The organism is Brachybacterium sp. AOP25-B2-12, from assembly GCF_052378625.1.
Classification (GTDB): Bacteria; Actinomycetota; Actinomycetes; order Actinomycetales; family Dermabacteraceae; genus Brachybacterium.
Genome location: NZ_JBQSXW010000012.1, coordinates 1 through 56,526 on the forward strand (window position 1 = coordinate 1; position 56,526 = coordinate 56,526).

Here is a 56,526-nt window from a genome sequence, read left to right on the forward strand (position 1 = left end):
GACCCGTGTGGGCCCGTCCTTCCGCTTTCTCGAACCCCGGTCCGGTCCGTTCCGCTCTCGCGTCCTGGGCCCTTCCGTTGTCCGCCTCACCGGCTGACAAGAGAAGACATTACGAGGCCGCGGGGTGAGCGTCAAACCGTCGCAACCCGGCCCTGATGGCGTCTTTTCGCAGAATCGACGCAGGTCAGAGGTCTTCGTCCGTCGCGCTTCACCTTGTGTTCACCAGCGTGTGACCTGCATCTGAGGCCCGCTTCACAGAGCCTCCCTGCGCTCCTGCAGCCGGCCTCCGGGCGCTGGAGCACGCCCGGTTCGAGGCACGGGCTGAGGCGTCACGAGGTGTGTCCACGACCCCGGCCGCCAGCTCGATTCCGGCTGTGCGCCGCGCGCGACGGGCGCGAAGCTCGGATCGGCATGCGCCACGAGCGTGGGTTCCCCCGAGGCACGTCCGGAGGACGTGCCCTGCCCGCATCGCGGACCGGGACGGCCGATGGGGCCGCCGTCCGGAGCGGACGACGGCCCCATCGGGGTCGGAAGGTGCAGGTGCGGAGCACGGATGTGCCCCGACCCGTGCGCGGTCAGGATCCTGACCGCGCGCGGTCGAGGGATCAGCCGCGCACCGTCACCATGGCGGCGGTCTTGCGCCCGCGGCGCAGCAGGAGGAACCCACCGGGCAGGGCCGCATGCGCCGAGAGCTCGGATTCGAGGGCCTCGGGATCGACCTTGTCGCCGTTGACGCTGAGCCCGCCCTCGGTCGCGGCCCGGCGGGCCGCCCCCTTGGAGGTGACGATCCCGCTCGCGACGAAGGCGTCCACGAGGCTCGCCGTGCCGGCCTGCTCCGACCCGGGCAGCTCGCGGGCGATCGCCCGGACGGTCTGCTCGTCGAGGCTCCGCACGTCCCCGCGTCCGAACAGCACCGCCGCGGCGGCGGTGGCCTGCTCCGTCGCCTGCGCCCCGTGGACCAGCGTGGTGAGGTCATCGGCCAGTGCCCTCTGGGCCGCACGCCGCCCCGGCTCCTCCTCGGTCAGGCGATCGAGCTCGGCGATGTCCTCGGCGTCCCGGAACGTGAAGAACCGCAGGTACTTGACCACGTCCGCATCGCTCGCGTTCAGCCAGAACTGGTGGAAGGCGTACGGGGAGGTCTGCTCCGGGTCGAGCCAGACCGCACCGCCCTCGCTCTTGCCGAACTTCTGGCCGTCGGCCTTGGTCACGAGCGGCGTCGTCAGGGCGTGGACGTCCACGCCGTCGACCTTGCGCACGAGGTCCACCCCGGAGATGAGGTTGCCCCACTGGTCGTTGCCCCCGTACTGCAGGGTCACGCCGTGGCGGCGTCGCAGCTCGAGGTAGTCGATGCCCTGGAGGATCTGGTAGCTGAACTCGGTGTAGCTGATCCCCTCGTCGCTCGCCAGACGGCGCGCGACGGTCTCCTTGGCGAGCATCGTGCCCATCCGGTAGCTCTTGCCGATGTCCCGGAGCAGCTCGAGAGCGCTGAGCCTGCCGATCCAGTCGAGGTTGTTGACCATGCGGACGCCGAACTCGCCGTCGAGGTCCACGAGCCGGGAGATCTGGTCGCGGAGGTTGCCGACCCACTGCTCGACGACGTTCTCGTCGTGCAGCACCCGCTCCCCCGTCATCCGGGGATCACCGATCAGGCCCGTGGCGCCGCCGACGAGCGCGACGGGTCGGTGCCCGGCGAGCTGGAAGCGCCGCATCGTCAGCACCTGCGTCAGATGGCCGACGTGCAGGGACGAGGCGGTCGGATCGAAGCCGCAATACAGGCTCACAGGTCCATCCGCGAGAGCCGTTCCGAGCGCGTCGCGCCCGGTGGTCTGCACGACGAGGCCTCGGGATTCGAGGTCGTCCAGGATGGTCTGCATGCCGTCTGGTCCTCTCGGTGGTGCTGCGGTGTGGACGTCCATCGGGGACGTCGGGGGCGAGCGGAGGGCCCGGCCCCGTCACAGTGTGACAGGACCGGGCCCGTCGTTCCTCAGAGTTTCAGGGCAGGAGCCCCGGACGACGGTCTCAGGAGGCCGGGCCGCCGCCCGTGGCCTCGGCGGTGAAGGCGCGCAGCTCGGCGCTGCGGCGCGCGACCTCCTGCTCCTGCTCGGCGACCCGCACCCCGGCGGTACCGCCCTTCCCGTCGCGCGAGGCGATCGAGCCCTCGACGGTCAGGACCTCCCGCACCGAGGGATCCAGGTGCTCGGAGATCTCGGCGAGCTCGGCATCCGTGAGGTCCCAGAGCTCCTTGTCCTGGGACTCGGCCACGCGCACGCAGGCCCCGGAGATCTCGTGGGCGTCCCGGAACGGGACCCCCTCGCGCACCAGGTGGTCGGCGATGTCGGTGGCCAGCGAGTACCCCTGGGGGGCGAGCTCGGCCATCCGGTCCGTGTGGAAGGTCAGGGTCGCGACCATGCCTGTGAACGCCGGCAGCACCAGCATGAGCTGGTCGACCTGGTCGAAGACGGGCTCCTTGTCCTCCTGCAGGTCGCGGTTGTACGCGAGCGGCAGCGCCTTCAGGGTGCTCAGCAGACCCACCAGGTCACCGATCACGCGACCGGCCTTGCCGCGCGCGAGCTCGGCGATGTCGGGGTTCTTCTTCTGCGGCATGATCGAGGAGCCGGTGGAGTACGCATCGTCCAAGGTGATGAACGAGAACTCCTTGGTGTTCCAGGTGATGATCTCCTCCGCGAAGCGCGAGAGGTCGATCGCCGTCATGGCCAGCACGAAGGCGAACTCCGCGGCGACGTCCCGCGAGGCGGTGCCGTCGATCGAGTTCCAGACGCTGCCGGAGAAGCCGAGCTCGGCGGCGACGGCCTCCGGGTCCAGCCCGAGAGAGGACCCGGCCAGCGCCCCCGAGCCGTACGGGCTCACCGCGGCACGACGGTCGAGGTCCCGCAGGCGCTCGACGTCCCGCAGCAGCGGCCATGCGTGCGCCAGCAGATGGTGGGACAGCAGCACCGGCTGGGCGTGCTGGAGGTGGGTGCGCCCCGGCATCGGCGCGCCGTGGACCTCGACGGCCCGGGCCTGCAGCACGTCGACGAGGTCGAGCACCGCCGACCCGACCCGGCGCGCCTGGTCGCGCACGAACAGTCGGATCAGCGTCGCGATCTGGTCGTTGCGAGACCTCCCGGCGCGCAGCTTCCCGCCGACGGCGGTGCCCGCCCGGTCGATGAGACCGCGCTCGAGCGCCGTGTGCACGTCCTCGTCGTCCGGCGCCGGCACGAAGACGCCCGAGGCGACGTCGGCGGCGAGCCGGTCCAGCGCCTCCTGCATCGCCGCGAGCTCCGCGTCGTCCAGGAGACCCGCCGCGTGCAGCACGTTCGCGTGGGCGTGGGAGCCGCGCACGTCGTACGGCGCCAGGCGCCAGTCGAAGTGCGTGGAGACCGAGAGGTCCGCGAGGGCGGCGGCGGGCCCGGACCCGAAGCGCCCGCCCCACAGGGCCAGGTGCTCGGGTGCAGGGGTGCCGCCGTCTGCTGCGGTCACGCCTGCTCGTCCGGGACGGTGAGGTCCGCGCCGTTGCCGAAGGCCACGTCGCGGGCCGCGGCCTGCTTGGCGGCCAGGCCGTAGATCTCGATGAAGCCGCGGGCCTGCGACTGGTCGAAGGCATCGCCCTCGTCGTAGGTCGCCAGCGAGAAGTCGTACAGGCTCGTGTCGCTGCGCCGACCCGTGACGGTCGCGCGGCCGCCGTGCAGCGTCATCCGGATGTCGCCGGAGACGTAGCGCTGGGTCTCGTCGATGAAGGCGTCGAGGGAGCGCTTGAGGGGGCTGAACCACTGGCCGTCGTAGACCAGCTCGGTCCAGCGGTCGGAGACCTGGCGCTTGAAGCGGCCCTGCTCGCGCTCGAGGGTGACCCGCTCGAGCTCCTGGTGGGCGGCGATGAGCGCCATCGCGCCCGGTGCCTCGTAGACCTCGCGGGACTTGATGCCCACGAGGCGGTCCTCGACGATGTCGATGCGGCCGATGCCCTGGGCGCCGGCGCGGCGGTTCAGCTCCTGGATGGCCTGCAGCGGGGTCACGGGGCGCCCGTCGATGCGGACCGGCACGCCCTGCTCGAAGGAGATGACGACCTCGTCGGCGACCGGCGGGAAGGCCGGGTCGTCGGTGTAGTTGTAGACGTCCTTGGTCGGCTCGTTCCAGATGTCCTCGAGGAAGCCGGTCTCGATGGCGCGGCCCCACACGTTCTGGTCGATCGAGAACGGGTTGTGCTTGGTGGTGACGATGGGGAGATTCTTGCGCTCGGCGTACTCGATGGCACGATCGCGGGTCAGCGCGAGGTCGCGCACGGGGGCGATGCACTTGAGCTCGGGGGCGAGCGAGGTGATCGAGACCTCGAAGCGCACCTGGTCGTTGCCCTTGCCGGTGCAGCCGTGGGCCACCGTCGTGGCGCCGTGCTTCTTGGCGGCGCGCACGAGGTGCTTGGTGATCACGGGGCGCGAGATCGCCGAGACGACGGGGTAGGCGTCCATGTACAGGGCGTTGGCCTTGAGCGCCGGCATGCAGTACTCCTCGGCGAACTCGTCGCGGGCGTCGGCGACGTAGGCCTCGACGGCGCCGCAGTCCAGCGCGCGCTGGCGGACCACCTCGAGGTCCTCCCCGCCCTGGCCCACGTCCACCGCGCAGGCGATGACGTCGGCGCCGGTGGCGTCGTGGATCCAGCCGATGGCCACGGAGGTGTCGAGGCCGCCGGAGTAGGCGAGGACGATGCGTTCGGTCACGAGGTGGTGCTCCTTGGATGCGTGCGGACGGCGGGGGTGCAGCGAGCGCTGCGGTGGTGCTGCGGGACGGCGGGGGTCAGGGCGGGGTCGCGAGGTCGAGCAGGCGGGCGGCCAGCTCCTCGCCCCCGTCGACGTCCCGGGTGATGAGCATGATGGTGTCGTCGCCGGCGATGGTGCCGAGCACTCCGGGGAGGATCGAGCGGTCCACCGCCGAGGCGAGGAACTGCGCGGCCCCGGGAGGGGTGCGCACCACCACGAGGTTACCGCTCGGCTCGGCGGAGACGAGGAGCTCCTCGCACAGCCGCCGCAGCTGCGAGGACAGCTGCTCGGTGACGGGGATCCCGCGGGGGGTGCGGGTGTCGGGACCCTCGGGCGGCACCTGGTAGACGAGCGCCCCGGAGGAACCGCGGACCTTTTCGGCGCGCAGCTCGACGAGGTCCCGGGACAGGGTGCCCTGGGTGGTCGCGATGCCCTCGTCGGCGAGGACCTCGGCGAGCTGGCCCTGGGAGCCGATCTCGCGGTGCGTGAGCACCTCGACGATCCGTCGCTGGCGGGAGGTCTTGGTGGGCGGCAGACGCAGCGGCGAGGTGCTCATCGGCCCGCGCCGATCGGCAGCGCGTGCGCCGCTGTCTGGTCGTCGGGGTGCTCGAGCAGCCAGGTGAGCAGGGCCTTCTGGGCGTGGAGGCGGTTCTCCGCCTCGTCCCACACCACCGAACGGGGGCCGTCGATGACCGAGGCCTCGACCTCCTTGCCGCGGTAGGCGGGCAGGCAGTGCAGGAAGATCCCGCCGGAGTGGGCCATGAGCTCCTCGGTGACGCCGTACGTGGCGAAGGTGCTCTCGTCGCGGCCGGACTCGCCCTCCTGTCCCATCGAGACCCAGGTGTCGGTGATGACGGCCGAGGCGTCCAGGACCGCGGCGACGGGGTCGTCGGTGATCGTCACGGCGCCGCCGGTGACGGCGGCGATCTCCTCGGCGCGCCGCACGACGGCGGGATCCGGGGCGTGGTCGCCCGGGCTCGCGATGCGCACGTCCATGCCGGCGGTGACGCCGCCCAGCAGATAGGAGTGGGCCATGTTGTTGGCGCCGTCGCCGAGGTAGGCGAGGGAGCGCCCGCCCAGCGCCGCATCGCTGTCGGCCAGACCGCCGGTGTGCTGGGCGATGGTCACGAGGTCCGCGAGGATCTGGCACGGGTGGTACTCGTCGGTCAGCGCGTTGACGACGGGGACGGACGCGTACCGTGCCATCTCCTCGATGCGCTCCTGGCCGAAGGTGCGCCACACGATCGCGGAGACCTGGCGGGTGAGCACCCGGGCGGTGTCGGCCACGGACTCCCCGCGGCCCAGCTGGCTGCCGGCCGCGTCGATGACCAGCGGGTTCCCGCCGAGCTCCGCGACGCCGGTGGCGAAGGAGACCCGGGTGCGGGTCGAGGCCTTGTCGAAGAGGATCGCGACGGTCCGGGGTCCGGCCAGGGGCCGCTTGGCGAAGCGCTCCGCGGCGAGCGCCAGCGCGAGCTCGAGGACCTCCTTCTGCTCGGCGGGTGCGAGGTCGTCGTCCTTGAGGAAGTGGCGGGGCATGTCAGGAGCCTTCCGGGATCTGGTCGAGCAGGCCGGGCAGGGCGGCGACGAAGGTCGACAGCTGCTCGGCGGTGACGATGAGCGGGGGTGCCAGGCGGATCGTCGTGGGGTTCGGGGCGTTGACGATGAACCCGGCGTCCAGCGCCGCCGCGGCGACCTGGGCGGCGATCGGTGCTGTGAGGATGATGCCCCGCAGGAGCCCGGCGCCGCGGACGCCCGCGATGCGCGGGTCGTGCAGCGCCGCGACCTCTCGCACGAGGTGCTCCCCCATCTCCAGGGCGTGGCGGTCGAGGCCCTCCTCGCGGATGGTGCCGAGCACGGCGAGGGAGACGGCCGCCCCCAGCGGGTTGCCGCCGAAGGTGGTGCCGTGCTGCCCGGCGGTCAGCAGCGCCCGCACCTCGGGGCCGAAGACGACGAGGGCTCCGATCGGGAAGCCGCCGCCGAGGCCCTTGGCGAGGGTCATCGCATCGGGCACGACGCCCGGGACCGCCTGGTGGGCGAACCACTGGCCCGCACGGGCGATCCCGGACTGCACCTCGTCGAGGATCAGCAGGGTGCCGGTCTCCCGGGTGAGGTGGCGCAGCGCCTGCAGGTACTTCGGGGACAGCGGGAGGACCCCCGCCTCGCCCTGGATGGGCTCGGCGAACACGGCGGCGACGTCCCCGGGCGCGAGCGCCGCGGCGAGCGCCTCCTCGTCACCGGCGGGCAGGAACTCCACCCCGCCGGGCAGCGGCGCGAAGGGAGCCCGGTAGGCCTCCTTCGAGGTCAGCGCGAGCGCGCCCATGGTGCGGCCGTGGAAGGAGTTCTCCAGCGCGATGATGCGCGGGCGCCCGGTGCGGCGGGCCAGCTTGAAGGCCGCCTCGTTGGCCTCGGTGCCGGAGTTGGCGAAGAACACCCCGGAGCCCGCCGGGGCGAGCGCGAGGTCCAGGAGGGTCTCGGCGAGCTCGACCTGGGGGGCGGAGGCGAAGAAGTTGGAGACGTGGCCGAGGGTCTCGGCCTGCTTGCCCAGCGCCGCGACGAAGGCGGGGTGGGCATGACCGAGCGCGTTGACGGCGATCCCGCCCAGGAGGTCGAGGTAGCGGCGGCCCTGGTCGTCCCAGACGTAGGCGCCCTCGCCGCGCACCAGCACCCGCTGCGGGGTGCCGAAGACGGGGATCATCACCTCGGCATAGCGGGCGGCGAGGTCGCCGCCGTCATGCCCGCGGTGCTGCTCCGTGTGCTGATCCGAGGCCGGATCGGTGTGCGTGCTCTGCTCAGACATAGTCGTCCCTCGACACCATCGTGCCCACGCCCTGGGTGGTGAAGACCTCGAGCAGGGCGGCGTGCTCGATCCTTCCGTCGGTCATGGCGGCCGTGCGCACCCCGGAGTCGACCGCCTCCAGCAGCGCCTCGGCCTTGGGGATCATCCCGGCGCTGAGACCCGGCAGCATGGCGCGCAGCTCGCTGGCGCGGATCTCGGGGATCAGCGAGGAGCGGTCCGGCCAGTCGCGGTACAGGCCCTCGACGTCGGTGAGGACGACGAGCTTCTCGGCGTCCAGGCCCACGGCGAGGGCGCCGGCGGCGGTGTCGGCGTTGATGTTCAGGACCTGTCCGGTGGGCACGCCCTCGGCGTCCACCTCCGGCGCGATCGAGGAGACGACGGGGATGCGGCCGGCGGCCAGGACGTCCTGGATCGCGCCGGTGTCCACGTCGACGATCTCGCCGACGTTGCCGAGGTCCACGACCTCGCCGTCGATCTCCACCCTGCGCCGCCGCCCGGTGAACAGGCGGGCGTCCTCGCCGGACATGCCCACCGCGTAGGGGCCGTGCTGGTTGATCAGGCCCACCAGCTCGCGGCCGACCTGACCCACGAGCACCATGCGGACCACGTCCATCGTCTCCTCGGTGGTGACGCGCAGGCCGCCGCGGAACTCGGACTCGACGCCCAGGCGCGAGAGCATCGAAGAGATCTGCGGACCGCCCCCGTGGACCACGACGGGGTGCAGCCCGGCATGGCGCATGAACACCATGTCGGCGGCGAAGGCGCGCTTGAGATCGTCGTCGACCATGGCGTTGCCGCCGTATTTGACGACGACGATGGCGCCGCGGAAGCGCTGCATCCAGGGGAGGGCCTCGATGAGCACCTCGGACTTCCGCCGCGCGGACTCGCGGGCTTCGTCGAGCTGGTCGAGGGGGTTCTTCGACGGTGCGGTGCCTGCAGGGGTCATGAGCTGTACGCGCTGTTCTCTTCGACGTAGGCGTGCGTGAGGTCGTTGGTCCAGATGTCGCCGGTGGCCGTGCCCGCGGCGAGGTCCACCTCGACGAGGGTCTCGCGGGGGGTCATGTCCACGAGTTCGCGCGGCTCTCCCACCTCTCCGGCGCGGCACACCTGGACGCCGTTGACCCGCACGGACAGCTGCGCGGGATCGTAGGGGGCGACGCTCTCGGGCACGCAGCCGGCGGCGGCGACGATCCGACCCCAGTTCGGGTCGTTGCCGGCGATCGCGGTCTTGACGAGGTTCGAGCGGGAGATCTCCCGGGCCACGGCGAGCGCGGCGACCTCGGTGGTGGCGGACGTGACGACGACGTGGACGTCGTGGCTCGCGCCCTCGGCATCGGCCACGAGCGCGCGGGCCAGCACGCCGGAGACCTCGCGGACCCCGTCGGCCAGCTCCTCGAGGGAGACCTCGATGCCGCTGGCGCCGGAGGCCAGCAGGATCACCGTGTCGTTGGTGGACATGCAGGCATCGGAGTCGACGCGGTCGAAGGTGACGGCGGTCGCGGCGCGCAGGGCGGCATCGGCCGTGGTGGCGTCGACCACGGCGTCGGTGGTCAGCACCACGAGCATCGTCGCGAGCTGGGGGGCGAGCATGCCGGCGCCCTTGGCGATCCCGCCGACCACGGCGCCCGAGGCCGTGGTGGTGCTCGCGGTCTTGGCGACGGTGTCGGTGGTCATGATCGCGTGCGCGGCCGCCTCGCCGGAGGCGGCATCGGCGCCGAGGACCGCGGCGGCGGCATCGGTGCCGGCGAGCAGGGTGTCCATCGGCAGGCGCACGCCGATCAGCCCGGTCGAGCACACGAGGACGTCCTGGGCGGAGGCCTCGAGCAGCGCGGCGACGTGCTCGGCGGTGCGGTGGCTGTCGGCGAAGCCCTCGGGACCGGTGCAGGCGTTGGCGCCGCCGGAGTTCAGGACGACGGCGGTGGCGCGGCCGTCGGCGACGGCCTGGCGGCTCCACTGCACGGGGGCCGCCTGGACGCGGTTGCCGGTGAAGACGGCGGCGGCCACGTCGAGGGGTCCGTCGTTGACGACGAGGGCGACATCGGGGGCACCGGTGGACTTCAGGCCGGCGGGGACGCCGGCGGCCCGGAAGCCCTGCGGGGTGGTGACGGACATGGGACCTGCTCTCGGACGGTGGGACGGCGACGGGGTGGGATCTGACGAGAGGTCAGGGGGCCAGCGCGGTGCGCGTGAGCCCCGTGGCCTCCGGGAGGCCCAGCGCGAGGTTCAGCGACTGGACGGCGGCGCCCGCCGTGCCCTTGACCAGGTTGTCGAGGGCGGCGATGACGGTGGCCTGGCCGCTGCGTCGGTCCACGGTCGCGCCGATGCGGACCGTGTTCGCCCCGACGACCTCGCGCGTGTCGGGGAAGACCCCGGGCGGCAGGACCCGCACGAAGTGCTCGGCGCCCCAGTCCCCCTCGAGCGCTCCGAGGAGGTCCTCGGTGCGCACGCCGTCGCCGACGGGCGCGGTGAGGACGGCGAGGATGCCGCGGCTCATCGGCACCAGCACCGGCGTGAAGGTGAGGCGGGTGCCCTCGGGGCCGCCCGCGCGGCGCAGGTTCTGGAGGATCTCGGGGATGTGCCGGTGGGTGCCGCCGACGCCGTAGGGCGTCGCGCCGCCCGCGGCCTCGGTGTACAGCAGGTTCTGCTTGGGCGCGCGACCGGCCCCGGAGTAGCCGACGGGCAGCACCGCGGACAGGGCCGTGTGGTCCAGGAGCCCGGCGCGGACCAGCGGTGCCGCGGCGAAGGTCACCGCGGTCGCGTTGCAGCCGGGCACCGCGATGCGACGGGTCCGGCGCAGGAGGTCCCGCTGGTGGGAGCCGTCGGCCAGCGGGAGCTCGGGCAGGCCGTAGGTCCAGGTCCCGGAGTGCTCGCCCGCGTAGTAGTCGTGCCAGTCCTGGGTGCTCTCGAGCCGGTGGTCGGCCCCCAGGTCCAGGACCAGGGTCGAGGGATCGGCGGCGTGCAGGGCCGCGGCGATCTCACCGGAGGTGCCGTGCGGCAGGGCGAGGACCACGATGTCGTGGCCCGTGAGCACGTCGACGGTGGTCTCCTGCAGCACGAGGTCGTGGCCCAGGTCGAGGTGGCGCGCGACCTCCGAGAGACGCTTGCCGGCGCTCGTGTTCGCGGTGACGGTCACGACCTCGACGCCGGGGTGCTCGGCCAGGAGGCGGAGGGTCTCGCCCCCGGCGTAGCCGGAGGCGCCGACGACGGCGGCGCGGAGGCGCGGGGTCTGGGAGGTGGTCACGGGATGATCGTACATGGATATGCACGAGTGCGCATATCGAAGGATCTGTGGCGACTATACACTTGGCGTATACCTCGTGTGCATAGTCGCGCCATGACCACCTCACAGGCCCTCCTGGGACTCCTCGGACGCGCTCCGGCCTACGGCTACACGCTCAAGCGCGACTACGACCAGGCGCTCTCCCCCGACCGACCGCTCGCCTACGGCCAGGTGTACTCGGCGCTGTCCCGCTTCGAGCGCCGCGGCTGGGCCGAGCTCCTCACGGTCGAGAGCGGCGAGGGCCCCGAGCGCAAGCTCTACCGGATCACCCCCGAGGGCGTCCAGGAGGTGGAGGACTGGATCGCGACGCCGCAGGAGGCCGGGGGGATGACCACCTCGACCCTCTTCGCGCGCATCTCGATCGCGCTGCTGACCGGGCACGATGCCGCCGCCCTGCGGGACGGGCAGCGCCACAGCCACCTGCGGCGGATGCGCGAGCTCACCGCCCGGCGCCGCGAGGCCGATGCGCGGGAGCTGCTCGCCCTGGACTTCGAGCTGGCCCACATGGACGCGGACCTGCGGTGGATCGAGGACGCCGGCCCCCGGCTCGGAGCGCTCCGGGAGCGCCTGGCTGCCGCCCTGTCCGCCGCTGGGGAGGGACGATGACGACCCCGGCGAGCTCGGCGACCGTCGCCGAGGACCGCGCGACGGGCCAGGCTCCTGTGATCGCGCTCGATCGGGTGCGCGTGTCCTTCGGTGCCACGCGCGCGCTCGACGACGTGTCGCTGCGCGTCGAGCCCGGGGAGCGGGTGGCGGTGATGGGCCCCTCCGGGTGCGGGAAGTCCACGCTCCTGCACACGATGGCCGGGGTGCTGACCCCGGAGTCGGGCACCGTGCGCTTCGGAGGCCAGGACCTCGCGGGTCTCAGCGGGCGCGCGCGGTCGCGTCTGCGGCTCGGGGAGATCGGGATGGTCTTCCAGTTCGGGGATCTCATCGGGGAGCTGACCCTGCGGGAGAACGTGGAGCTGCCCCTGCGTCTCCTGCGGTGCCCCCGGGACGAGCGGGAGACTCGCGTCGATGCGCTCCTGGAGCGCCTCGGGATCCGGGAGGTCGCGGGGCGGCGGGCCGCCGAGGTGTCCGGCGGGCAGGCGCAGCGTGCGGCGGTCGCCCGAGCCCTGGTCACGGAGCCGGCGCTGCTGCTGGCCGATGAACCTACGGGCGCCCTGGACTCCGTCTCCTCGGACCTGGTGATGGAGCTGCTCACGGAGGCCGCCGGCGATCTCGGGGCCACGCTCGTCGTCGTCACCCACGAGAACGGCGTGGCCGCCTACCTCGACCGCCTGGTGACGCTGCGCGACGGCACGGTGGTGACCTCCGATGCGTGAGGCGGTGGCGCTGGGGTGGCGGCTGTGCACACGGGCGAGCGGGCACGGACGGATCCGCTCGGCGATCATGCTGCTGGTGGCATCGACGGGGACGCTCGCCGTGCTCGCGATCGCCGCCGCGGTGCGGCGGATGGACGCCGCCTTCGATCCCGTGACGGGACCGGAGCGGCCCGTCACTGCCATCCTGCTCAGCGGATTCCTCGTGCTCGCCGTCGTCCTGCCGGTCGTGGCGATCGCGCTGTCGAGCGGTCGGATGTCGGCCGCGACCCGGCGCGAGCGGGCCGCGCGACTGCGGCTGCTGGGCGTGTCGGGTCGGGACGTCGCCGCGGCCTCCGCGGCGGAGTCGGCGCCCTGGGCTCTGGGAGGCTGGGGGATCGGGCTGGCCCTCGCGGCCGTCGTGTCATCTGTGGTCCCCGTCGCCCTGCTGACCGGATCCGCGCTTCTCATCAGCGCCGCGGTGCCGGCGTCGATCATCGCGGGCGCGTGCACGGTGAGGTCGGCTCGCCGGTCCTCGCCGACCGCGACGGCCCGGGGTCCCGTCGACGCGCCAGTCCGGCTGCTCTGGGTGGCCCCGCTGGTCATGGGGCTGCTCGCCCTGGGGGGCTCGATGCTCGCCGCACATGACGGCGCGTCGATCCGGACGGTGCTCGTGCTGTTCCTGGGAGGCATCGTGCTGGCCGCCGTGGGCACCGTCGTGCTGCCGGCCGTGACCGTCCGCGTCATCGCGCGGACCCTCCTGCGGGGTGGGCCCGCGAGCGCGCTCATCGCCGCACGCCGTCTGCAGAGCCGCCCTGCCGCGATGGCCCGCGTGTTCGCCGCGCTGCTCATCGGCCTCATGGTCACGGCATCGGCGCAGGGACTCGTCGTCGCGTTCGCGAACGTGCCGCAGCACCGGGCGGTCGAGCATCAGCGCACCGTCCAGGCGCGTTCGGACGTGTACGTGCCCGAGGGGTGGGACGATGCCCGGTTCCGGGACCGGGTCGGTGAGATCGAGGGCGTGAAAGTCATCGCCATGTGGCAGAGCGCCACGGTCGACGTCGGCTCCCTCCCCACGCTCCGTGACACCTATGGCGAGGGACTCCCCGTGGTGGTCGCCGAGTGCGCGGACCTGGCCATCCTCCAGCCGGGGGTCCAGGGGTGCAGCGACGCGCACGCCGCGTGGATCGCCTCGCCGCTCGACGCCGAGGAGAAGCCTCCGATCGGCCCACTCCCGATCCGTCCGGCCGGGGAGGGGAACCCGGACACCGTCGCCACGGTCGACGTCCAGCCCGGCGCGCTGCGCATCGCGCCCTCGGACACCCCATGGGAGAACAAGGCCGAGGGCGCGCTCTTCGTGCCACGCGGGCTCCTCACGACGGAGCAGGCCGCAACGCTCGAGGGCGGCCGCGCCACGATCCTGGCCACACCCCGTCTGGGGCTGGACCAGGAGATGATCGCCCACGGGATCGCGCTGAACAGCGGCTGGGACCTCGAGGAGTATCGCCGGATCGACCAGCTGCTCGACAGCATCCGCCTGCTCAGCATCGCGGTGCTGGGGATCGGGATGGGAGGGTTCCTCCTGCTCCTGATCGACCGAGCCCTGGAGCGGCGGTCCGAGGTGGCCCGCCTGCAGCTGGCCGGGGTGCTGCACCGCACGATCCTGCTCGCGCACGTGCTAGAGGTCCTGGTGCCGCTCGCGATCGGCTGTGCGGCCGCGCTGGGGGTGGGGTTCGCGATCGCGCAGAGCTACGTGGGCATCGGGAACGCGACCGCCTCCGCCGATGACGTGGTGGGGATCCCGGTGGACGCGCTCCTCGTCCCAGGGGTCGCGTCCGTCCTCGGCGCGCTCGTGGTCACGGCGATCTCGGGCCTCGGCCTGGGCAGTCGGGTGCGGGCCCGGGATCTCCGGAGGGTGTGAGCGGAGGGGTCCTGCGCAGGGGCGGACGCCGCGCGGGACGGGAGCGGAACCGCGCGGCGTCGGCGCAGCAGTGGCGGGGGCTCGGGCGCAGGTCGGCCCCGTCCCAGGAGGAACGGGGCCGACGAGGGACCGTGCAGCGAGCGGGCTCAGGCCCGCAGGGTGCCGCCCGTCGCCGTGCCGACCGCCGCGACGGCGCGCTGCCGGGCGGCGGTGATCTGCTCGGCGGTCAGCGTGCCCTCCGCCGACCGCAGACGCACGGCGTAGGCGAGGGAGCGGTGCCCCTGGCCGACCTGCTCGCCGGTGTACACGTCGAAGAGGTGCACCGATTCGAGGTCGTCGCCGATGCCCGCGACGATCGCCGCCTCGACGGCGGCCGAGGGCACGGAGTCCTCGACCACGAACGCCAGGTCCTCCTTGGCGAGCGGGAAGGTCACGACGGGCTCGGCCGGGATCACCGGGGGTGCGGCGGCGACGAGGGCGTCGATGTCGACCTCGAGGGCGCTGGTACGCGGGGGCAGCGCGAGGTCCACGACGACACGCGGGTGCAGCTCGCCGGCATGGCCCACCAGGAGACGGTCGCCGTCGGACGTGGTCGCCCACAGCGCCGCCGCGCGTCCGGGGTGGAACGGAGCGCTCACCTCGGCGATCACCTCGATCTCGGCGCCGACGGCCGTCGCCACGCGACGGGCCAGGTCGATCGCGTCGGACCAGCCCCAGGTCTCGGCGGTGCCCCACCAGGAATCGGTGCCCTGGGCGCCGCCCACGACCGCGGCGATCCGCCGGGTCTGGACGGGCAGGGCGGCATCGATCGCGGCCAGCTGCTCGGGATCCGGCAGCGACGCGGCGGACGGGATCGGCACGGAGGGCCGTCCCGGACGGGCGAGGACGGACGTCCCGAGCTCGAAGACCGCCACCGACTCCTGACCGCGGCCGAGGTTGCGGCGCGCGACCGGCAGCAGCGACTGCAGCAGGGCCGTGCGCAGCAGCGGGGCGTCGTCGGCCAGGGGGTTGCGCAGCCGCACGGCCGCGCGGCGCGGGTCGTCCTCGGCGTAGCGGTGCTCGTCGAAGACGCCGGCGGGCACGAACGGGCTCGAGATGACCTCGACGAGGCCGGCCTCGGCGAGCGCGGTCAGCGCTGCGCGACGCCCACGCTGGGCGCGGGTCAGGCCGTGTCCTCCCGGGGCGCGGGGCACCAGGGACGGGATCTTCTCGTAGCCGACCAGACGCGCGATCTCCTCGATGAGGTCCTCGCGGGTCAGGAGATCGGGGCGCCAGCTCGGCGGCTCGACCAGGAGTGCGTCGTCGCCGTCCGTGGAGACTAAGGCACCCACCTCGGTGAGGCTGTCGATGACCTGAGCGCGCGTGTAGGGGATGCCCACGAGGAGCTCCGCGTCCCGGACACCGAGGCGGATGGCGCGAGCCGTGCCGGGGGCGTCCTCGAGGCGTGCATCCGTGGCGACCGTGTCGATCGTGCCGCCGCCGTGCTCGACGATCAGCTGGGCTGCGCGCAGCACGGCGATGCCGGGCAGGGCCGGGTCGACCCCGCGCTCGAAGCGTCGCGAGGCCTCCGAGGGCAGACGGTGTCGTCGGGCCGAGCGGGCGATGGTGACCGGGTCGAAGGTGGCGGCCTCCAGGACGATGTCGGTGGTGTTCGCCGACACCTCGGTCGAGGCGCCCCCCATGACGCCGGCGATCCCGATGGGTCGGCTCCCGGCCTGGTCGGTGATGAGCAGATCCTCGACGTCCAGCGTGCGGACGGCGTCATCGAGGGTCTCGAGCGTCTCGCCGGTGCCTGCTCGGCGCACGACGATCGGCCCGGTCAGGAGCGCGGCGTCGTAGGCGTGCAGCGGCTGGCCGAGGTCGAGCATCACGTAGTTGGTGACGTCCACGACGAGCGAGATGGGACGCATGCCGGCCAGGATCAGGCGCTGCTGCAGCCAGCGCGGCGACGGTGCCTGCGGGTCGATCCCGTGCACGCCGAGCGCCACGAAGCGCGAGCTCCCGGGCCGGCCGCGCAACGGGGCGTCGTCGGCGAGCTCGACGGCCACGGCTCCCTCCCCCGCGGTGACCTCCTCGCGGTCGGCGGGATCGGTGAAGGGCTGCCCGGTGGCGTGGGAGTACTCGCGGGCGACGCCGCGCATCGAGAAGGCGTAGCCGCGGTCCGGGGTCACGTTGATCTCGACGACCTCCTCCCCCAGGCCCAGCAGGGAGATCGCATCGTCGCCGGGTTCGGCGGTGAGGCCCTCCGCGGTGCCCTTGCCGAGCACGATGATGCCGTGCTCCTCGTCGGCGGTGCCCTCGCCGAGGCCCAGCTCGGCGGTCGAGCAGATCATGCCGTCGCTGGTGTGGCCGTAGGTCTTCCGGGCGGCGATGGGGAACGGCCCGGGCAGGACCGTTCCCGGCAGCGCCACGACCACGAGGTCCCCGGCCACGAAGTTGTGGGCCCCGCAGATGATGCCACGGCTCGGACGCTCCGGCCCGGGCTGCGGGTCCTTGGGGTCGTCCGCCTCGACGTCGTGCGCGGGGCCGACGTCGACGCGGCACCAGTTGATGGTCTTGCCGTTCTTCTGCGGCTCCTTGACGAGGTCCAGCACGCGGCCGACGACGAGGGGGCCCGTCACCTGGGCACCGAAGATCGCCTCCTCCTCGAGCCCGACGGACACGAGCGCGGCGGCGACCGCCTCGGCGTCGGCCCCGTCGGCCAGGGGGGTGTGCTCGCCGATCCAGCTCAGCGGAATGCGCGGCATCTCAGATCTCCGTCCCGTAGTGCTGGGAGAAGCGGACGTCGCCCTCCACGATGTCGTGCATGTCGGCCACGCCGTTGCGCAGCATGAGGATCCGTTCGATGCCCAGACCGAAGGCGAATCCCTGGTACTCCTCGGGGTCGACGCCGCAGGCGCGCAGCACGGCGGGGTTGACCATGCCGCAGCCGCCCATCTCGATCCAGCCGGTGCCGCCGCAGACGCGGCACGCCGGATCCGCGTCGTGGTCCAGGCCCAGGCGGGCGTCGCACGCGAAGCAGCGGAAGTCCATCTCGGCGCTGGGCTCGGTGAAGGGGAAGTAGCTGGGGCGCAGGCGCGTGATGGGGTCACCGCCGAACAGCGAGCGCGCGATCTCGTCGAGGGTCCCCACGAGGTGGGCCATGGTCAGCCCCTTGTCGATGGCGATGCCCTCGATCTGGTGGAAGACCGGGGTGTGGGTCGCGTCGAGCTCGTCGGTGCGGTAGACGGTGCCCGGGCAGGCGATGTACAGCGGCACGCCGCGCTCGATGAGGGCGCGCGCCTGCACCGGGGAGGTGTGCGTGCGCAGCACCTGGCCGCTCGCCTCGCCGCCCTCGGCATCGGCCACGTAGAACGTGTCCTGCATCTGGCGCGCGGGGTGGTCGGCGTCGAAGTTCAGGGCGTCGAAGTTGAACCACTCGGCCTCGACCTCGGGGCCCTCGGCGATCTCCCACCCCAGGCCCACGAACACGTCCGAGATGCGATCGGTGAGCGTGCTCAGCGGGTGCCGGGCACCGCGCGGGCGGCGATCGGTGGGCAGCGTGACGTCGACGGTCTCCTCGGCGAGCGCCCGCTCCTCCTCCTGGGTGGCGAGCACCTCCTGGCGGGCGGAGACGGCCTGGAAAACGCGGCCCTTGGCCTGACCGACGAGCTTGCCGACGGCGGCCCGACGGTCCTTGGGCAGCGACTTGATCGCGGCGTTCGCGCGCGAGATCACGGAGGTGTCGCCGGTGTGGGCGATCCGGACCTGCTTGAGCTCGGCGGTGGACGTCGCCTCGGCGATCGCGGCGAGGGCGACGTCGACGGCGTGCGTGACGGTCTCCTCGCTGATCTCCGGCGGTGCGGCGTTCTCGGGGGGTGTCTCGGACACGGGTATCGCTTTCGTCCCGGGGGCAGGCGTGGGGGTCCGCCGCGGTGCGGCGGACGCGGATCATTCTAGGAGGGACGTCGATGCCCGCGTGGCCCGCCCCGACGAGGGCCCCGACCACGTCGCTGATGACATGGTCCGACGCTGGCCTGGGGTCGGTACGCTCGAACCCGCCCCCGACCTCAAGGAGCCACCTCCATGCCCACGACCGTCCGCGGCGTCATCGCCCGCGCCGAGTCCCAGCCCGCCGAGCTCGTCGACATCGTCATCCCCGACCCCGGCCCCCACGACGTGATCGTCGACGTGGAGGCCTGCGGGGTCTGCCACACCGACCTCGCCTACCGCGACGGCGGGATCACCGACGACTTCCCGTTCCTGCTGGGCCATGAGGCCGCGGGCCGGGTCTCGGTCGTCGGGTACGCCGTCACGCACGTCGCCGTCGGCGACTACGTGGTGCTGAACTGGCGCGCCGTGTGCGGGGAGTGCCGCGCCTGCCGCAAGGGCGTCCCGCAGTACTGCTTCGATACCCACAACGCCTCGCAGAAGATGACGCTCACCGATGGCACCGAGCTGACCCCCGCGCTCGGGATCGGCGCGTTCGCCGACAAGACCCTGGTCCACGAGAAGCAGTGCACGCGGGTCTCCGAGGAGGCGCCTCCCGAGGTCGCGGGCCTGCTGGGCTGCGGTGTGATGGCCGGCCTCGGCGCGGCCATCAACACCGGTCTGGTCCAGCGTGGCGAGTCGGTCGCGGTGCTCGGCCTGGGCGGCGTGGGCTGCGCCGCGGTCGCCGGTGCCCGCCTCGCCGGCGCCACGAGGATCATCGCCTGCGACATCGACGCCAAGAAGCTGCCCGCCGCGACGGACCTCGGGGCGACCGACGTCCTGGACACGAAGGGCCTGGAGCCCGAGCAGGTGGCCGAGAAGGTCCGCGAGCTCACCGGCGGCTTCGGCGCGGACGTCGTGATCGACGCCGTCGGGATCCCCCAGACGTACCGGGCGGCCTTCGAGGCCCGGGATCTCGCCGGGCGGGTGGTCCTCGTGGGCGTGCCGCGTCCCGGCGTGGACATCACCCTCCCGCTGCTCGACGTGTTCGGCCGCGGCGGAGCGCTGAAGTCCTCCTGGTACGGCGACTGCCTGCCCGAGCGCGACTTCCCCTACCTCGTGGACCTCTACCTCCAGGGCCGCCTGCCGCTGCAGCGGTTCGTGACCGGGACCGTGGGGCTCGACGGTGTCGAGGACGCCCTGTCGAGCCTCCACGAGGGCGAGACGCTGCGCACCGTGGCGGTGACCCGATGAGCGCGGGATACGACCGCACACCGGATCCCGAGGACACCGGGCTGCCGGAGCTCCCCGCACCGCGCGGGACGGTGCGGGTGGACCACGCGACCACGACCGGCACGTTCTCCCTCGACGGGGAGACCCACGAGGTGGAGAACAACGTGTGGGTGCTCGGGGACGACGCGACCTGCGTCGTGTTCGACGCGCCGCACGACGTCGCCACGGTGGAGCGGCTGGTCGCAGGCCGCGAGTGCCTCGCGATCCTGCTGACCCACGCCCACGACGACCACGTGCGCTTCGCCCCGGAGCTGTCGGCCGCGCTCGAGGCACCGATCCTGCTGAGCCCGGAGGACCGTGAGGTCTGGTCGCTGACGCACGGGGACCTGGAGTGGGACGGCGACGTCGCCGACGGCGACGAGTTCGTCGTCGCGGGGACCGAGATCCTCGCGATCGCCACGCCCGGGCACTCCCCCGGTTCGACCTGCTATCTCGTGCCGGACCTCGGCGTCCTCTTCAGCGGCGACACCCTGTTCGAGGGCGGGCCCGGCGCGACGGGCCGGTCGTTCAGCTCGCGGGAGACCATCGAGGACTCGATCCGCGAGCGGCTGTTCACCCTGGCGCCCGAGACCGTGGTCCACACGGGCCACGGCCCGGACACGACGATCGGCGCGGAGCGGGAGCGCGCTCGGGGCGACTGGCTCTGAGATCCCGGACCTCCGGGCCTCGCGAGAGCGGGGTCCGGAGGCCTCGCGGTCAGTCGGTCCGGGGCCGATCCCCGTCGTCCTTCGTCGGTCCCTGGTCCCCGCGCAGCGAGCGCAGGTACGCGTTGTACGCGGTGAGGTCCGCGTCCCCGTCGCGGGCCGCCTTGCGGTCGTACTGCCGCGCGAGGCGGTCGTCGCTGCGGGTCCACATCACCGCCAGGATGATCGCGTAGAAGAGCGTGGGGATCTCCGAGACGCCCCACATGATCGAGCCGCCACGGCGCTGGATCAGCTCGAGCTGCTCGGGTCCGTACATGCCCAGCTGCTCGAACCATCCGGCTCCGAGGATCCAGGTCGCGCTGACCACTGCCACGCCGAAGAAGGCGTGGAAGGACAGGGTGATGAGCAGCATGACGAGCTTGAGCGCGGGGTTCAGAGGCTTCGGTGCGGGATCCACACCGATCAGCACCCACGCGAACAGATAGCCCGCGAGCAGGAAGTGGACGGTCATCAGGACGTGCCCGGCATGCTCGCGCATCGCGAGCTCGAACAGCGGCGTGAAGTAGAAGACCACGAGGGAGCCCGCGAAGATCGCGCCGGCGACCGGTGGGAAGGACACGATCCGGCTGTACCGCGAATGCAGGGCCGCGAGCACCCATTCGCGGATGCCCCGGGAGCCGTCGGTGCGGGGCGCGAGCGCCCGGGACATCAGCGTCACCGGGGCGCCGAGCACCCACAGCGGCGGCACGATCATCATGAGCGCCATGTGCTGGACCATGTGGGCGTCGAAGCGGAACCGGCCCCAGGCGGCGGCGCCGCCGCTGGTGACCCACCACAGGGCCACGCAGCCCAGCACGAAGGGGATCGTCCGGGCGAGCGACCAGCGGTCCCCGCGTCGGGTCAGCCGCACGACGCCGGCGAGGTAGAGACCCGCGAAGGCGGCAGCGATCGCCGTCGCGATCCAGTCGGGCTCGAACTGGGTGAACAGCGTCGCGAGGCCGAAGGGACGCGCCGGGGGCAGGTGCCCCACGAGCGCGAGGATCCGCAGCTCCCCCACGGCGGGCACGGTCTGCGGCACGGGTGGGGCGCTGCGGGACAGGCCGATCGACAGGCCCACGACCGCGGCCAGCAGCACCGCCTCCGTCAGCGCGAGGTGCCGGAACCGCAGCCGGTCGCCCAGGCGACGACGCTGCACGGCACCGAGCACGGCGATCGCGGTCAGCCCCACGGCCTTGAGCGCCACGAGGCGGCCGTAGGGCGTGGTGACGAGCTCGCCGATCCCGTCGAGCCGGATCGAGGCGTTGACCAGGCCGGAGATGGCGAGCGCCACGATGCCCGCGAGCGCCCACGGTGAGAACCGGCGGACGACGACGGGCATCGAGTCCCCGATCACCCGCGGGCAGCACAGCATGACCAGCAGGGGTCCGCCCCAGATCGCCATGCCGGCCAGGTGCAGGGCCATGGCGTTGACGGCGTTGGTGTGGTCGATGCTGGCGCCGGCATGGCCCGCGAAGCCCAGCAGGAGCACGCCGAACATGGCGGTGGCGAGTCCCCACGCCGCGAAAGTCGTCGAGCGCGCGACAAGGAGCAGGAGGGCGGCCAGGCCCGCGGCGATCGCGACGCCGAGCTGGATCCGCCCGAGCTCGGTCGACAGGGCGATCGCCAGCAGATCGGCGCCGGAGCCGGCACCTGCGGCCTCGTCGGCTCCGAGCAGCATGAGGGTCAGGCTCGCGCCCGCCCAGACCGCCGCGCAGACTCCCGCGAGGCGCGCGAGGCGGGCTCGGGGGCCGCGCAGCCGCGTGCCGTCCTCGCGCCGCGCGGGCGGCAGGAGGAGGACGACGATCCAGGCGGCGCCGATGGTCCCCAGCAGCGCTCCGTGGTGCAGGGCGCGCGCGATCGGGGTGCCCCAGGTGACCAGTGCGGAGGTCGGCACGAGGGTGTCGGGCGCGAGGGCGCCGGTGCTCAGCGTCGCGAGCAGCGCGACGACGGCGGCGAGCACGACGGCGGCGGCCACCAGGAGCGGACCGCGACGGCGCGGGGGCAGGCCCGGATCGGGCACGGGGGTCGACGCCTCCTCGGCGGTGCGGGAGCGGTCCAGCGTCACGGTGCGAGGTTCGCCGCGCGGCGGCGCATCGTCTCGAAGAGGCACACCGTCGCGGCGATCGCGACGTTGAGGGACTCGGCGCGTCCCGCGAGCGGGATCCGCAGCGTGAGGTCGGCGGCGCCGAGGGTCTCCGCGGAGACGCCGTGCGCCTCGTTGCCCAGGATCCAGGCCAGGCGTCCGGGAAGCTCGGCCGTATAGACGTCGGCGTCGGCGCGGCCGCTCGTGGCGGCCGTGCGGATCCCCGCGGCGGCCAGGGCGGTCAGCAGCTCCGGCAGGGGGGCGCCGGTGACGACGGGCAGGTGGAACAGGCTCCCGGCGCTGGAGCGCACGACCTTGGGGGCATACGGGTCCGCGCAGCCGGTCGACAGGATCACGAGGTCGGCGCCGGAGGCGTCCGCGGTGCGGATGACCGTGCCCACGTTCCCGGGGTCGCGGAGCTCGTCGAGCACGACCACCGTGACGGGAGCGTCCCGGGGCAGCTCCGCAAGGGCTGACTCCCAGGTCCGGGCATCCGGGACGGCGACTGCGAGGACGCCCTGGGGTGCGGGGAGCTCACCGGTCTCCTCGCCGCCGCGGACCATCGCCCGCAGGACGTCGTCCTGCACCACACGCGGGGCGATGCCTGCCGCGCGGGCGCGCTCGCCGAGCTCGGGGTGGGCGGCCACGGCACCCTCGGTCCAGAACAGCTCCCGCAGCTGGGCGGGGCGCTCGGAGAGCAGGGAGCGGACGGCCTGGGGCCCCTCCACCCGGAACGCTCCGGTGCGCCGACGTGCGGAACGCCCGGAGAGGGAGGCGATCCTCCGCACCCGGTCGGAACGGGGTGAGGTGATCGGCTCGGTCTCCGGGCGTTCTCCGCGCGTCATCGGCGAGGTGATGCGCAGGTCAGGCTGCGGGGGCGTTGACGTCCGCGGGGAGGGCGCCCTTGGCGACCTCGACGATCGCGGCGAAGGCCGGGGCGTCGTTCACGGCGAGCTCGGCCAGCATGCGACGGTCGACCCCGACGCCTGCCAGGGCCAGGCCCTGGATGAGGCGGTTGTAGGTGAGGCCGTTGGCGCGGGACGCGGCGTTGATCCGCTGGATCCAGAGACGACGGAAGTCGCCCTTGCGCGCCTTGCGGTCGCGGTAGTTGTACGTCGCGGAATGGAGCGTCTGCTCCTTGGCCTTGCGGTACAGACGCGAGCGCTGTCCCCGGTAGCCGCTGGCCTGCTCGAGGATCTCTCGACGCTTCTTATGGGCGTTGACCGCCCGCTTCACGCGTGCCACGTGATTCTCCTTCGATGGGTGATGTCGGGCGCAGGAGCACGGCTCCCGCAGGGCGGATCAGCGGCCGAGAAGGCGCTTGATCTTCTTGCTGTCGGCCTTGGACACCGTCGTGTCCGAGCCCAGGCGGCGCTTGCGCTTCGAGGACTTGTGCTCGAGCAGGTGGCGGGCGTTCACCTTCTCGCGCATGAGCTTGCCCGATCCGGTCACCCGGACGCGCTTCTTGGTGCCCGAGTGGGTCTTGTTCTTCGGCATCTGCCTTCTCCTTCGTGGATGTCCCGGTCCGACCGTCGGGTCAGGCCGGGGTGCTCTCGCCCGTGGGCTCGGCCGCGGGGGCGGTGGTGTCCGTGGGTGCGGTGGTGTCATCGGCCCGCTGCTCGGCCTTCTCGGCGTCGCTCTTGCGCTTGCGGGCCTCGGCACGCGCCTGGGCCTTCTTCTTGGTCGGCCCGAAGACCATGACCATGTTGCGGCCGTCCTGGCGCGGGTGGGACTCGACGAAGCCGTACTCGGCGACGTCCTCGGCCATGCGGCCCAGCAGCTTGATCCCCATCTCCGGACGCGACTGCTCGCGACCGCGGAAACGGATGATGACCTTCACCTTGTCGCCGCCCTGCAGGAACTTCTCGACGTTGCGACGCTTGGTCTCGTAGTCGTGGGTGTCGATCTTCAGGCCCATCCGGATCTCCTTCTGGACCGTGTTGATCTGGTTCTTCCGCGACTCGCGCGCCTTCATGTTGGCTTCGTACTTGTACTTGCCGTAATCCATGAGACGGCACACGGGCGGGTTGGCGCCCGGTGCGACCTCGACCAGATCGAGATCCGCCTCGGCGGCCAGCCGCAGGGCGTCCTCGACTCTCACGATGCCGACCTGCTCGCCGGCGGGGCCGACCAGAAGGACCTTGGGCACCCTGATCTGGCCGTTGATTCGCTGTTCGCTGATGGTGGCTCCTCACCTCTGTTGATACGACGCACACGCTGTCCCGCATCCGGACCGCACACGAAGAAGGCCCCCGCCGACGGCGGAGGCCCGGTGACGCAAGGCGTCGCACGGCGACGCGCGGTGCGCGTCGACCATACTGACCCGGTGACTCCGATCGCTCCGCCAAGGCGGGTGATCCGTCACGAGGTGGGAGAGGGCCTCCACTTGGACGAGATGATGCTTCGTGTCCATCGGCTCGGACAGGGACCGGGGTGCCCGGACTGCTCCGGGATCTCCTGGACCTCTGGCGAGGACCGCGGACGCGGCGGGAACGGCGTGAGACGTCGTGCTCCGGTCGTCTATCCTACCAGGCGGGAGCCGCTCGACAAGGTGCGGCCGCGTGACCTGCATCGCGAGCTGTCACGGGGTCGGGCCAACGGCGACGGGCGCTGCGCGTCCCCCCGCACGACAGGCACGACCGACCGGTCCGAGACACCCCACAGCCGTCCCGAGGAGTTGCCATGCGACCGAGCGACAGCCCTGACGCGCCCGACGGAGCCGGCGACCACGGCGGCGGCGGGCACCGGGAGGCCCCGAGGCCAGATCCCCGCGAGGCCGTTCGGCACGCGTCCGATCGACGGGAGACCGACGAGCTCGGGACCGACCCGTCGGGATCCGAGCATCCCGCGCAGGGTCACGACTACGGCTACGACTACGGGGCCGATCCGGATCCTCGCGCGACCGGAGACGGCGAGGGTCTCGGGAACGACGGACCCACCGGCGCGACGCCGACGTCGCCCCGCACGACCACGTCCCGGGACGCCCTCACCGCCTCCGCCGCGATCCGGCCGCTGCCCGCGGGGTTCGAGAGACCGGACGGCGAGGCCGATCCCCGCCGTCGGCGCGCCGATCGCCTCGCCGTGCCCGATCAGGGGCGGCGTCCGCGCGGGCTTCTCCTGGGTCTCGGCATCGGCGCCCTCGTGGTGGTCCTCGCCCTCGCCGGGGCCGGGATCTTCCTGGTGGCCCGGGTGCTGTCCCCGGGCGACGAGGCACCTGCGGCGTCCGGGACCGCAGCTCCCTCGGCGAGCGTCCCGTCGAGCTCCGTCGAGATCGCCGGCATCCGTGTCGGCGTCACGTCGATGGAGACGGCTCTGCCCGCCGTCGGGGACACCCGCACGCGCGTCACGCCCGAGTCCGGGGAGTTCATCGCGATCGTCCTGACCGTGGAGAACAGCTCGGACCGCGCGATCGCCTGGAATCGCTCGATGGATCTCGTGACGACCGATGGCGTCGCCCATCCTGCCGACGCCAAGGCCTCCGATGCCTACCTCAGCAGCAGCGAGAGCACCATGATCATCTCCCCCGGGAAGTCCGCGCAGGCGGTCCTCGTCTACGACGTGCCCATCGGATCGGTGCCCCAGGAGGGGCGGATCACCCTGCCCGTCTCCCACGGCGGCACCACCGGTACCCTGCCGCTCGGGTGATCCCACCCCGGCGCCCCGCACCGACCTCGACCGCACGGCCCCGATCCCCGTCACCGAACTCGAAGGACACGATGAGCACGCACGAGCACCTCGCACCCCACGCCGCCGACGAGGACGGCCCGGTCCCCACCGGCGCGCCGGACGACCATGTCCACGGGTCCGTGGACCCCGAGGCGGCCGCGGCATCCCGCGACATCTCCGAGGTCTCCGCCGTCGAGATCATCACGACCGCCACCGTGCACCTCATGAGCGCCGCCGCCGTCAAGATCGGTCTCGGCGAGGATGAGGAGGCCGAGCACCACCAGGATCTCGCCGAGGCGCGCAAGCTCATCACGGCCCTGGCGGGGCTCGTCACCGCGGCCTCCCCCGAGGTGGGAGGCGACCACGCCCGCTCGCTGCGCGACGGGCTGCGCACCCTGCAGCTGGCCTTCGCCGAGGCCCTCCCGTTCCCGGACGCCCCGGGCGAGGGGCCCGGCGAGAAGTGGACCGGCCGCGTCACGGGCTGACGGATCCCACGTCCTGCCAGCGCCGACGCACACGCCTGCGCCGCACGGACCGCATGCCCAGTCCCAGTGCTGCGACGAGCAGTCCCAGCCCGCCTGCGACCGCGATCCCCCAGGCGGGGCCGGCGCCGTCGATGACCGCCCCGATCGTCGGCGCGCCGACCGCTCCGCCGACGGTCAGGGCGCTGCCGTGCCAGCCCATCGCCTCTCCGCGTGCCGACTCGGGCACGCGGTGGGACAGCTCCTCCCCCGTCGCCGTGATCGAGGGCGCGCACGCGAGACCTGCCAGGAGCACGGCGGCCATGATCATGGGCACCGAGTCCGCGAGCGCGATCGGGATGGTCACGAGCCCCAGCGCCCCGACCACCCACAGCGAGGGGAACTGCCGCCGGATCGTGCCGTAGACAAGGCCCCCCACCGCGGAGCCGAGGCACCAGATCGCGACGACCGGCCCGATCATCGACGCGGCGTCCCGGGCGTTCAGCATCGCCACGAGGGTGACGTCGGTGGCGGTCACGATGAGGTTGGACGTCGCCGTCGCGACGAGGACCGCGATCCCGCCCAGGCTCAGGAGCGCGGCGCGCACGGCCGCGCGGTCCGAGGGCGCCACGACGGGGATCGCGCCGGTGGAGAGGTCCTCACCGCGCCGCACGTCCCCGATCTGCTCGGTCCGGACCAGGGCGCCCTCCTCCATCGCCCGCAGGGGCGCAGGCAGCCGCGCAGGCAGGACCACCTGCTCGCTGCGCGTGGGCGGGTTCGCGATCATGAGCCCGATCCCGGCCAGGGCGACGCACGCCCCGACGACGATCAGGGACTCGCGGGTGCCGATGCCGAGCGCGAGGACGCTCACCGCGGCCGGGCCGATCATGAAGACGATCTCGGTGACGACGGCGTCCAGGGCGAAGACGCTGCGACGCATCGTGGCGGGCACGAGCACCGACAGCGAGGTCCGCACCACCGAGAACACCGGCAGCGCGAAGAGCCCGCCCAGGAAGGCCAGCGCCACGAAGCCCCAGAACGGCACGAACCCGGCCGCGATGAGCGTCGCGCTCTGGACGACGACGGCGGGCAGCACCGCCCGCCGCTGCCCGCGCCGATCCACCAGGCGGCCCCGCCAGGGCGAGGAGATCGCGGTGCCCAGGGTCGAGGCGGCGACCACGAGCCCGGCGGCCAGGTACGTCTGGTGCAGCGTCAGGACGGTGTGCAGCGTCAGCAGCAGACCGAGGGTCGAGAAGGGGATGCGGGCCAGGAAGCCCAGCAGCATGACGGGGGCGACCCCCGGCGAGCTCAGCACCGCCCGATAGGTCGCGAGCACCGGACGTCAGCCCTCGAGGGAGATCTTCATCGAGCTCACCCGTTCGGCCACGAGCTGTGACCGGGACAGGGCCGCGCCGAGGACCGCGAGGATCTGCCGGACCTGCTCCGGGGTCAGGCCCGGCACCAGATGCGCCCGCAGGTCCACCTCCCGGGCGGGATCGGGGCGCGGCACGAGGGAGAGGACACCCGGCACGGACTCGGCGAGGGCGGCGAGCTCGCCGATCACCTCCGGGTCCTCGTGCGGGGGGATCCAGGCGCGCCCCTGCCCGAGCGCCCACAGGATCGAGCGCTGCAGGAGGATCGCGTCCGGCCCGGGGTCCAGCACGAGCGCCGTGCATCCCTCCTGGACGGCCGCCTGGGCCGCCTGGGCGGTGACGACGGGGACGGGGCGCGCCTGTGCCTGCCAGGACGCGAGCGCGGCGACCGAGGAGAAGACGGGGAGGGTGCGTGTCCCGTCGGGTGCGCTGATCGAGACCATGGCCATGTCGGCGCCGTTGTCGCCCTGAAGTCCGTGGGCGGTCTCGCCCCGTTCGGTCGAGGTCGCCATGATCGGGACGAGCACCCGGACGGAGGCGAGCGCCGCCACGAGGGCTCGTCGATCCGGGTCCTCGCCGGCGCGGACCGCGGCGAGCGCGGCGGCGAGAGCGGGCGGGGTCGCGCCGTCGTCCGTGGGATACGGGCTCACCGTGTAGTCCCGACCCGCCCAGGAGACCCCGGCGGTGTCTGTCAGCGGATCCTTCTCCCGGAAGTGCGCCGGCAGCGCGAGCCCCGGATCCTGCGGGCGGGGCGCCTGCGGGCGGGGGTCGTGCGCGCGAGGGGCCTCGTCGTGGTGGTCGGGCGAGGTCACGGGCGACCGGCGACGTCGAGCGCCTCGGAGAGGGTGAACGCGCCGGCGTACAGCGCCTTGCCGACGATCGCGCCCTCGACGCCCTCGGGCACCAGGGCGCGCAGCTCGGCGAGGTCCTGCAGCGTCGAGACGCCGCCGGAGGCCACGACGGCGGCGTCGGTGCGCGCGGCGACCTCGCGCAGGAGGTCGAGATTGGGTCCGCGCAGGGTGCCGTCCTTGGTGACGTCGGTGACGACGTAGCGCACGCAGCCGGCCTCGTCGAGGCGGGCGAGGGTCTCCCACAGGTCGCCGCCCTCCTGGGTCCATCCGCGTGCGGCCAAGGTGGTGCCGCGCACGTCGAGCCCCACGGCGATCCGGTCGCCGTGCTCGGCGATCACGCGCGCCGTCCATGCGGGGTCCTCGAGGGCCGCGGTGCCGAGGTTGACGCGCCGGCAGCCGGTGGCGAGCGCGGCCGCGAGCGAGGCGTCGTCGCGGATCCCGCCGGAGAGCTCGACGGCGATGTCCACGGAGGCAACGACGTCGGCGAGCAGCTCACGGTTGGAGCCGCGTCCGAAGGCGGCATCGAGGTCCACGAGGTGCAGCCATTCGGCGCCGGCCTCGGCGAAGGTGCGCGCGGCGTCCGCAGGGGCGCCGTAGTGGGTCTCGCTGCCGGCCTCGCCCTGGACCAGGCGGACGGCCTGGCCGTCGGCGACGTCGACGGCGGGGAGGAGCTGGAGGCGGGGTGCGGTCATGGTGGACTCCCGGGGATGGTGGGGCGGACGGACGGGTGGATCACGGGGCACGCCCTGCGGGGGCCTGCGCGAACGCGACGACGCAGTCTGGAGGGGGCGGTCGGGACGGAGCGGGCGGGACGACGGGGCGGACGGAACGGTGCGGACGGTCAGCCCTGGTTGATCCGCCACAGGGCCACGGCGATGCAGAGCACGGCGAGCACGGCGAGGACGATGACCGTCCAGAGAGGCTTCTTCTGGCGGAAGAACGACCAGGTGCCACCGAGCAGGATCCCGCCGGCGGCGAGCATGAGGTACGGCAGGAGGAGGCTCACGGGGTCCTCCCCGGGGCGGGACGCACGGGCAGGGTCGCCAGCCAGTTGCGCAGCAGTCGGGTGCCGGCGGCCCCGGACTTCTCCGGGTGGAACTGCGTCGCGGTCAGCGGGCCGTTCTCGACGGCCGCGATGAAGCGGTCCCCGCCGTGGACGGACCAGCTGACCTGGGGCGGCACGAGCGTCGGATGGTCCTCGAGCTCCCAGGTGCGCGCGCCGTAGGAGTGGACGAAGTAGAAGCGCTCGTCCTCGATGCCCTCGAACAGGCGCGATCCGTCCGCGGTCTGGACCGTGTTCCACCCCATGTGCGGGACCACCTCGGCCTGCAAGCGCGTGATCTCCCCCGGCCACTGCCCCAGCCCCGTGCTGGAGACCCCGTGCTCGGTGCCGCGGTCGAACATCACCTGCAGGCCGACGCAGATGCCCAGCACGGGCAGCCCGCCGGCGAGGCGGCGTTCGATGATGCGGGGGCCGTCGACGGCGCGGATCTGCTCGATGGTGGCGGCGAAGGCGCCGACGCCCGGCACCACGAGTCCGTCGGCCTCCAGCGCGGCGGTCGTCTGGACCGTGAGCTCGACGTCCGCGCCGGCGGCCTCGAGGGCGCGGACCGCGGAGCGGACGTTGCCGCTGCCGTGGTCGAGGACCACGACGCGGGGGGCGCCGGTCATCCGCGCCGCCTGCCGGTCGCGATCCAGCGCAGCGCCTGCATCCGTGAGACGGTGCTCGGGTCGATGCCCTCGCCCAGGTCCGACGCCTCGACGGCGCCGAGCAGCAGCTGCTCGATGGACTCGTCGACGCCGCCCAACACGATCGCCGGCGCCACGTCGTCGCCGCGCGCTCCCTGGCGGTAGCGGGTCGCGGTCATGCGATCGCCGCGGCGCCAGAACAGGATGATCCCGAGCTTCTGGAGGGCGGTGCTCACGGCGAGCGCGAGCGCATGGGCCTCGGCCTCGTCGAGCTCGCCGAGGGCGATCGCCCCGGTGCCGGTGGACAGGACACGGGTGCCCGCGGGCACCCCGGTCCCCTCCCCACGGGCCTCGGATCCCAGGCGGATCGCTCCGGCGAGGGCCTTCGCGGAGGCGACGGAGGTCGCGACCACGGCGACCGGCCGCGGCGCATCGTCCTGGGCGGGGGCTCCCAGGACGTCCTCGACGGTCAGCGGTGCATCGTCGGAGGTGCCCTCGGCGTCGTGCACGGAGGGATCGGGCAGCTCCGTGCTGGCCCCCGCGGCGCTCGCCGCGGCGGGGTCCGCCGTGCCGGCGTCGGGCTCGTCGAGGTCGAGGCCCTCCATCATGCGCGCGAACTCGGCGTCCACGTCGGAACGGTCCTCGGGCTCGTCACCGCGGGGCGGCTCGGGCGGGACGGTCATCACAGGGCTCCCTTGGTCGAGGGGACGTCGGTCACGCGCGGATCCCGGGCGCACGCGCCGCGCAGGGCACGGGCCAGGGCCTTGAACTGCGCCTCGACGATGTGGTGGGGGTCGCGTCCTGCGAGCACCCGCATGTGCAGGCAGATCGCCGCGTGGTGGGCGATCGACTCCAGGACGTGGCGGGTCAGGGAGCCGGTGAAGTGCCCGCCGATGAGGTGCAGCTCCTGCCCGGCGGGCTCGCCCGTCTGCACGCAGTAGGGGCGGCCGGAGACGTCCACGACGCACTGGGCCAGCGCCTCGTCGAGGGGGACCGTGGCATCGGCGAAGCGCGAGATCCCGACCTTGTCGCCGAGCGCCTCGCGCAGGCATTCGCCGAGGACGATCGCGGTGTCCTCGACGGTGTGGTGCACGTCGATCTCGATGTCGCCGGTGCCGCGCACGGTGAGGTCGAAGCGCGCGTGGGTGCCCAGCGCCGTGAGCATGTGGTCGAAGAACGGCACCGAGGTCGACACGTCGCAGCGCCCCGAGCCGTCGAGGTCCAGGGTCACCTCGACGCTCGACTCCCGGGTGGTGCGGCAGATCGTGGCGGTGCGGTGCGCCAGCGTGTCGGTGTCGGTGGGCTGGATCGTCATCGGGGGTCGGCCTCCTCGAGGGCGCGGCGGAATGCGAGGTTGTCGTCGGGGGTGCCGACGGAGACGCGCAGCCAGCCCTCGGGGCCGACGACGCGGATGAGGACGCCGCGCTCGAGCAGGCGCTCGAAGACCGCCTGGCGATCCGTGAACGTCCGGAACAGGATGAAGTTGGCGTCCGAGGGGGCCAGGTCGTGGCCGCGGGCCGCGAGGTCGGCGGCCAGGGCGTCCCGCTCGTCGCGCAGCAGCGCGACCTGGCTCAGGAGCTCGGTGCCGTGGGCCAGCGCGGTGCGCGCGACCGCCTGCGTGATGCCCGACAGGTGGTAGGGCAGGCGCACGATGCGGACGGCGTCGACGATCGCGGGATCCGCGACGAGGTAGCCGATCCGCGCGCCCGCCAGCGCGAAGGCCTTGGACATGGTGCGGGTCACGACCAGCCCGGGGTGCTCGGGCAGGAGCGTCAGGGCGCTCGGGACGCCGTCCCGACGGAACTCCCCGTACGCCTCGTCGACGATCAGCAGTCCGCCGTGGCGGGCCTGGGCGGCGGCCGCCGCCCGCACCACGTCGAGGTCCAGCGCCGTGCCGGTGGGGTTGTTGGGGCTCGTGAGCAGCACGATCGCGGGGCGGTGCGCGGCGATCGCGGCAGTGACCGTCCGGGCGTCCAAGGCGAAGTCCGGCGCGGGACCGCGAGCGGCGGTGACCCACGCGGTGAACGTGTCGCGGGCGTACTCGGGGTACATCGAGTAGTGCGGGGTGAAGGACAGGGCGCTGCGGCCCGGGCCCCCGAAGGCCTGGAACAGCTGCTGCATGATCTCGTTGGAGCCGTTGGCGACCCAGATCGAGTCCTCGGGCGGCGCGGGGATCCCGGACTCGACGACGAGGTACTTCGCGAGATCGGCCCGGAGGTCGTGGAACTCGCGATCGGGGTACCGGTTGAGGCCGCGGGCGGCGGCCTCGACGGCCCGGCCGAGGTCCGCGGCGAGCGCGTCCGAGGGCGGGAACGGGTTCTCGTTGACGTTGAGGGGATGGGGCACGTCGAGCTGCGGGGCCCCGTACGGCTCGAGGCCGACGAGGTCGTCGCGCACCGTGGGTCCGATGGTGAGCGGGGCGTCTGACGCGGCGGAGGGCATGACCCCCATGGTAGAGGGAGGGCCCCGGTCGGGGCGACGGCGTCCGGCGGGCCGTGCGACCGCTCGGCGCCGCTCCCGCGACCTCCGCGGACCGGCCTCGGCCGGGCACCGGCACGGTGGCCTACCCTGGTCCGGTGATGCGTGCGTTCGGTTCTCTGGTGGCAGATGCCCTCGCGGTGTTCCTCTTCGTGGCGATCGGCCTGCTGCAGCACGGCAGTCCGCTCACGACGGTGACGGTCACGTGGGTGGGCTGGACGTTCGCGGTGGGGATGCTCGTCGGGCACCTCGCGATCCGCTCCTGGCGCGCCCCCTTCGCGGTGTGGCCCCAGGGCGTGTTCGTCTGGGCGATCACGATCGTCGCGGCGATGGCCCTGCGCACCCTCTTCGGCCAGGGCACGGAGACCTCGTTCATCGTCGTGACCGCGATCGTGCTGGGCGTGCTCATGCTCGGCTGGCGAGCCGTGGCCTCCTTCGTCACCCGCCACGAGCGCCGGGCGGTCGTGAGCCTCGCGGACCTCGAGGGGTCCGGCGACGCGGGCGCGGTCGGCCCGGGGACCGCGGATTCCGACGACGAGGAGCTGGACGGCGCCCCGGCGTCGGGGCGCGATGGCGGGAGCCGGACGGCGGACGACGAGGGCCCGGTGCCCGCGGGCGACGATCTCGACCCCACGGGTCCCGACGGAACCGTGCCGGACGGGTCGGGCACCACCGGCCGCTGACGACGGACCGCGCGGTGCGGGACCGTCCGCGCGCTCAGCGCGGAGATGCCTCCGCGGCGGCCTCGCCGGGCCCCTCGCCCTCGAAGCGGATCGCGACGGCACGGCCGTGGGCGGGGAGGTCCTCGGCGACGGCGAGCGTCTCGGCGCTCGCGCGCGAGGCCGCGAGCGCGGGACGGTCGTACTCGACGACGTGGATGCCGCGCAGGAAGCTCTGGACCCCGAGCCCCCCGCCGAACCGCGAGCTGCCCCCGGTGGGCAGGACGTGGTTGGAGCCCGCGGCGTAGTCGCCCAGGCTCACCGGGGAGAAGGAGCCGACGAACACCGCCCCCGCGTTGGTGACGCGGGCGGCGACCTCCGCGGCGTCGGCGGTCTGGACCTCGAGGTGCTCGGCGCCGTAGGCGTCGACCACGGCCAGGCCCTGGTCGAGGTCGTCCACGAGCACGATCCCGCTCTGGCGTCCCGCGAGGGCCTCACCGATCCGCTCGGCGTGCAGGGCCTGCGGCACCTGGACCGCGAGCTCGCCCTCGACGGCCCGGGCGAGGTCGGGGCTGTCGGTGACCAGGACGGCCGCGGCCAGCGGGTCGTGCTCGGCCTGGGAGATGAGGTCGGCGGCGACGAACCGGGGCGTGGCCGTCCCGTCGGCGAGGATCGCGATCTCCGTCGGGCCGGCCTCCGCGTCGATGCCCACCGTCCCGCGCACCAGGCGCTTGGCGGCGGTCACGTAGACGTTGCCGGGACCGGTGACGAGGTCGACCGGGTCCAACCGCTGCCCGTCGCCGAGGTCGGGGGCGCCGAAGGCCAGCAGCGCGATCGCCTGGGCGCCGCCGGCGGCGAGGACAGTGTCGATGCCCAGCAGCGCGCAGGCGGCGAGGATGGTGGGGTGGGGGTAGCCGTCGTGGTCCTTCTGCGGCGGGGAGGCGAGCACGATCTGCCCGACGCCGGCGGTCAGCGCCGGCACCGCGTTCATCACGACGGAGCTGGGCAGGACCGCGCGCCCGCCGGGCACGTACAGGCCCACGCGGCGCACGGGGACCCAGCGCTGCCGCACCACGCCACCGGGGATGACCTCGACGACGTCATCCTCGCGGCGCTGGGCGGCATCGACCCTGCCGACCCGCGCGATGGCGTCCTCGAGGGCCGCGCGGATCGCGGGATCGAGGTCCCGGAGCGCCCGGTCGATGACGTCCGCGGGGACCCGCAGGTGCTCCGGACGCACCCTGTCGAACCGCTCCCCCGCGGCGAGCACGGCCTCGGCGCCCCGTTCCCGGACGTCGTCGACGACGGGGCGGACGGCCTCGACCGCACCGGCGACGTCGAGCTCGGGGCGCGGCACCGCCTCACGCAGCTGGGCAGGGCTGAGGGTACGACCACGCAGGTCGGTGACGGAGAGCAGAGCCATGCTCACGAGTCTAGGCGGCTGCGGGACTGCGGGCTCACTGCAGGCAGGAGGGCCCCAGCAGCGCCTTGAGCGAGGCGTACAGCGCCGGCGACGGCGTGACCGAGAGGCGGTTGTCCAGCCGCATGAGGGTCGCGCGCCCGGGCTCGAGGAGCTTGAGCCGCACCTCGCTCATGCCGGGGTTGTCCTCGAGGACGCCGCGCAGATCGGTGACGACGCGCTCGCTGCAGCGGACGGCCGGCAGCGAGATCACCACGGGGCCGTCGCCGCCGATGGACGAGGTGTCCGGGATGGTCATCTCCATGACGCGCATCTCGGGCATGCCCTTGGAGGTGTCGATCCGACCCTTCATCGAGACGACCAGGTCCTCGGCCAGCTCGGTGGAGACGGTCTGGTAGGTCGAGGGGAACAGCAGGCAGTCCACCGTGCCCTCGAGGTCCTCGACCGTGGCGATCGCCCACATGTCGCCCTTCTTGGTGGTCTTGCGCTGCAGCGAGGTGATGAGGCCCGCGACCTGGACCATGGCGCCGTCCTCGACGGCCCCGGGATCCGCGAGGGCGCTGATCGTCGTCGTGGAGTTCTGGGCGATGACGTGCTCGAGGCCCTGCAGGGGGTGGTCCGAGACGTACAGGCCCAGCATCGTGCGCTCGAAGGCCAGCTTCTCCTTGCGGTCCCACTCGGGGACCTCGGGGTAGGGCTGGTCGTCGGGCTCGGCGGCGCCGGCGCCCTCGTCCCCGAAGCCCATGCCGAACAGGTCGTACTGGCCCTGGCTCTCCATGCGCTTGAGGCCCACGAACTCGTCGACCGCGTCCTCGTGGTGCAGGACCAGGGTGCGGCGGTTCTCGCCCAGGGAGTCGAAGGCGCCTCCCTTGATGAGCGACTCGATCGTGCGCTTGTTGCACACCACCAGCGGGACCTTCTTGAGGAAGTCCCGGAAGGAGGTGAAGGGCCCCTCCTCCTCCCGGGCCGCGAGGATCGCCTCGACGACGTTGGTGCCCACGTTGCGGATCGCCGAGAGCCCGAAGCGGATGTCGTCGCCGACGGCCGAGAAGTACATGCCGGACTCGTTGACGTCCGGGGGCAGCACGGTGATCCCGTGGTGGCGGCAGTCCCCGAGGTAGAACCCGAGGCGGTCGCGGTTCTCCTGCGTGGAGGTCAGCAGGGCCGCCATGTACTCGGCGGGGTACTTGGCCTTGAGCAGCGCCGTCCAGTACGAGACCACGCCGTAGGCGGCGGAGTGGGACTTGTTGAAGGCGTAGTCCGCGAACGGCAGCAGCGTGTCCCAGAGCGCCTTGATCGCGGCGGCCCCGAACCCGTTGTCCTGCATGCCCTTCTGGAAGGACACGTACTGCTTGTCCAGCTCCGCCTTCTTCTTCTTGCCCATCGCGCGGCGCAGGATGTCCGCCTCGCCGAGGGAGTACCCGGCGACCTTCTGCGCGATCTGCATGACCTGCTCCTGATAGACGATCAGGCCGTAGGTCTCCGAGAGGATCTCGGCGAGCGGCTCCTCGAGCTGGGGGTGGATCGGGGTGACGTCCTGCAGGCCGTTCTTGCGCAGGGCGTAGTTCGTGTGGGAGTTCATGCCCATCGGGCCCGGGCGGTACAGGGCGCCGAGCGCGGAGATGTCCCCGAACTTGTCGGGCTTCATCTGCCGGCAGAGCTCCCGGTACCCGGCGGAGTCGAACTGGAAGACGCCCGCGGTGTCACCCCGCTGCAGCAGCGCGTAGGGCGCCGGGTCCTCGTAGCCGGCGTGCTCGAGGTCCGGGGCCTCCTTGCCGTTGGCGGTGATGTTGTCCAGGGCGTCGGAGATGACGGTGAGGTTGCGCAGCCCCAGGAAGTCCATCTTCAGCAGCCCGAGCGCCTCGCACGTGGGGTACTCGAACTGGGTGATCACCTGGCCGTCGGAGGGGCGGCGCATCATCGGGATGATGTCGGTCAGGGTGTGGCTGGACATGATGACCGCGCAGGCGTGGACGCCCCAGCCGCGGGTCAGGCCCTCGACGCCCTGGGCGATCTCGAAGACCTGGCGGACGTCCGCCTCCTGCTCGTGGATGCGGCGGAACTCGCCGGCCTCGGCGTAGCGCTTGTTCTCGGGGTCGAAGATGCCCGAGAGCGGGATGTCCTTGCCCATCACCGACGGCGGCAGCGCCTTGGAGAGGCGGTCCCCCATCGCATAGGGATAGCCGAGCACGCGCGAGGCGTCCTTCAGGGAGTTCTTCGTCTTCATGACGCCGTAGGTGACCACCTGGGCCACCCGGTCGTCGCCGTACTTGCGGGTGACGTACTCGAGCACCTCCCCGCGGCGGCGATCATCGAAGTCGATGTCGAAGTCGGGCATCGAGACGCGGTCGGGGTTCAGGAACCGCTCGAACAGCAGGCCGTGCTCGATGGGGTCGATGCCGGTGATCTGCATGGCGTAGGCGACCATCGAGCCTGCGCCCGAGCCACGGCCCAGGCCCACCCGGATCCCGTTCTCCTTGGCCCAGCGGATGAAGTCGGAGACCACCAGGAAGTACCCGGGGAACCCCATCTGGGTGATGATCGAGACCTCGTAATCGGCGCGGCTGCGCACCGCGTCGGGGATGCCCGCGGGGTAGCGGAACCGCAGCCCCTCCTCGACCTCCTTGATGAACCAGGAGTGCTCGTCCTCGCCCGGCGGGGTGGGGAAGACCGGCATGAAGTTCGCGCCGTCGTCGGTGGTGGTGAAGGAGACGTCGCACATCTCCGCGACCTTGAGGGTGTTGTCGCAGGCCTCGGGCAACTCGCGGAAGAGCTCGCGCATCTCCCGGGCGGACTTGAGGTAGTAGCCCGAGCCGTCGAACTTGAAGCGCCCCGGGGTGTCGAAGGTCGAGCCGGAGTTGATGCACAGGAGCGCGTCCTGGATCTTGGCGTCCTCCTGGGTGACGTAGTGGAGGTCGTTGGTCGCCAGCAGCGGTGCCCCGATCTCACGGGCCAGCGCGATGAGGTCCTTGGTCACCCGCTGCTCGAGCTGCAGGCCGTGGTCCATGAGCTCGACGAAGTAGTGCTCCTTGCCGAACATGTCCTGGTAGTCCGCGGCGGCCTGGACGGCCTCGTCCCACTGGCCCAGCCGGATCCTCGTCTGCACCTCGCCCGAGGGGCAGCCGGTCGAGGCGATGAGCCCCTCGGAGTAGCGCTGGAGGAGCTCGCGGTCCATGCGGGGCCACTTGCCCATCTGCCCGTCGAGCGAGGCGTACGAGCCCAGGCGGAACAGGTTGTGCATGCCCTCGGTGCTGCGGGACAGCAGGGTCATGTGGGTGTAGGCGCCACGGGCCGAGACGTCGTCGCCGGCGTCCTGCTGGGCCTTGGTGCCCCACTGGACACGCGTGCGGTCGTGGCGGCTCGTGCCCGGGGTCACGTACGCCTCGACGCCGATGATCGGCTTGATGCCCGCGGCGGTGGCCGTGCGGTAGAAGTCGTAGGCGCCGAAGAGGTAGCCGTGATCGGTGATCGCGATGGCCTTCTGACCCTGGCGCTGGGTCTCCTCGATGAGTTTGGAGATCTTCGCGGCGCCGTCCAGGAGCGAGTAGTCGGTGTGGACGTGGAGATGCACGAAGTCGTCAGCGGCCATGGATCGAGGGTAGCGAGGAGGACCGACGAACGGGGGCTCAGGCGAGCCGGGCCGGCGTCGCGCCGGTCACCGTGAGGACTCGGTCACGGCCTCGGCCCGGTCCCGGGGGCGCTCGGGCGCCCGGGGTCCCCCGGAGCACCCGGGGCGCCCGGCGCCGGGGGCCCGTCGCCGTCGTCCTCCGCCTCGGCGTCGCGGAGCATCCGGGTCATGAGCTGCTCGAGGTACTCCCCTGCGCCCTCGACGCTCAGCGAGCGTTCGTCACGGCGCGGCGGCATGCCCTCGACCAGGGCACCGCCGTGCCAGGCCAGGGAGTCGTCCGGGAGGTGCGCCGCGTCGTCCCGCCACAGGTCCAGGGGCACGGCGTGCGCGGCGAGGTCCCGGGCCAGGGCGTCCGCGGCCGCGGGGTCCCCGGATCGCTGCAGGATCGCGACGAGCAGGGACTGACCGGCCCAGGCCTCGGCGTCGTCGGCGCCGGGGCGCGCGGTCTCCTGGACGAGCGCCACGAAGCTCGCCGCGAGCTCGTCCCGCCCGTCGAGATGGTGGTCCTTGGCGGCACGCAGGGCGATCGCGGGCACGTGCTCGGTCACGCCCCACAGGACGCCCGCGCCGACGAGGGCCTCGGCCACGCCCAGCGGGAAGTCCGGATGCGCGGCGATCGCGCTGGACGGCGTGCGGCCGGCTCTGCGGTCGTCGTCGGCCCGGAGGTAGGCGCGGCTCGCCGCGAGGACGGCCTCGCGGGCGCTCCCCGGATCCGCGAGCTCGACCTCGGCGCGCTCGGGGGACAGGCCCAGGAGGGCGCCCACGCGGGCCACGGGGAACTCCGGGCGCCCCAGGGGTCCGGGTCGGGGCGTCGCGTCGTCAGGCGTGTCGTCGCTCATCCCCCGACGCTATCGCGCGCGAGGTTCACCCCGCGCGCAGCACCTCGAGGGCGTGGGAGAGGTCCTCGGGGAGCTCGGAGGTGAAGGTGACCCGCTCCCCGCTGACGGGGTGCAGGAACGACAGCTCCATCGCATGCAGCCATTGCCGCACCAGCCCGACGCGCTCGGCGAGCCGCGGGTCCGCGCCGTACAACGGGTCCCCCACGAGAGGATGGTGCAGGGCTGCGGTGTGCACGCGGATCTGGTGGGTGCGGCCTGTCTCGAGCTTGACGCGCAGGAGGTCCGCGCCGTGCAGGGGCTCGAGCACCTCGTAGTGGGTGACCGAGGGCTTGCCGGTGCTGAGCACCGCGTACTTGTAGTCGTGGTGCGGGGAGCGACCGATGGGGGCGTCGATCGTGCCGCGCGCGGGATCCAGATGCCCCTGGGAGACCGCCTGGTAGATCTTGTCGACCGTGCGGGTGCGGAAGGCGTCCTGGAGCACCGGGTAGGCGCGCTCGGACCGTGCCACGACCATGAGCCCGCTGGTCCCCACGTCCAGGCGCGAGACGATCCCGTGCCGCTCGGGCGGTCCGACGGGCGCAATGCGCACACCCGCGGCCGCGAGGTGTCCCAGCACCGTGGGCCCGTCCCATCCCTGGCTCGGGTGGGCGGCGACGCCGACGGGCTTGTCGACGACCACGATGTCGTCGTCCTCGTGCACGAGGCGCATGCCCGGAGCGATGAGGGGCTGGACGGTCACCGCGGGCCGGTCCGCGGGGATCTCGATCCGCAGCTCCATACCGGGCTCGAGGCGCGTCGAGCGGCTGCTCGGCGCCCGGCCGTCCAGCTCCACGGCACCGGCGGAGACGAGCTCCGCGGCGCGGGTGCGGGAGAGCCCGAACATCCGGGCGACGCCGACGTCGACGCGCTCCCCGGCCAGCCCTTCGGGCACGGGGACCGTGCGCACGTCCGTCACGGGGTCTCCGGGGAGACCACGTCCGGCTCGGGATCGGCCTCGGGGTCCGTGGCCCCGGGATCCGTCGCGACCCCGATCACGCCGAGCAGGACGATGAGGATCGCCCCGCCGACGACGCACATGTCGGCGATGTTGAAGATGGGCCAGTTGGGCAGCTGCAGGAAGTCCACGACCTCGCCGCGGAAGGGCCCCGGCGGACGCAGCAGGCGGTCATGGATGTTGCCGAGGGCGCCGCCGACGATGAGCCCGAGGGCGCACGCCCACCAGGCCGACCGCACGGAGCGGACGACGAAGACGAGCGCGCCGATGCAGATCGCGATCTGCAGGCACGTGACGACGGGGGTGATCCCGGCACCGAGGCCCCAGGCCGCTCCGGAGTTGTACAGGAGCTGGAACTGCAGGAGCTCACCGACCACCGGACGGGACACGTGGAGCGTCAGGGCGCCCTCGGCCCAGGCCTTGGTCACCTGATCGGCCACGAGCGCGAGCAGGGCGATGCCGGCGACGTCCGCGATCGCGGCGGGCCGGCCGATGCCCCGGCGCCGGACACGGAGAACGCCGGACGCTGAGCGTCCGGCGTTCTCCGGCGAAGGGTCCGCGGAGGTCACAGGCCGAAGTTCGCCTGCTTGTCCTGCGTGTCGCTCGTGTCGAGGTCACGCAGCTGGTTCTCGAGGTAGTTGCGCAGACGGTTGCGGTAGTCGCGCTCGAAGGTCCGCAGGCCGTCGATCGACTTCTCGAGGGCGGCCTTCTGGGTCTCGAGGGCGTCGAGGGTCGTGCGGGACTTCTCCTCGGCCTCGCCGACGATCCGACGGCTCTCGCTGTCGGCCTCGGAGATGAGGCGGTCGCGCTCGTTCTCGCCGTTGCGGACGTGCTCGTCGTGCAGGCGGTGGGCCAGCGCGATGATCCCGGCGGCCGACTGATCGGCGCCGTCGCCCGTGCTCGCGGCCGGCGCCGAGGCGGCCGGGGTGACGACCGTGTCGTCGTCCGCGGGCCGCTCGAAGGCCGGCGCGGAGGCGATCTCGGGGGTCTGCTCGGAGGCCTCGGGGGCCGCAGGGCGCGACTCGAGTGCGGCGACGCGGTTGTGCGCCTCCTCCAGCTCGCTCCTCAGTCGTGCGTTCTCGTCGATGAGCTCCTGAAGGCGGGGCATGACGTCGTTGTCGAGGTAGTTGTCGACCTCGTCCATGTCATAGCCTTCGGAGAACCGCACCGGAGTGAACCGCTTGTTCTGCAGATCCTCGGGCATGAGAGCCATGGGCCACCTTCTCGTGTAGGTCGTGGAGCCTCCGTCGACTCCTGTTTCAGCCCGTTCAGCGTAGCCGATGGGCCCGATGCGTCGCACCGCCTTGACGCACCCCGTGACACACGGCTCTCAAAGATCTGGCAATCCTACGCAAAGCGGACGACAAATCCTCCGAGAAGCCCCAGCAGGAGCCATCCGGCGAGCAGCAGGATCATCAGGCTGAGATCCAGCGAGACCGCGCCGAGCCGCAACGGGGGAATGACGCGGCGCAATGCGCGGACGGGCGGATCGGTCAGCGTGAACACGACCTCGAACACGACCGCCATGATTCCGCGCGGCCGGTATTCCCGCGCGTAGGAGCGGATCCAGTCGAGCACGAGGCGCGCCAGGAGCGCGATGACATAGAGGAGCAGCGCGAGGTACGCGATGCCCAGGACGATCTGCACGGCAGGGCGCTCAGCTCTGGTTGTAGAAGCTGCCCTCGTCGGCCGCACCGTCGCCGTCGATCTCGACGAACTCGGGGCTCAGGAGGAAGACCTTCGAGGTCACGCGCTCGATCGAGCCACGCAGGCCGAACACGAGGCCCGCGGAGAAGTCGACCATACGCTTGGCGTCGCCGTCCTGCATGTCCGAGAGGTTCACGATGACGGGGACCCCGTCGCGGAACGACTCGCCGATGGCCTTGGCGTCGTTGTAGGACCGGGGGTGGATCGTCGTGATGCGGTGCATCGACTCCTCGACGGGCCGTCCCACCGGGACCACGCTGGGTCGCTGGCGGATGGGGGTCACCTGTGCCTCCCGTTCGTTCTGCGTCTCTCCGACCTCGGAACGGCGGCCGGCGGCCGTGTTCGAGGACGTGTCACGGGACGTCTGCTCGTCCTCGTAGTAGTCCTCGTCGACCTCGTTGGCGAGGCCGAGTGCGACCATCGCGTTGTGCCATGCACTCATGGTCTGTTCTCCCTGGTTGGATTCAGCAGCGGCAGGGCCTCGGGGAAGCACGGGGAGTGCGTGGAGGCCACGTCCTGAACGTACCCGAGCGCCCTGTGCGCGGGTCGGATCGACGCGGCGTGTCGCCCGTCCGACCCGGGCGATCAGGGGTGCTGTGCCTCTCAGCGCGGATCCAGGGCGATGACCCCGGCGAAACGCCCCGTCGCACCGTCGCGGCGGTAGGAGAAGTAGTCGACGTGCTCCCGGGTGCAGGGAGCGCCCGAGACGACGGCGGCGTCGCCGAGCCCTGCCGCCGTCAGCGCGATCCGGGCACCGGCGACGAGGTCGAGCGCGGGGGTGCCCCAGCTGGTGGTCGAGGCGATGCCGGGCAGGCGCGTCCGGGCATCGGCCTGCATGTCCGCAGGCACCTCGTAGCAGCGTCCGCAGATGGCGGGGCCGATCTGCGCGCGCAGGTCGGAGGGTCGCGCGCCGAGATCCCGCATGGCCCGGACGGTGTGCTCGAGGACGCCGCCCAGGAGGCCCCGGCGGCCGGCGTGGGCCGCTCCGACGACCCCTGCGGCCTCGTCGACGAGGAGCACGGGCAGGCAGTCGGCGACCATCATCGCCAGCGCCACGTCGCGGCGCCGGGTCACGAGGCCATCGACGCGGTGCACCCGGGCAGGGTCCTCGTCCTCGTCGATCACGGCGACGTCGGCGGAGTGCACCTGGTCGGCGAAGACGACCGGGCACCCGAGCTCGCCGCGGAGCAGGGCACGGTTGCGCTCGACATCGGCCTCGTCGTCCCCGACGTGACGCGCGAGGTTCCACGCGTCGTACGGCGCGCGGGAGACGCCGCCCGCACGCCCCGTGAACAGGGCACGGGCCCCGCGCAGGTGCGGGGCCCGTGTCACCAGGGGTCCGGCGGTCACTTCAGGAACGACGGCAGGTCCAGGTCGTCGTCGTCCGAGGGTGGCTCCTCGATGCGCGGTGGGCGCACCGGCTCCTCGCGCTGGGAGGGCTGGGCGGGGGCCTCCTGCGAGTACGGCTGCTGCTCCGGGGCGGGCCGCTGCGCCACCTGCGGCTGCTGCGGATCCTGGTAGCGACGCGCGTGGGTCTCGTCGTGCCCGGGCTGTGCGGGGGCGCCCTGCCCGTCGTGGCGGGCCTCCTCCTCGACGACGGGGCGCGAGGGCGTGAAGGTCTGCTGGAGCGCTCCCCAGCCGCCCACGGTGGCGTTGCGGGAGGGATCCTGGCGCTGGGAGTGGTCGGTCGGGCGCTCGGGCACGGCCGGGCGCGCCTCGACGGTCCGCTGCGGGGCCTGCTGCTGGGGGACCTCCTTGCGGGGAGCCGGTCCCCCGGCCTCGAAGCCCGCGGCGATGACGGTCACGCGGACCTCGTCGGCCAGCGCGTCGTCGATGATGGCGCCGAAGATGAGGTTGGCGTCGGGGTGCGCGGCCTCCTGGACGAGGCGGGCGGCCTCGGAGACCTCGTACAGACCCAGGTCGCTGCCGCCCTGGATGGACAGCAGGACGCCGTACGCGCCGTCGATCGAGGCCTCGAGCAGGGGGCTCGAGACCGCGAGCTCGGCGGCCTGCAGCGCGCGGTCGTCGCCCCGCGAGGAGCCGATGCCCATCAGCGCGCTGCCGGCGCCCTGCATCACGGACTTCACGTCGGCGAAGTCGAGGTTGATGAGGCCGGGCGTGGTGATGAGGTCGGTGATCCCCTGGACGCCGGAGAGCAGGACCTGGTCGGCGCTCTTGAAGGCGTCGAGCATCGAGACCTGCTTGTCGGCGATCGAGAGCAGGCGGTCGTTGGGAATGACGATGAGGGTGTCGACCTCGGTCTGCAGCGCGGCGATGCCCGCCTCGGCCTGGGTCGAGCGGCGACGGCCCTCGAAGGTGAAGGGGCGGGTGACGACACCGATGGTGAGCGCCCCGAGGCTGCGGGCGATGTTCGCGACGACGGGCGCGCCGCCGGTGCCGGTGCCGCCGCCCTCGCCGGCGGTCACGAAGACCATGTCGGCCCCGCGCAGGACCTCCTCGATCTCCTCGGCGTGGTCCTCGGCGGCGCGACGGCCCACCTCGGGGTCCGCGCCGGCGCCGAGGCCTCGGGTGAGCTCCTTGCCGACGTCGAGCTTGACGTCCGCGTCGGACATGAGGAGCGCCTGGGCGTCGGTGTTGATCGCGATGAACTCGACGCCCTTGAGGCCCGACTCGATCATGCGGTTGACCGCGTTGACGCCGCCTCCGCCGACGCCGACGACCTTGATGACTGCGAGGTAGTTCTGGGATCCGGCCACGGGTTCGTCCTTGCTGTTGGAGGCTCTGCTGCTGATCTGGGTGCGATGGAGGCCCGGTGCGAACCCTCGACCTCGACTCGAGGTTCGGACTCCGCGGGCCTCATCTCCTGCTTCGACGCTAGGGATGGGAGATGGGCGACGCAACGACCGCGCCGCGCGTGTCGTGCACGGGTGCTCCCCGTACGGCGTGCGGAGGCGGTCGAGAGCTCCCGGCGGGGTGGGGCGCAGGCCCTCGGCACCCGCGTGCGATGTGTCAGCGCGTGACCGGCGCCACCGGCGAGGTCACGTCGATCACGGTTCCCTCGCGCGGGAGGAGGGCGGCGGTGACTCGCGCCTTCAGGTCGGCATCCTGCGCGTCGCCCCAGACCACGCTCTTGCTCGCCCCGCCGTCGAGGGCGACGGTCAGCGTGACGTCCGAGGTCGTGGTCGCCGAGATCCCGCTGACGCGACCGCGCAGGTCCTCCGGCAGGGAGTCGAGCACCGCCAGCATGGTGCGGGTCGCACCGTCTGCGTCCTGGGAGCCGGGCCCCACCGTCAGCGGCACCAGCGCGGCGCCCTGCTGGGCGGCGGCCGGGAGGCGGACCCCGTCGGCGTCGACCGGCGCCGTCGTGCCGTCGGCCTCGGTCACGAGCGCGAGCGGGACCCGCTCGGTGAGGACGACCCGCATCCCGCCGGGCCAGTCGCGATGGACCTCGGCGGTGCGCACGCCGGGCACGCGCTCGACCGCGGCGGCCAGGGACCCGGTCGGGAGCATGAGCACGCTCGTGCCGCGGGCGCCCGCGACGGCTCGGTCGACCTCCTGGGCGTCCACGTAGCCCCTGCCCTCGACCGTGATGTCCTGGACCCGGAGCGCCGGGAGGAGCCAGAGTGCCAGGAATCCCGCGACGAGCGCGAGGACCACGACCACGGCCGTGATCACCACGGAGCGACGACGCCGACGCCACGGGCGGGGGCGCACGAGGGCGCGGAAGCGGTCGGCGGCCTGGACGATCCCGGGGCCGCGTTCCCCGGGCGCCTGCGCGGTCGTCGTCTCGTCGGTCCGCTCCGCGGGCCGGGTCGCGGTGCGGCGGGCGGTCGTCGTCGTGGGTCTCGGGACCGGAGCAGCGCGCGTCGTCGTGTCCGTGGCGCCTCGGCCCGTCGGGGTCCGCGGGGAGCTCGATGGCTGCGCGGGCTCCGTCGCGCGCGGCGTGCGCGGGCGCGCGGGCGCGCGCGGGGTCGCAGGACGACGGGTGGTCACGAGGTCGCCCGTGTGAGCTGCGCGAGGATCGCGGGGGTCTCCTCGACGACATCCCCCGCACCGAGCACGAGCACGATGTCGCCGGGCCGCGCGGCACGGGCGACCGCGGGAGCCGCCTCGGCACGGTCGTCGAGGGCCCGGAGGTGCGAGCCGGCCTCGGCGTGCTCGGTGATGGTGCGGGCCGTCGTCGCGGGGTCGGGGTCCTCCCGGGCCGCGTAGACCGGCAGGACGAGGGCCAGGTCCGCGGTGCCGAGGGCCCGTGCGAAATCGGCGGCGAAGGCGCGGGTGCGCGAGAACAGGTGCGGCTGGAAGACCGCGAGGACCCTCCCGTCACCCACGATGCCGCGCGCGGCGGCGATCGTCGCGGCGACCTCACGCGGATGGTGCGCGTAGTCGTCGTACACGCGGATGCCGTCGACGGTGCCGCGCAGCTCGAACCGGCGGGAGGCACCCCGGAACCCGGCGATGCCCGCGAGGAGGTGCGTGAGGTCGGCCCGGGGTCGCAGGGCGTGGGCCCCCGCGAGCGCCCCGAGGGCGTTGAGGACGTTGTGGTGCCCCGCGACCGCCAGCACCGTCGAGACCTCCCCGGCAGGGGTCCGGAACGTGACGGCGGTGCCGGTGCCGTCGTGGGACTCCTCGGCGATCGACCAGGTTTCGCCGGCGCGCGCGCCGTAGGTCTCGACGCGGACGCCGCGCTCGGCGGCGCGCCGCCCGAGCGCGCGGGCCCCGTCGTCGTCGGCGCAGACGACCAGGGTCCCTAGGGGACGGATCCGCTCGACGAAGGCGTCGAAGACGGCGGTGACGTTCTCGGGGGTTCCGTGGAAGTCGAGGTGGTCGGGCTCCTGGTTGGTCACGACCACGACGTGCGGTGCGAAGGCCAGGAGGGAGCCGTCGGACTCGTCGGCCTCGACGACGGCGAGCTCACCGTCCGGGGCTCCCCATCCGGCGTTGTGCACGAGATCGGGGACGGCCGCGCCGAGCGCCCAGGCGGGGTCCTCCCCCGCCCCGCGCAGGGCCGAGGTCAGCATGGCCGTCGTGGTGGTCTTGCCGTGGGTCCCCGCGACGGCGGCGAGGTCCCGGTCGTGCAGGAGCCCCGCGAGGGCGGCCGCGCGGTGGACCACGGGGATCCCGCGCCCGTGGGCCGCGACCACCTCGGGGTTGTCGGCGCGCACGGCCGTCGACACGATCACCACGTCGCAGTCCGCGGCCAGCAGGCCTGCGTCGAAGCCGATGCCGATGCGTGCGCCGGCGGCGCGCAGCGGGGCGATGAACTGCCCGTCCTGGGAGTCGGAGCCGCTGACCGCGAGGCCCGCTCCGAGCGCGAGCCGCGCGACGGCAGACATCCCCGCGCCGCCGATCCGCACCACGTGCACCGAGCGGACCTGGCCCTGGGGCCACTGCGCCCGGGTGACGACGGGGCCGGGTCGAAGGATCGTGCGGACGGTGCCGGTGCTCATGGTCCCCACGCTAGCGGGGTCCGTCGCGTCGGTCCGTCAGGCGCGGCGTGCGGTGCTCGTCACGAGCGTCGCGAGCCGGTCGGCGGCGTCCGGGATGCCGAAGGCACGGGAGGCCGCCGCCATCGAGGCCAGGTGCTCGGGGTCCAGCAGCAGGGCCAGGATCCGCTCGCGCACGACCGCCGGGGTGAGGTCCGCGTCGTCGATCATGACGGCTCCGCCCGCCTCGACGACCTCGTGGCCGTTGAGCGCCTGCTCGCCGTTGCCGATCGGGAGGGGCACGAACACGGCGGGCAGGCCCACGGCCGTGACCTCGCTGACGGTGCCGGCCCCCGAGCGGGTGATCGCGAGGTCCGCGGCGGCGTAGGCGTCCTCCATCGCGGTGACGTACTCGAGCACGCGATATCCGGGGCGCTCGGCGATGGTCGCCTTTCCCCTGCCGGTGACGTGGAGGATCTGTCCGCCGGCGCCGAGGATGTCCGCGGCGGCGGCCTCGACGGACTCGTTGAGCCGTTGCGCGCCGAGGGAGCCGCCGGTCACCAGCAGGATGGGCCGCAGGGGGTCCAGGCCGAAGGAGCGGGCCGCATCGGCGTGGCGCGCCGCGCGGTCGAGCGTCGAGATCTGGGTGCGCATGGGCATCCCGAGCCGGCGGGCACCCGGCAGGGGGGTCCCGTCGAAAGCGGTGAGCACGGCGGCGGCCCCGCGGGCCCCGAGACGGTTGGCCAGTCCCGGGCGCCGGTTGGCCTCGTGCACGATCAGCGGGACGCGGGCGCGTCGTGCCGCGAGGTAGGCGGGCGGGCACACGTAGCCGCCGAAGCCGACGACGACGTCGATGCCGCGGTCCCTCAGGAGCGTGCGCACGGTGCGGACGGTCCCGGCGAAGCGTCCGGGGAACCGCAGCGCGGCGCCATCGGGTCGGCGCGGGAACGGGACCTTGGGGATGGTGACGAGCTCGAGGCCGGCGGCCGGCACGAGGTCGGCCTCGAGCCCCTCGGCGGTGCCGAGCACGACGATCCCGGTCTCGGGATCCTCGCGCCGCAGGGCCGCGGCGGTGGCCAGGAGCGGGGACACGTGCCCGGCGGTGCCGCCGCCGGCGAGCAGGACGTACGGTGCGCTCATCGGGGGGATCTCCTGGTCCGGGTGGCGCGGGACGTGAGGCCGGGGCCGCGGCCGCCGGACCGGGTTCTCGCCTTGGGACCCGCCGTCGTCGAGGGCTGGGGCCCGCCCTTCGTCGTGGGCGTGGACGCGGCCCTGGTCTTGGCCTTGGTCTTCGTCTTGGGCTCGGCACCGGCCGTGGACCGGGCAGCGGCCTTGGTCCTGGCCCTCGAGGTCCTGCCCGCGGTCGCGCCGGACGCCGGCACGATGGCGGCGCTGCCGCGCACGCGGCGGATCCGCGCGCCGATGGCCTCGCGGGCGCCTGGTTCGTGACGGGCGAACGACAGGAGCATGCCCAGGGCGAGCATCGACGTCACGAGGGCCGAGCCGCCCGCGGAGATGAACGGCAGCGGCACGCCGAGCACCGGCAGCAGGCCGGTGACGACCATCATGTTGGTGAAGGCCTGCCCGAGGATCCAGGCGCTCACTCCCGCCACCGTCACCTGGACGAAGAGGTCGTCGATCCGCGTGATCATGCGGAACATGACCAGGGCCAGGAGGCCGAACAGGACCAGCACGCTGAGGGTGCCCAGCAGTCCGAGCTCCTCGCCGATGATCGCGAAGATGTAGTCGTTGTCGGCCGCGGGCAGGAGCCCCCACTTCTGATGGGACTCCCCCAGACCCCGTCCCCACCAGCCGCCCTCGGCCAGTGCCATCAGGCCATGCGTCGATTGGTCGCTGCTGACCGCGGACTGCTCCGAGCCGCCCAGCCAGCTGCCGATCCGGGCCATCCGGTTGGGGCTCGTGATGGTCATGGCGAGCACGCCGAGGAGCCCCAGACCCGCCGCGGCGGCGAACCAGCGACGGGGCACGCCCGCCACCCACAGCGAGCCGGCCACGAGCATGCACATCACCAGCGCGGTGCCGAGGTCGTGCCCGAGGACCACCAGGCCGATGGCGAGGCCGACGACCGGACCGATCGGGACCACGAGGTGGAAGAGCCGGTCGAGCATGCGGTGCTTCATCGCCACAATCGCCCCGAGCCACACCGCCAGGGCGAGCTTGAGGAGCTCCGAGGGCTGGAGCTGCATGCTGCCGAAGCGGATCCAGTTGCGGTTGCCGTAGGCGTCCACCCCGAGGCCCGGGACGAACACCAGCAGCTGCAGCAGGAACCCCAGGATCAGCAGCCGCCAGGCCATGCGCTTGTAGAACGCCGGGGGCACGAGCGCGGCGAGGACGAGCAGCGGCAGGCCGATCAGCGCGAAGCGTCCCTGACGGAACAGCCCGGAGTACGCGGAGTCCCCCTTGGCGATCGAGATCACCGCGGAGCTCGAGAGCACCATCACCAGCCCGAGCCCCAGCAGCAGGCCGCCGATGGCCAGCAGGGCGTAGAAATCGAGCGCCGGGGAGCGCAACCAGGTGGCGATCCCGGCGCGGACGCGGCCGGGGACCTCGCCGAGGGCGCCGTCGGCCTCGTCGTCGCGCAGCACCGCGGTCGAGCGCCGACGCGCGGCGGCATCGCCGGCGGCGGGACGGCGGGAGCTGCCCGCTGTCCCCGTGCGCCGGGTCTGCTGGATCGTCACGCCCGCACTCCTGGGAGGTCTCGAGCCGCCGCGGCGAAGAGATCGCCGCGCTCGGCGTAGTCGGTGAACTGGTCGATCGAGGCCGCCGCCGGTGCCATGAGCACGACGTCCCCGCTGCGCGCCAGGGCCGCTGCCTCCGCGACCGCGCGGCGCATGAGGTCTGCGCGCCCGGCCGCCGTGCCAGTGTCGCCCGGTGCGATCGTGCGGACCGGGAGGTCGGCGGCGTGTCGGGCGAGCGCCTGCTCGAAGGGGCTCGGGTCGCTGCCGATGAGGACCGCCGCGCGCAGGCGGCGGGCGCTCGCGGCGACGAGGGCGTCGACGTCGGCACCCTTGGTCGCACCGCCGGCGATCCAGACGATGTGCTCGGAGGCACCCAGGGAGGCGGCGGCCGCGTCGGGGTTGGTGGCCTTGGAGTCGTCGACGTAGGCGACGCCGTCGACGCTCGCGACGATCTCGGCGCGATGGCGCCCCACCCGGTAGCCCCGCAGGCCCTCGCGCACCGCCTCGGGGGTCACGCCGTGGGCGCGGGTCAGGGCCGCCGCGGCGAGGGCGTCGAAGACGATGTGGGGCGGGGCGCCGTGCGGGCCCAGGTGCGCGAGGTCGGAGAGCTCGAGCAGGGCGAGGGCCGTCGAGTGGCGGTCCTGGCCGAAGGCCCGGTCCACGAGGAGGTCCTCGACGATCCCGAGCTGGGAGGGGCCGGGGGCGCCGAGGGTCAGTCCCACCGCGCGGCAGCCCTCGACGACGTCGGCGTCCTCGACGAGGTGCAGCGTGCGCTCGTCGGCCGTGTTGTAGACGCACGCGATCCGGGCGCCCGCGTAGATGCGGCCCTTGTCCGCGGCGTACGCGTCCATCGAGCCGTGCCAGTCGAGGTGGTCCTCGGTGATGTTCAGGACGACGGCGGCCTCGCAGGCGGGGTGCTCGGTGCGGTGCAGCTGGAAGCTCGAGAGCTCGACGGCCAGCACGTCGTAGCCCTCCGGGTCCAGTGCGGCCTCGATGACGGGCAGGCCGACGTTGCCGCAGGCGACGGCTCGCAGGCCTGCCGCCCGGAGGATCGCCTCGGTCATGGTGACGACGGTGGTCTTGCCGTTGGTGCCCGTGATCCCGAGCCACACGGGGCCGTCGGGCGCCTGCATGCGCCGCGCGAGCTCGACCTCGCTCCACACGGGGATCCCGACCGCGGCGGCCGCCACGAGCAGGGGCTGGTCCGGGCGCCAGCCGGGCGAGGTGACGACAAGGTCGACCGGGACGTCGGCGGGCAGGGTGCGCGTGTGCTCGGCGCCCAGTCGCACGTCGACGCCCAGCACCTCGAGGATGCGGGCGCGCTCGCGGACCGCCTCGGTGTCGGCGCCCTCGACGACCACGACGCGCGCGCCGCGCTGCATCGTCTGGTCGGCGACGGCGTAGCCCGAGACGCCGAAACCCGCCACGAGGATCGTGGAGCCCGTGACGTCGAGCCCCGGCCAGGGCCGCTCGGCGATCGGGAGCGGCGCAGGACCGGCGCCGGCGGCTGCCTCGCCCATGTCAGCTCAGCCCGGGGAGCGCGTTGAGGTAGAAGATCCCGAGACCCAGGGCGCCGAGGATCCCGGCGACGATCCAGAAGCGCACGACGATCGTGACCTCGTTCCAGCCCTTGAGCTCGAAGTGGTGCTGCAGGGGCGCCATGCGGAACACGCGCTTCCCGGTCGTCTTGAAGCTCGCGACCTGGATGATGACCGACAGCGAGATGACGACGAACAGCCCGCCGATGATCGCGCCCAGCAGCTCGGTGCGCGAGACGATGGTGATCCCGGCCAGTGCACCGCCGAGGGCGAGGGAGCCCGTGTCGCCCATGAAGATCTTGGCGGGCGACGTGTTCCACCACAGGAACCCGATGCAGGCGCCGACGATCGCCGAGGAGATCACGGCGATGTCCAGGGGCGCGGCGGCCGTGTAGCAGTTGGCGTACTGGGTGCCCTCGGGGCAGGCCTGGCGCCACTGCCAGAACGAGATGAGCACGTACACGCCGGCGAAGAGGATGGTGGCACCCGTGGCCAGGCCGTCCAGGCCGTCGGTGAGGTTCACGCCATTGGACCAGGCGGCCACGAGGAAGTTGGCCCAGATCGCGAACAGGACGATCCCCACGCCGGTGCCCGCGAAGGCGAGGTCGAGCCAGGGGATGTCCCGCACGAAGGAGATGTGGAACGAGGCCGGCGTGCTGGACTCGCCCTCGGGCAGGACGAGGGCGAGGACGGCGAACACGGAGGCCACGAGGATCTGCCCCAGCAGCTTCGAGCGGGCGCGCAGGCCCAGGCTCCGCTGCTTGGAGATCTTGAGGTAGTCGTCGAGGAAGCCGACGACGCCGAGGCCCGCCATGAGGAAGACGACGAGCAGGGCGGAGGTGCTGGGGAAGCTCCAGACCATCTCGCCCGCCCGCATCGAGCTCTGCACGGTCGTCACGACGTGGGAGATGAGCAGACCGAAGATCGTCGCCAGGATGATCGCGACGCCGCCCATGGTGGGGGTGCCGCGCTTGGTGGCGTGCGAGGTGGGGCCGTCGTCGCGCACGAACTGGCCGTAGTGCTTGCGCACGAGCAGGCGACGGTAGACGGGGGTGCCGAAGATCGAGAGCACCAGGGCGGACATGCCCGCGACGATGATCGCGATCACGAGGAGGCCTCTCCGGTCGAGCGGGCGATGATCCGGGGACCGAGAGTGCGGACACCGGCGTCCCGCGACGACTTCAGGAGCACGACGTCGCCGGGGCGCATCGTCGTTTCTAGCACAGCGAAGGCCTCGTCCACGGTCTCGGTGTAGACGGACTCACCTCCGAAGCTGCCTTCCAGGCACGCCCCGTTGTGGATCGCGCGGGCGCCGGGGCCCACGACGATCAGCTGGTCGATGTTCAGCCGCACGGCCAGGCGCCCGATCTCGTCGTGCAGGCGGATCGTGTCCGGGCCCAGCTCGCGCATCTCGCCGAGCACGGCGATGGTGCGTCGGGCGCGCCCGAGGTGGGCGAGGGTGCGCAGGGCCAGCCGCATCGAATCGGGATTGGCGTTGTAGGCGTCGTTGACCAGGGTGATCCCGCCCGGCAGCTCGACGGTCTCCATGCGCTGACCGGACAGGACGCGGGCGCCGCCGAGGGCGCGCGCGGCCTCGGGGAGCGTCGCGCCGGCCAGCAGGGCGGCGACCGTCGCGGCGGTCGCGTTCATCGCCTGGTGCTCCCCGACGAGGTCGAGGTGGACGGCGGCGGAGCCCGCGGGGATCTCGCGCCCGTCGACGGCGGTCAGCCCGGCGGGGACGGTGAGGGTGAAGCGCGGGTGGGCGGCCTCGTCCAGGGTGAGGTCCTCCAGGCGCACGTCGCCGCGCCCCGTGCCCCAGGTGACGACCGGGGCGGCGGCGCGGGGTGCCATGGCGAGCACGCGGGGGTCGTCGGCGTTCAGCACGGCGCGTCCCCCCGGGGCGAGGGCCTCGATGATCTCGCCCTTGGCCTGGGCGATCGCCTCGACGGAGCCGAACTCCCCCAGGTGGGCGGTGCCGACGTTGAGGACGAGGGAGATGTCCGGGCGCGCGATCGCGGTGAGGTGGGCGATGTGGCCGATGCCGCGTGCCCCCATCTCGAGCACGAGGAAGCGGGTCTCCTCGTCGATGTCGAGCACCGTCAGCGGCAGGCCGAGCTCGTTGTTGTGGGATCCGGCGGGAGCGACCGTGGGGCCCAGCGGCGCGAGGATCTCGCCGATCATGTCCTTGGTGCCGGTCTTGCCCGCCGATCCCGTCAGGGCGAGGACCACCAGGTCCGTGCGCGCCGCGCGGGCGCGGTCGAGCTGGCTGTGCGCGAGGGCCGACAGGGCCGCCTCGACGTCCTCGACGAGGACGGAGGGCACGCCCGTGTCCTGGGTGCCCAGGATCAGGGCGGCACCTGCGGCGTGGGCGGCGGGCGCGTAGTCCGCGCCGTCGACGTGCTCCCCCGCGAAGGCCGCGAAGAGGTCTCCGACCTCGACGAGCCGGGAGTCGATCCGGGCCCGCCCGGTGACCGTCTCGGCGCCCGTCGCGCCACCGGCGAGACGACCGCCGACGACGTCGGCGATCTCCCGTGCGGTCGTCCTCAGCATCAGCGTCCTTCCTGGGCGGCGCGGGCCAGGGCCTCGCGCAGCAGCGTGCGATCGTCGAAGGGGTGGATCACGCCTCCGATGTCCTGTCCCGTCTCGGCTCCCTTGCCCGCCACGAGGATCACGTCCCCGTCCCGGGCCAGCCGCACCGCGGTGTCGATCGCGGCGGCGCGTCCGGGGATCTCGCGGACGTCGGCGTCGGCGTCCTCGGGGACCCCGGCCAGCACGGCGGCGCGGATCGTCGCGGGATCCTCCGAACGGGGGTTGTCGTCGGTGACGAGGACGACGTCGGCACCGAGGGCGGCGGCCGCCCCCATGTGGGGACGTTTGCCGCGGTCCCGGTCGCCGCCGGCTCCCATGACGACGAGCAGGCGGCCAGCGCCCGGGAGGGCGCGCAGGGTCGCGAGCGCCTGGGCCAGCGCGGCCTCGGTGTGGGAGTAGTCCACGACGCCGCGCACGGGCGCCGCGGCGACCTGCTCCATGCGGCCCGGCACGACGGCGGAGCGGGCGATGGCGGGCGCCGTGGTGTCGATGGGCAGGCCCGTGGCCTCGAGCAGCAGCGCCACGGCGACCGTGTTGGCGACGTAGTGGCGACCCGGCAGGGGGCTCGTCAGGTCGTGGCTCTCCCCCGTGCGGGAGACGAGGCGGAAGGTCGAGCCGATCGCCCCGTCGCCGCCGGGGACGATGTCACGGGCATGCCAGTCGGCATCGACCTCGGGGTCTGTCGCGTAGGTCGTGATCTCGACGTCCGCGCCCTCGGACAGTCGACGGCCCCAGGCGTCGTCGACGCAGACGATCCCGCGGCGCGCGTGCTCCGGGGTGAACAGCGTGGCCTTGGCACGGAAGTAGTGCTCCATGTCGCCGTGGAAGTCGAGGTGGTCCTGGCTGAGATTGGTGAAGCAGGCGGCGTCGAAGACGATCGCGTCCGCGCGGTGCAGCACCAGCGCGTGGCTCGAGACCTCCATCGACACGGCGCGCACCGCGTCCTCGCGCATGCGGGCGAGGATCCCCTGGACCTCGGGGGATTCCGGGGTGGTGCGGACGGTCGCGATCCGGTGGTCTGCGCCGTGGGCGTCACGGTAGGTGGTGCCGCCGGTGCCGATCAGCCCGGAGGGCACGCCCAGGTCCTGCAGCGTCTCGTGGATCATCGTGGTCACCGACGTCTTGCCGTTGGTGCCGGTCACGCCGATGGTGGTCAGCGCCTCGGCGGGACGGTCGAGCACGATCGCGGCGGCGGTCGCGGTGTCGCGGCGAGGGTGCGCGCTGGTGAGGACGGCCAGTCCTGCCTCGAGGCAGCGCGCGGCCCCGTCGGCGTCGGTGAGCGCGGCGACCGCGCCGAGCCCTGCCGCCTGGATGGCGAACTCCGCGCCATGGGCGCGGGCGCCGGGCAGGGCGCACCAGAGATCACCGGGCAGCACCGCACGGGAGTCGAGGGTCACGCCGGTGACGGGGACATCCGCGGCCGCGGACCCCTCGGGTCCGGCCAGGTCGACCCCGAGCGCGCGGGCGATCCGGTCCACGGGCACGGGTGGGACCTGGCGGGGGCGCGGGAGCTCGGCGGGCTCCGCCGAGGGGACATCGAGGCACATGGTCGTCACCACTCGTTGGGCAGCTCCGTGCCGGCCTTGCCGGTCGGTGCGATGCCCTGCTGCTCGAGGGTGTAGTCCATGATCCGCGCCCAGGTGGGGGCGGCCGCGGTGTTGCCGGAGATGAAGGAGTTCAGGCCGTAGACGAACACACCGATGACGATATCGGGGTCGTCCGCAGGTGCGAAGCCGATGAAGGACGCGGTGTAGGTGCCGCCGGGCACCTGGGCGGTGCCCGTCTTGCCCGCGACCGCGTAGTTGGGGATGTTCGCGTTCTGCTTGCCGTCGTCGGGCACGTTGTTGTCCATGAGCTGGACCATCGTGGCGTTGGTCGCCGAGGAGATGACGCGCTTCTGGGGGCGGGGCTCGACCGGGGTGATCGTGCCGTCGCCGCCGACGGTCCCGCGGACCACGGTGGGCTGGACGTGCACGCCGTCGTTGGCGAAGGTCGAGACGGCCGAGGTCATCTGCAGGGCGGTGACGGAGTAGCCCTGCCCGAAGGTGGTCGTGTACTGGGTGCGGCCCGTCCAGTCCGCGACGGGATGCAGGATCCCCTTGGACTCCGCGGGCAGCTCGATCCCGGTCTTCTGGCCCAGGCCGAAGTCCCGGAGGTAGTCGTAGCGGACCTGGGGGGTGACGGTCTCGGAGGCCTCGACGGTCCCCACGTTCGAGCTGTTCTTGAGCACGCCCGCGAGCGTGAGGTTCTGCTGCGGGTGGTCGTGGGAGTCCTTGATGCTGTTGCCCGCGATCTCCATCCGCGAGGGCACGACGTACTGGCTGGCAGGGGTGACCGTGCCCTGGTCCAGCAGCGCGGCAAAGGTGAAGAGCTTGCCGGTCGAGCCCGGTTCGAAGACGTTGGAGATCGACTGGTTGCCGAGGTGCTGCGGGTCCGCGTCCCCGGGGCGGTTGGGGTCGTAGGTCGGGTAGTCGGCGAGCGCGAGGACCTCGCCGGTGCGCGCGTTGATCGCGACCACGCTGCCTCCGGT

General features: G+C 73.0%; 51 protein-coding genes (1 of these 51 only partly in view). 8 read left to right on the forward strand and 43 right to left on the reverse strand.

Annotated elements, in window-relative coordinates:
* Nucleotides 1–605 precede the first annotated feature (605 nt).
* The 9 genes from tyrS to argC form a co-directional block, all read right to left on the reverse strand.
* Nucleotides 606–1,874 (reverse strand): tyrosine--tRNA ligase, encoded by a 1,269-nt coding sequence (gene tyrS, locus ACT3TZ_RS09920; RefSeq protein WP_444583252.1) that lies wholly within the window; start codon nt 1,872–1,874, stop codon nt 606–608.
* Between the two features lie 145 nt (nt 1,875–2,019).
* Nucleotides 2,020–3,480: an argininosuccinate lyase gene (argH, locus tag ACT3TZ_RS09925; RefSeq protein WP_444583253.1), complete on the reverse strand. Its 1,461-nt coding sequence runs from the start codon at nt 3,478–3,480 to the stop codon at nt 2,020–2,022.
* A complete protein-coding gene (locus tag ACT3TZ_RS09930) occupies nt 3,477–4,712 on the reverse strand; it encodes an argininosuccinate synthase (RefSeq protein ID WP_444583254.1) in 1,236 nt (411 codons plus the stop codon). Before ACT3TZ_RS09930 ends, argH begins: the two co-directional genes overlap by 4 nt.
* A gap of 76 nt (nt 4,713–4,788) precedes the next feature.
* On the reverse strand, nt 4,789–5,307 hold the full coding sequence (locus ACT3TZ_RS09935; RefSeq protein ID WP_444583255.1) for an arginine repressor: 519 nt from the start codon (nt 5,305–5,307) through the stop codon (nt 4,789–4,791).
* Nucleotides 5,304–6,287, reverse strand: a complete 984-nt coding sequence (gene argF, locus ACT3TZ_RS09940) for an ornithine carbamoyltransferase (RefSeq protein ID WP_444583256.1) — start codon at nt 6,285–6,287, stop codon at nt 5,304–5,306. The genes ACT3TZ_RS09935 and argF overlap by 4 nt, the downstream gene beginning before the upstream one ends.
* A 1-nt stretch (nt 6,288) precedes the next feature.
* Entirely contained in the window at nt 6,289–7,548 is a 1,260-nt protein-coding gene (locus tag ACT3TZ_RS09945) for an acetylornithine transaminase (protein ID WP_444583257.1), read from the reverse strand.
* The gene (gene argB, locus ACT3TZ_RS09950) at nt 7,541–8,494 is read right to left on the reverse strand and encodes an acetylglutamate kinase (protein ID WP_444583258.1); all 954 of its coding nucleotides are present in this window, start codon (nt 8,492–8,494) and stop codon (nt 7,541–7,543) included. The genes ACT3TZ_RS09945 and argB overlap by 8 nt, the downstream gene beginning before the upstream one ends.
* Nucleotides 8,491–9,660 (reverse strand): bifunctional glutamate N-acetyltransferase/amino-acid acetyltransferase ArgJ, encoded by a 1,170-nt coding sequence (gene argJ, locus ACT3TZ_RS09955; RefSeq protein WP_444583259.1) that lies wholly within the window; start codon nt 9,658–9,660, stop codon nt 8,491–8,493. The genes argB and argJ overlap by 4 nt, the downstream gene beginning before the upstream one ends.
* A gap of 52 nt (nt 9,661–9,712) precedes the next feature.
* Nucleotides 9,713–10,789, reverse strand: coding sequence for an N-acetyl-gamma-glutamyl-phosphate reductase (argC, locus tag ACT3TZ_RS09960; RefSeq protein WP_444583260.1), 1,077 nt, complete (start codon nt 10,787–10,789; stop codon nt 9,713–9,715).
* 93 nt (nt 10,790–10,882) lie between these two features.
* On the opposite strand from argC, the gene ACT3TZ_RS09965 reads away from it, so the two are divergent.
* From ACT3TZ_RS09965 to ACT3TZ_RS09975, 3 genes are read left to right on the forward strand one after another with little or no spacing between them, the layout of a single operon-like run.
* The gene (locus tag ACT3TZ_RS09965; RefSeq protein WP_444583261.1) at nt 10,883–11,434 is read left to right on the forward strand and encodes a PadR family transcriptional regulator; all 552 of its coding nucleotides are present in this window, start codon (nt 10,883–10,885) and stop codon (nt 11,432–11,434) included.
* A complete protein-coding gene (locus tag ACT3TZ_RS09970) occupies nt 11,431–12,153 on the forward strand; it encodes an ABC transporter ATP-binding protein (protein ID WP_444583262.1) in 723 nt (240 codons plus the stop codon). The genes ACT3TZ_RS09965 and ACT3TZ_RS09970 overlap by 4 nt, the downstream gene beginning before the upstream one ends.
* Nucleotides 12,146–14,050, forward strand: coding sequence for an FtsX-like permease family protein (locus tag ACT3TZ_RS09975; protein WP_444583263.1), 1,905 nt, complete (start codon nt 12,146–12,148; stop codon nt 14,048–14,050). The genes ACT3TZ_RS09970 and ACT3TZ_RS09975 overlap by 8 nt, the downstream gene beginning before the upstream one ends.
* A gap of 146 nt (nt 14,051–14,196) precedes the next feature.
* Here the strand turns inward: ACT3TZ_RS09975 and pheT are convergent, their stop codons facing one another.
* Nucleotides 14,197–16,797 (reverse strand): phenylalanine--tRNA ligase subunit beta, encoded by a 2,601-nt coding sequence (pheT, locus tag ACT3TZ_RS09980; RefSeq protein WP_444583264.1) that lies wholly within the window; start codon nt 16,795–16,797, stop codon nt 14,197–14,199.
* A 1-nt stretch (nt 16,798) separates the two neighbouring features.
* On the reverse strand, nt 16,799–17,920 hold the full coding sequence (pheS, locus tag ACT3TZ_RS09985) for a phenylalanine--tRNA ligase subunit alpha (protein WP_444583265.1): 1,122 nt from the start codon (nt 17,918–17,920) through the stop codon (nt 16,799–16,801).
* A 195-nt stretch (nt 17,921–18,115) separates the two neighbouring features.
* Between pheS and ACT3TZ_RS09990 the strand changes: the two genes are divergently transcribed.
* Together ACT3TZ_RS09990 and ACT3TZ_RS09995 are read left to right on the forward strand one after the other, a co-directional pair.
* Nucleotides 18,116–19,213 carry an S-(hydroxymethyl)mycothiol dehydrogenase gene (locus tag ACT3TZ_RS09990; RefSeq protein ID WP_444583266.1) on the forward strand — a complete coding sequence of 366 codons (1,098 nt, stop codon included), beginning with the start codon at nt 18,116–18,118 and terminating at the stop codon, nt 19,211–19,213.
* Nucleotides 19,210–19,899: an MBL fold metallo-hydrolase gene (locus ACT3TZ_RS09995; RefSeq protein WP_444583267.1), complete on the forward strand. Its 690-nt coding sequence runs from the start codon at nt 19,210–19,212 to the stop codon at nt 19,897–19,899. The genes ACT3TZ_RS09990 and ACT3TZ_RS09995 overlap by 4 nt, the downstream gene beginning before the upstream one ends.
* A 49-nt stretch (nt 19,900–19,948) precedes the next feature.
* Here the strand turns inward: ACT3TZ_RS09995 and ACT3TZ_RS10000 are convergent, their stop codons facing one another.
* Genes ACT3TZ_RS10000 through infC form a run of 5 tightly spaced genes read right to left on the reverse strand, consistent with a single transcriptional unit; the run spans nt 19,949 to nt 24,167 of the window.
* The gene (locus ACT3TZ_RS10000; protein ID WP_444583268.1) at nt 19,949–22,000 is read right to left on the reverse strand and encodes a cytochrome c oxidase assembly protein; all 2,052 of its coding nucleotides are present in this window, start codon (nt 21,998–22,000) and stop codon (nt 19,949–19,951) included.
* Nucleotides 21,997–22,863 (reverse strand): TrmH family RNA methyltransferase, encoded by an 867-nt coding sequence (locus tag ACT3TZ_RS10005; protein ID WP_444583269.1) that lies wholly within the window; start codon nt 22,861–22,863, stop codon nt 21,997–21,999. Before ACT3TZ_RS10005 ends, ACT3TZ_RS10000 begins: the two co-directional genes overlap by 4 nt.
* Before the next feature lie 19 nt (nt 22,864–22,882).
* Nucleotides 22,883–23,263 (reverse strand): 50S ribosomal protein L20, encoded by a 381-nt coding sequence (gene rplT / locus ACT3TZ_RS10010; protein WP_444583270.1) that lies wholly within the window; start codon nt 23,261–23,263, stop codon nt 22,883–22,885.
* 57 nt (nt 23,264–23,320) lie between these two features.
* Entirely contained in the window at nt 23,321–23,515 is a 195-nt protein-coding gene (rpmI, locus tag ACT3TZ_RS10015; RefSeq protein WP_444583271.1) for a 50S ribosomal protein L35, read from the reverse strand.
* A 40-nt stretch (nt 23,516–23,555) separates the two neighbouring features.
* Nucleotides 23,556–24,167: a translation initiation factor IF-3 gene (gene infC, locus ACT3TZ_RS10020; RefSeq protein WP_444583272.1), complete on the reverse strand. Its 612-nt coding sequence runs from the start codon at nt 24,165–24,167 to the stop codon at nt 23,556–23,558.
* Between the two features lie 533 nt (nt 24,168–24,700).
* Here infC and ACT3TZ_RS10025 point away from each other — a divergent pair.
* Both ACT3TZ_RS10025 and ACT3TZ_RS10030 read left to right on the forward strand, forming a co-directional pair.
* On the forward strand, nt 24,701–25,663 hold the full coding sequence (locus tag ACT3TZ_RS10025; protein ID WP_444583273.1) for a DUF4352 domain-containing protein: 963 nt from the start codon (nt 24,701–24,703) through the stop codon (nt 25,661–25,663).
* 71 nt (nt 25,664–25,734) lie between these two features.
* A complete protein-coding gene (locus ACT3TZ_RS10030) occupies nt 25,735–26,169 on the forward strand; it encodes a DUF1844 domain-containing protein (RefSeq protein ID WP_444583274.1) in 435 nt (144 codons plus the stop codon).
* Here the strand turns inward: ACT3TZ_RS10030 and ACT3TZ_RS10035 are convergent.
* From ACT3TZ_RS10035 to ACT3TZ_RS10070, 8 genes are all read right to left on the reverse strand, one after another.
* The gene (locus tag ACT3TZ_RS10035; RefSeq protein WP_444583275.1) at nt 26,159–27,481 is read right to left on the reverse strand and encodes an MFS transporter; all 1,323 of its coding nucleotides are present in this window, start codon (nt 27,479–27,481) and stop codon (nt 26,159–26,161) included. The genes ACT3TZ_RS10030 and ACT3TZ_RS10035 overlap by 11 nt on opposite strands.
* A gap of 6 nt (nt 27,482–27,487) precedes the next feature.
* The gene (locus tag ACT3TZ_RS10040) at nt 27,488–28,330 is read right to left on the reverse strand and encodes an SseB family protein (RefSeq protein WP_444583276.1); all 843 of its coding nucleotides are present in this window, start codon (nt 28,328–28,330) and stop codon (nt 27,488–27,490) included.
* A complete protein-coding gene (gene priA / locus ACT3TZ_RS10045; protein WP_444583277.1) occupies nt 28,327–29,061 on the reverse strand; it encodes a bifunctional 1-(5-phosphoribosyl)-5-((5-phosphoribosylamino)methylideneamino)imidazole-4-carboxamide isomerase/phosphoribosylanthranilate isomerase PriA in 735 nt (244 codons plus the stop codon). Before priA ends, ACT3TZ_RS10040 begins: the two co-directional genes overlap by 4 nt.
* A 149-nt stretch (nt 29,062–29,210) precedes the next feature.
* Complete coding sequence (locus tag ACT3TZ_RS10050) at nt 29,211–29,375, reverse strand: hypothetical protein (RefSeq protein WP_444583278.1); 165 nt, start codon at nt 29,373–29,375, stop codon at nt 29,211–29,213.
* On the reverse strand, nt 29,372–30,040 hold the full coding sequence (hisH, locus tag ACT3TZ_RS10055) for an imidazole glycerol phosphate synthase subunit HisH (protein ID WP_444583279.1): 669 nt from the start codon (nt 30,038–30,040) through the stop codon (nt 29,372–29,374). The genes ACT3TZ_RS10050 and hisH overlap by 4 nt, the downstream gene beginning before the upstream one ends.
* Nucleotides 30,037–30,741, reverse strand: coding sequence for a hypothetical protein (locus tag ACT3TZ_RS10060; RefSeq protein ID WP_444583280.1), 705 nt, complete (start codon nt 30,739–30,741; stop codon nt 30,037–30,039). The genes hisH and ACT3TZ_RS10060 overlap by 4 nt, the downstream gene beginning before the upstream one ends.
* Entirely contained in the window at nt 30,741–31,373 is a 633-nt protein-coding gene (hisB, locus tag ACT3TZ_RS10065) for an imidazoleglycerol-phosphate dehydratase HisB (protein WP_444583281.1), read from the reverse strand. The genes ACT3TZ_RS10060 and hisB overlap by 1 nt, the downstream gene beginning before the upstream one ends.
* The gene (locus ACT3TZ_RS10070) at nt 31,370–32,509 is read right to left on the reverse strand and encodes a histidinol-phosphate transaminase (RefSeq protein ID WP_444583282.1); all 1,140 of its coding nucleotides are present in this window, start codon (nt 32,507–32,509) and stop codon (nt 31,370–31,372) included. Before ACT3TZ_RS10070 ends, hisB begins: the two co-directional genes overlap by 4 nt.
* Nucleotides 32,510–32,637: 128 nt before the next feature.
* Here ACT3TZ_RS10070 and ACT3TZ_RS10075 point away from each other — a divergent pair, with 128 nt between their 5' ends.
* The gene (locus ACT3TZ_RS10075; protein WP_444583351.1) at nt 32,638–33,219 is read left to right on the forward strand and encodes a DUF3054 domain-containing protein; all 582 of its coding nucleotides are present in this window, start codon (nt 32,638–32,640) and stop codon (nt 33,217–33,219) included.
* Between the two features lie 34 nt (nt 33,220–33,253).
* On the opposite strand, the gene hisD is transcribed toward ACT3TZ_RS10075, so the two are convergent.
* The 19 genes from hisD to ACT3TZ_RS10170 all read right to left on the reverse strand — a co-directional run.
* A complete protein-coding gene (gene hisD, locus ACT3TZ_RS10080; protein WP_444583283.1) occupies nt 33,254–34,618 on the reverse strand; it encodes a histidinol dehydrogenase in 1,365 nt (454 codons plus the stop codon).
* Between the two features lie 34 nt (nt 34,619–34,652).
* Nucleotides 34,653–38,204 (reverse strand): DNA polymerase III subunit alpha, encoded by a 3,552-nt coding sequence (gene dnaE, locus ACT3TZ_RS10085; RefSeq protein WP_444583284.1) that lies wholly within the window; start codon nt 38,202–38,204, stop codon nt 34,653–34,655.
* An 83-nt stretch (nt 38,205–38,287) separates the two neighbouring features.
* Complete coding sequence (locus ACT3TZ_RS10090; protein ID WP_444583285.1) at nt 38,288–39,082, reverse strand: hypothetical protein; 795 nt, start codon at nt 39,080–39,082, stop codon at nt 38,288–38,290.
* Nucleotides 39,083–39,107: 25 nt separating this feature from the next.
* Nucleotides 39,108–40,037, reverse strand: a complete 930-nt coding sequence (locus ACT3TZ_RS10095; protein ID WP_444583286.1) for an RluA family pseudouridine synthase — start codon at nt 40,035–40,037, stop codon at nt 39,108–39,110.
* The gene (gene lspA / locus ACT3TZ_RS10100; protein WP_444583287.1) at nt 40,034–40,645 is read right to left on the reverse strand and encodes a signal peptidase II; all 612 of its coding nucleotides are present in this window, start codon (nt 40,643–40,645) and stop codon (nt 40,034–40,036) included. Before lspA ends, ACT3TZ_RS10095 begins: the two co-directional genes overlap by 4 nt.
* Nucleotides 40,642–41,289, reverse strand: coding sequence for a DivIVA domain-containing protein (locus ACT3TZ_RS10105; RefSeq protein WP_444583288.1), 648 nt, complete (start codon nt 41,287–41,289; stop codon nt 40,642–40,644). The genes lspA and ACT3TZ_RS10105 overlap by 4 nt, the downstream gene beginning before the upstream one ends.
* A gap of 134 nt (nt 41,290–41,423) precedes the next feature.
* Entirely contained in the window at nt 41,424–41,723 is a 300-nt protein-coding gene (locus ACT3TZ_RS10110; protein WP_444583289.1) for a YggT family protein, read from the reverse strand.
* Between the two features lie 10 nt (nt 41,724–41,733).
* On the reverse strand, nt 41,734–42,225 hold the full coding sequence (locus tag ACT3TZ_RS10115) for a cell division protein SepF (RefSeq protein ID WP_444583290.1): 492 nt from the start codon (nt 42,223–42,225) through the stop codon (nt 41,734–41,736).
* A 161-nt stretch (nt 42,226–42,386) separates the two neighbouring features.
* Nucleotides 42,387–43,133, reverse strand: a complete 747-nt coding sequence (gene pgeF, locus ACT3TZ_RS10120; protein ID WP_444583291.1) for a peptidoglycan editing factor PgeF — start codon at nt 43,131–43,133, stop codon at nt 42,387–42,389.
* On the reverse strand, nt 43,130–44,500 hold the full coding sequence (gene ftsZ, locus ACT3TZ_RS10125) for a cell division protein FtsZ (protein WP_444583292.1): 1,371 nt from the start codon (nt 44,498–44,500) through the stop codon (nt 43,130–43,132). Before ftsZ ends, pgeF begins: the two co-directional genes overlap by 4 nt.
* Before the next feature lie 253 nt (nt 44,501–44,753).
* The gene (locus ACT3TZ_RS10130; protein ID WP_444583293.1) at nt 44,754–45,737 is read right to left on the reverse strand and encodes a cell division protein FtsQ/DivIB; all 984 of its coding nucleotides are present in this window, start codon (nt 45,735–45,737) and stop codon (nt 44,754–44,756) included.
* The gene (gene murC / locus ACT3TZ_RS10135) at nt 45,734–47,194 is read right to left on the reverse strand and encodes a UDP-N-acetylmuramate--L-alanine ligase (protein WP_444583294.1); all 1,461 of its coding nucleotides are present in this window, start codon (nt 47,192–47,194) and stop codon (nt 45,734–45,736) included. Before murC ends, ACT3TZ_RS10130 begins: the two co-directional genes overlap by 4 nt.
* Nucleotides 47,195–47,230: 36 nt before the next feature.
* Nucleotides 47,231–48,310, reverse strand: a complete 1,080-nt coding sequence (gene murG, locus ACT3TZ_RS10140; RefSeq protein ID WP_444583295.1) for an undecaprenyldiphospho-muramoylpentapeptide beta-N-acetylglucosaminyltransferase — start codon at nt 48,308–48,310, stop codon at nt 47,231–47,233.
* The gene (gene ftsW / locus ACT3TZ_RS10145) at nt 48,307–49,869 is read right to left on the reverse strand and encodes a putative lipid II flippase FtsW (protein ID WP_444583296.1); all 1,563 of its coding nucleotides are present in this window, start codon (nt 49,867–49,869) and stop codon (nt 48,307–48,309) included. The genes murG and ftsW overlap by 4 nt, the downstream gene beginning before the upstream one ends.
* A complete protein-coding gene (gene murD, locus ACT3TZ_RS10150) occupies nt 49,866–51,389 on the reverse strand; it encodes a UDP-N-acetylmuramoyl-L-alanine--D-glutamate ligase (RefSeq protein WP_444583297.1) in 1,524 nt (507 codons plus the stop codon). Before murD ends, ftsW begins: the two co-directional genes overlap by 4 nt.
* Nucleotide 51,390: 1 nt before the next feature.
* The gene (mraY, locus tag ACT3TZ_RS10155) at nt 51,391–52,515 is read right to left on the reverse strand and encodes a phospho-N-acetylmuramoyl-pentapeptide-transferase (protein WP_444583298.1); all 1,125 of its coding nucleotides are present in this window, start codon (nt 52,513–52,515) and stop codon (nt 51,391–51,393) included.
* Nucleotides 52,512–53,957: a UDP-N-acetylmuramoyl-tripeptide--D-alanyl-D-alanine ligase gene (locus ACT3TZ_RS10160; RefSeq protein ID WP_444583299.1), complete on the reverse strand. Its 1,446-nt coding sequence runs from the start codon at nt 53,955–53,957 to the stop codon at nt 52,512–52,514. The genes mraY and ACT3TZ_RS10160 overlap by 4 nt, the downstream gene beginning before the upstream one ends.
* Complete coding sequence (locus ACT3TZ_RS10165) at nt 53,957–55,543, reverse strand: UDP-N-acetylmuramoyl-L-alanyl-D-glutamate--2,6-diaminopimelate ligase (RefSeq protein WP_444583300.1); 1,587 nt, start codon at nt 55,541–55,543, stop codon at nt 53,957–53,959. Before ACT3TZ_RS10165 ends, ACT3TZ_RS10160 begins: the two co-directional genes overlap by 1 nt.
* Nucleotides 55,544–55,548: 5 nt before the next feature.
* Nucleotides 55,549–56,526 carry the 3' portion of a peptidoglycan D,D-transpeptidase FtsI family protein gene (locus tag ACT3TZ_RS10170; RefSeq protein ID WP_444583301.1) on the reverse strand. The gene runs 771 nt beyond the window's last position, so 978 of the gene's 1,749 nt are visible here — the last part of the coding sequence; its start codon lies off the right edge, out of view — the gene reads right to left on this strand; its stop codon occupies nt 55,549–55,551.

What these genes read in the sequence shown, in the direction of transcription:
- tyrS (WP_444583252.1), bottom strand. Translation starts at nt 1,874, where the DNA reads ATGCAGACCATCCTGGACGACCTCGAATCCCGAGGCCTCGTCGTGCAG.
- ACT3TZ_RS09935 (WP_444583255.1), bottom strand. Translation starts at nt 5,307, where the DNA reads ATGAGCACCTCGCCGCTGCGTCTGCCGCCCACCAAGACCTCCCGCCAG.
- argF (WP_444583256.1), bottom strand. Translation starts at nt 6,287, where the DNA reads ATGCCCCGCCACTTCCTCAAGGACGACGACCTCGCACCCGCCGAGCAG.
- ACT3TZ_RS09945 (WP_444583257.1), bottom strand. Translation starts at nt 7,548, where the DNA reads ATGTCTGAGCAGAGCACGCACACCGATCCGGCCTCGGATCAGCACACG.
- argB (WP_444583258.1), bottom strand. Translation starts at nt 8,494, where the DNA reads ATGACCCCTGCAGGCACCGCACCGTCGAAGAACCCCCTCGACCAGCTC.
- argJ (WP_444583259.1), bottom strand. Translation starts at nt 9,660, where the DNA reads ATGTCCGTCACCACCCCGCAGGGCTTCCGGGCCGCCGGCGTCCCCGCC.
- ACT3TZ_RS09965 (WP_444583261.1), top strand. Translation starts at nt 10,883, where the DNA reads ATGACCACCTCACAGGCCCTCCTGGGACTCCTCGGACGCGCTCCGGCC.
- ACT3TZ_RS09970 (WP_444583262.1), top strand. Translation starts at nt 11,431, where the DNA reads ATGACGACCCCGGCGAGCTCGGCGACCGTCGCCGAGGACCGCGCGACG.
- ACT3TZ_RS09975 (WP_444583263.1), top strand. Translation starts at nt 12,146, where the DNA reads ATGCGTGAGGCGGTGGCGCTGGGGTGGCGGCTGTGCACACGGGCGAGC.
- pheT (WP_444583264.1), bottom strand. Translation starts at nt 16,797, where the DNA reads ATGCCGCGCATTCCGCTGAGCTGGATCGGCGAGCACACCCCCCTGGCC.
- ACT3TZ_RS09990 (WP_444583266.1), top strand. Translation starts at nt 18,116, where the DNA reads ATGCCCACGACCGTCCGCGGCGTCATCGCCCGCGCCGAGTCCCAGCCC.
- ACT3TZ_RS09995 (WP_444583267.1), top strand. Translation starts at nt 19,210, where the DNA reads ATGAGCGCGGGATACGACCGCACACCGGATCCCGAGGACACCGGGCTG.
- ACT3TZ_RS10005 (WP_444583269.1), bottom strand. Translation starts at nt 22,863, where the DNA reads ATGACGCGCGGAGAACGCCCGGAGACCGAGCCGATCACCTCACCCCGT.
- rpmI (WP_444583271.1), bottom strand. Translation starts at nt 23,515, where the DNA reads ATGCCGAAGAACAAGACCCACTCGGGCACCAAGAAGCGCGTCCGGGTG.
- ACT3TZ_RS10025 (WP_444583273.1), top strand. Translation starts at nt 24,701, where the DNA reads ATGCGACCGAGCGACAGCCCTGACGCGCCCGACGGAGCCGGCGACCAC.
- ACT3TZ_RS10030 (WP_444583274.1), top strand. Translation starts at nt 25,735, where the DNA reads ATGAGCACGCACGAGCACCTCGCACCCCACGCCGCCGACGAGGACGGC.
- priA (WP_444583277.1), bottom strand. Translation starts at nt 29,061, where the DNA reads ATGACCGCACCCCGCCTCCAGCTCCTCCCCGCCGTCGACGTCGCCGAC.
- hisH (WP_444583279.1), bottom strand. Translation starts at nt 30,040, where the DNA reads ATGACCGGCGCCCCCCGCGTCGTGGTCCTCGACCACGGCAGCGGCAAC.
- ACT3TZ_RS10060 (WP_444583280.1), bottom strand. Translation starts at nt 30,741, where the DNA reads ATGACCGTCCCGCCCGAGCCGCCCCGCGGTGACGAGCCCGAGGACCGT.
- hisB (WP_444583281.1), bottom strand. Translation starts at nt 31,373, where the DNA reads ATGACGATCCAGCCCACCGACACCGACACGCTGGCGCACCGCACCGCC.
- ACT3TZ_RS10070 (WP_444583282.1), bottom strand. Translation starts at nt 32,509, where the DNA reads ATGGGGGTCATGCCCTCCGCCGCGTCAGACGCCCCGCTCACCATCGGA.
- ACT3TZ_RS10075 (WP_444583351.1), top strand. Translation starts at nt 32,638, where the DNA reads ATGCGTGCGTTCGGTTCTCTGGTGGCAGATGCCCTCGCGGTGTTCCTC.
- hisD (WP_444583283.1), bottom strand. Translation starts at nt 34,618, where the DNA reads ATGGCTCTGCTCTCCGTCACCGACCTGCGTGGTCGTACCCTCAGCCCT.
- dnaE (WP_444583284.1), bottom strand. Translation starts at nt 38,204, where the DNA reads ATGGCCGCTGACGACTTCGTGCATCTCCACGTCCACACCGACTACTCG.
- ACT3TZ_RS10090 (WP_444583285.1), bottom strand. Translation starts at nt 39,082, where the DNA reads ATGAGCGACGACACGCCTGACGACGCGACGCCCCGACCCGGACCCCTG.
- ACT3TZ_RS10105 (WP_444583288.1), bottom strand. Translation starts at nt 41,289, where the DNA reads ATGGCTCTCATGCCCGAGGATCTGCAGAACAAGCGGTTCACTCCGGTG.
- ACT3TZ_RS10115 (WP_444583290.1), bottom strand. Translation starts at nt 42,225, where the DNA reads ATGAGTGCATGGCACAACGCGATGGTCGCACTCGGCCTCGCCAACGAG.
- murC (WP_444583294.1), bottom strand. Translation starts at nt 47,194, where the DNA reads ATGAGCACCGGCACCGTCCGCACGATCCTTCGACCCGGCCCCGTCGTC.
- murG (WP_444583295.1), bottom strand. Translation starts at nt 48,310, where the DNA reads ATGAGCGCACCGTACGTCCTGCTCGCCGGCGGCGGCACCGCCGGGCAC.
- murD (WP_444583297.1), bottom strand. Translation starts at nt 51,389, where the DNA reads ATGGGCGAGGCAGCCGCCGGCGCCGGTCCTGCGCCGCTCCCGATCGCC.
- ACT3TZ_RS10160 (WP_444583299.1), bottom strand. Translation starts at nt 53,957, where the DNA reads ATGCTGAGGACGACCGCACGGGAGATCGCCGACGTCGTCGGCGGTCGT.
- ACT3TZ_RS10165 (WP_444583300.1), bottom strand. Translation starts at nt 55,543, where the DNA reads ATGTGCCTCGATGTCCCCTCGGCGGAGCCCGCCGAGCTCCCGCGCCCC.